Origin of the sequence: Mesorhizobium sp. ISC25 (genome assembly GCF_042295465.1) — a bacterium.
GTDB lineage: Bacteria > Pseudomonadota > Alphaproteobacteria > Rhizobiales > Rhizobiaceae > Mesorhizobium.
Genome location: NZ_CP135441.1, coordinates 169670 through 221947 on the forward strand (window position 1 = coordinate 169670; position 52278 = coordinate 221947).

At 63.4% G+C, this 52278-nt stretch carries 67 protein-coding genes and 1 pseudogene (2 of these 68 only partly in view); 33 read left to right on the plus strand and 35 right to left on the minus strand.

Annotation, left to right across the window (positions count from 1 at the left end):
* The 5 genes from RQ479_RS00880 to RQ479_RS00900 form a co-directional block, all read right to left on the minus strand.
* On the minus strand, positions 1–1726 hold the 5' portion of the coding sequence (locus RQ479_RS00880) for a bifunctional alpha/beta hydrolase/class I SAM-dependent methyltransferase (RefSeq protein WP_376703783.1). The gene continues 62 nt to the left of window position 1, outside the view; the window shows 1726 of its 1788 coding nt (coding positions 1–1726); its start codon is at positions 1724–1726; its stop codon lies beyond the left edge, outside the window.
* A gap of 26 nt (positions 1727–1752) precedes the next feature.
* Positions 1753–2355, minus strand: a complete 603-nt coding sequence (locus tag RQ479_RS00885; RefSeq protein ID WP_376703784.1) for a CDP-alcohol phosphatidyltransferase family protein — start codon at positions 2353–2355, stop codon at positions 1753–1755.
* A gap of 110 nt (positions 2356–2465) precedes the next feature.
* Positions 2466–3146 carry a hypothetical protein gene (locus RQ479_RS00890; RefSeq protein WP_376703785.1) on the minus strand — a complete coding sequence of 227 codons (681 nt, stop codon included), beginning with the start codon at positions 3144–3146 and terminating at the stop codon, positions 2466–2468.
* 67 nt (positions 3147–3213) lie between these two features.
* Complete coding sequence (locus tag RQ479_RS00895; protein ID WP_376703786.1) at positions 3214–3735, minus strand: Hsp20/alpha crystallin family protein; 522 nt, start codon at positions 3733–3735, stop codon at positions 3214–3216.
* A gap of 29 nt (positions 3736–3764) precedes the next feature.
* On the minus strand, positions 3765–4241 hold the full coding sequence (locus tag RQ479_RS00900; protein WP_376703787.1) for an Hsp20 family protein: 477 nt from the start codon (positions 4239–4241) through the stop codon (positions 3765–3767).
* Positions 4242–4586: 345 nt separating this feature from the next.
* Here RQ479_RS00900 and RQ479_RS00905 point away from each other — a divergent pair, with 345 nt between their 5' ends.
* A complete protein-coding gene (locus RQ479_RS00905) occupies positions 4587–4799 on the plus strand; it encodes a hypothetical protein (protein WP_292664633.1) in 213 nt (70 codons plus the stop codon).
* Between the two features lie 137 nt (positions 4800–4936).
* On the plus strand, positions 4937–5206 hold the full coding sequence (locus tag RQ479_RS00910) for a DUF982 domain-containing protein (RefSeq protein WP_376703788.1): 270 nt from the start codon (positions 4937–4939) through the stop codon (positions 5204–5206).
* Positions 5207–5315: 109 nt separating this feature from the next.
* Here RQ479_RS00910 and RQ479_RS00915 read toward each other — a convergent pair whose 3' ends face one another.
* On the minus strand, positions 5316–5585 hold the full coding sequence (locus tag RQ479_RS00915) for an usg protein (protein WP_023718102.1): 270 nt from the start codon (positions 5583–5585) through the stop codon (positions 5316–5318).
* 362 nt (positions 5586–5947) lie between these two features.
* Here RQ479_RS00915 and RQ479_RS00920 point away from each other — a divergent pair, with 362 nt between their 5' ends.
* The 3 genes from RQ479_RS00920 (at position 5948) to RQ479_RS00930 (ending at position 8273) form a co-directional block, all read left to right on the plus strand.
* Entirely contained in the window at positions 5948–6262 is a 315-nt protein-coding gene (locus RQ479_RS00920; protein ID WP_352721181.1) for a co-chaperone GroES, read from the plus strand.
* Positions 6263–6321: 59 nt separating this feature from the next.
* On the plus strand, positions 6322–7953 hold the full coding sequence (gene groL, locus RQ479_RS00925; RefSeq protein ID WP_352467916.1) for a chaperonin GroEL: 1632 nt from the start codon (positions 6322–6324) through the stop codon (positions 7951–7953).
* A 104-nt stretch (positions 7954–8057) separates the two neighbouring features.
* A complete protein-coding gene (locus tag RQ479_RS00930) occupies positions 8058–8273 on the plus strand; it encodes a hypothetical protein (RefSeq protein ID WP_292664630.1) in 216 nt (71 codons plus the stop codon).
* Positions 8274–8336: 63 nt separating this feature from the next.
* Here RQ479_RS00930 and RQ479_RS00935 read toward each other — a convergent pair whose 3' ends face one another.
* From RQ479_RS00935 to RQ479_RS00980, 10 genes and pseudogenes are all read right to left on the minus strand, one after another.
* Positions 8337–8834, minus strand: a complete 498-nt coding sequence (locus RQ479_RS00935; protein WP_376703789.1) for a GNAT family N-acetyltransferase — start codon at positions 8832–8834, stop codon at positions 8337–8339.
* 7 nt (positions 8835–8841) lie between these two features.
* Positions 8842–9291 (minus strand): annotated as a pseudogene (locus tag RQ479_RS00940) (endonuclease domain-containing protein).
* Between the two features lie 297 nt (positions 9292–9588).
* On the minus strand, positions 9589–10605 hold the full coding sequence (locus RQ479_RS00945) for an ABC transporter permease (RefSeq protein ID WP_352467912.1): 1017 nt from the start codon (positions 10603–10605) through the stop codon (positions 9589–9591).
* Positions 10602–12170, minus strand: coding sequence for a sugar ABC transporter ATP-binding protein (locus RQ479_RS00950; protein WP_376703790.1), 1569 nt, complete (start codon positions 12168–12170; stop codon positions 10602–10604). Before RQ479_RS00950 ends, RQ479_RS00945 begins: the two co-directional genes overlap by 4 nt.
* Before the next feature lie 216 nt (positions 12171–12386).
* The gene (locus RQ479_RS00955) at positions 12387–13337 is read right to left on the minus strand and encodes a substrate-binding domain-containing protein (protein ID WP_376706068.1); all 951 of its coding nucleotides are present in this window, start codon (positions 13335–13337) and stop codon (positions 12387–12389) included.
* A gap of 227 nt (positions 13338–13564) precedes the next feature.
* Complete coding sequence (locus tag RQ479_RS00960; protein WP_352467910.1) at positions 13565–14572, minus strand: aldo/keto reductase; 1008 nt, start codon at positions 14570–14572, stop codon at positions 13565–13567.
* 273 nt (positions 14573–14845) lie between these two features.
* Complete coding sequence (locus RQ479_RS00965; RefSeq protein WP_352467909.1) at positions 14846–15640, minus strand: tetratricopeptide repeat protein; 795 nt, start codon at positions 15638–15640, stop codon at positions 14846–14848.
* Positions 15597–16049: an OmpA family protein gene (locus RQ479_RS00970; RefSeq protein WP_352467908.1), complete on the minus strand. Its 453-nt coding sequence runs from the start codon at positions 16047–16049 to the stop codon at positions 15597–15599. Before RQ479_RS00970 ends, RQ479_RS00965 begins: the two co-directional genes overlap by 44 nt.
* A 32-nt stretch (positions 16050–16081) precedes the next feature.
* Positions 16082–16381 carry a LytR C-terminal domain-containing protein gene (locus tag RQ479_RS00975; protein ID WP_376706069.1) on the minus strand — a complete coding sequence of 100 codons (300 nt, stop codon included), beginning with the start codon at positions 16379–16381 and terminating at the stop codon, positions 16082–16084.
* Positions 16264–17871, minus strand: a complete 1608-nt coding sequence (locus tag RQ479_RS00980; protein ID WP_376703791.1) for a hypothetical protein — start codon at positions 17869–17871, stop codon at positions 16264–16266. Before RQ479_RS00980 ends, RQ479_RS00975 begins: the two co-directional genes overlap by 118 nt.
* 420 nt (positions 17872–18291) lie before the next feature.
* Between RQ479_RS00980 and RQ479_RS00985 the strand changes: the two genes are divergently transcribed.
* The 6 genes from RQ479_RS00985 to RQ479_RS01010 all read left to right on the plus strand — a co-directional run bounded on the left by RQ479_RS00985 (position 18292) and on the right by RQ479_RS01010 (position 25046).
* Positions 18292–18516 (plus strand): hypothetical protein, encoded by a 225-nt coding sequence (locus tag RQ479_RS00985; RefSeq protein WP_352516621.1) that lies wholly within the window; start codon positions 18292–18294, stop codon positions 18514–18516.
* A 155-nt stretch (positions 18517–18671) separates the two neighbouring features.
* Entirely contained in the window at positions 18672–21170 is a 2499-nt protein-coding gene (gene ligD / locus RQ479_RS00990; RefSeq protein WP_376703792.1) for a DNA ligase D, read from the plus strand.
* Between the two features lie 219 nt (positions 21171–21389).
* Positions 21390–22301, plus strand: coding sequence for a Ku protein (locus RQ479_RS00995; protein WP_352467904.1), 912 nt, complete (start codon positions 21390–21392; stop codon positions 22299–22301).
* 59 nt (positions 22302–22360) lie between these two features.
* The gene (locus RQ479_RS01000; RefSeq protein WP_376706070.1) at positions 22361–23407 is read left to right on the plus strand and encodes a tetratricopeptide repeat protein; all 1047 of its coding nucleotides are present in this window, start codon (positions 22361–22363) and stop codon (positions 23405–23407) included.
* Positions 23408–23621: 214 nt separating this feature from the next.
* Positions 23622–24266, plus strand: a complete 645-nt coding sequence (locus RQ479_RS01005; RefSeq protein ID WP_376703793.1) for an alpha/beta fold hydrolase — start codon at positions 23622–23624, stop codon at positions 24264–24266.
* 9 nt (positions 24267–24275) lie between these two features.
* A complete protein-coding gene (locus RQ479_RS01010; protein WP_376703794.1) occupies positions 24276–25046 on the plus strand; it encodes an exodeoxyribonuclease III in 771 nt (256 codons plus the stop codon).
* 39 nt (positions 25047–25085) lie between these two features.
* Here the strand turns inward: RQ479_RS01010 and RQ479_RS01015 are convergent, their stop codons facing one another.
* The 3 genes from RQ479_RS01015 to RQ479_RS01025 form a co-directional block, all read right to left on the minus strand.
* Positions 25086–25550 carry a GFA family protein gene (locus RQ479_RS01015; protein WP_376703795.1) on the minus strand — a complete coding sequence of 155 codons (465 nt, stop codon included), beginning with the start codon at positions 25548–25550 and terminating at the stop codon, positions 25086–25088.
* Positions 25551–25647: 97 nt separating this feature from the next.
* Positions 25648–25851 carry a 4-oxalocrotonate tautomerase family protein gene (locus RQ479_RS01020; protein WP_353026029.1) on the minus strand — a complete coding sequence of 68 codons (204 nt, stop codon included), beginning with the start codon at positions 25849–25851 and terminating at the stop codon, positions 25648–25650.
* Between the two features lie 34 nt (positions 25852–25885).
* Positions 25886–26626, minus strand: a complete 741-nt coding sequence (locus tag RQ479_RS01025; RefSeq protein WP_376703796.1) for an SDR family oxidoreductase — start codon at positions 26624–26626, stop codon at positions 25886–25888.
* 100 nt (positions 26627–26726) lie between these two features.
* Between RQ479_RS01025 and RQ479_RS01030 the strand changes: the two genes are divergently transcribed.
* Positions 26727–27632, plus strand: a complete 906-nt coding sequence (locus RQ479_RS01030; protein WP_376706071.1) for a LysR family transcriptional regulator — start codon at positions 26727–26729, stop codon at positions 27630–27632.
* Between the two features lie 214 nt (positions 27633–27846).
* Here the strand turns inward: RQ479_RS01030 and RQ479_RS01035 are convergent, their stop codons facing one another.
* Entirely contained in the window at positions 27847–28398 is a 552-nt protein-coding gene (locus RQ479_RS01035) for a DUF4019 domain-containing protein (protein ID WP_376703797.1), read from the minus strand.
* 210 nt (positions 28399–28608) lie between these two features.
* Between RQ479_RS01035 and RQ479_RS01040 the strand changes: the two genes are divergently transcribed.
* Positions 28609–29160: an isochorismatase family protein gene (locus RQ479_RS01040; protein WP_376703798.1), complete on the plus strand. Its 552-nt coding sequence runs from the start codon at positions 28609–28611 to the stop codon at positions 29158–29160.
* Between the two features lie 20 nt (positions 29161–29180).
* Here RQ479_RS01040 and RQ479_RS01045 read toward each other — a convergent pair whose 3' ends face one another.
* Positions 29181–29663, minus strand: a complete 483-nt coding sequence (locus RQ479_RS01045) for an Imm8 family immunity protein (RefSeq protein WP_376703799.1) — start codon at positions 29661–29663, stop codon at positions 29181–29183.
* A 183-nt stretch (positions 29664–29846) separates the two neighbouring features.
* Between RQ479_RS01045 and RQ479_RS01050 the strand changes: the two genes are divergently transcribed.
* Positions 29847–31469, plus strand: coding sequence for an ABC-F family ATP-binding cassette domain-containing protein (locus RQ479_RS01050; RefSeq protein WP_376703800.1), 1623 nt, complete (start codon positions 29847–29849; stop codon positions 31467–31469).
* 60 nt (positions 31470–31529) lie between these two features.
* On the opposite strand, the gene RQ479_RS01055 is transcribed toward RQ479_RS01050, so the two are convergent.
* Positions 31530–31961: an SAM-dependent methyltransferase gene (locus RQ479_RS01055; protein ID WP_376703801.1), complete on the minus strand. Its 432-nt coding sequence runs from the start codon at positions 31959–31961 to the stop codon at positions 31530–31532.
* A gap of 516 nt (positions 31962–32477) precedes the next feature.
* Between RQ479_RS01055 and RQ479_RS01060 the strand changes: the two genes are divergently transcribed.
* From RQ479_RS01060 to RQ479_RS01070, 3 genes are all read left to right on the plus strand, one after another.
* Positions 32478–33623: a KamA family radical SAM protein gene (locus RQ479_RS01060; protein ID WP_376706072.1), complete on the plus strand. Its 1146-nt coding sequence runs from the start codon at positions 32478–32480 to the stop codon at positions 33621–33623.
* Between the two features lie 150 nt (positions 33624–33773).
* Entirely contained in the window at positions 33774–34025 is a 252-nt protein-coding gene (locus RQ479_RS01065; RefSeq protein ID WP_376703802.1) for an exopolysaccharide production repressor protein, read from the plus strand.
* Positions 34026–34334: 309 nt separating this feature from the next.
* Positions 34335–35162 (plus strand): hypothetical protein, encoded by an 828-nt coding sequence (locus tag RQ479_RS01070; RefSeq protein WP_376703803.1) that lies wholly within the window; start codon positions 34335–34337, stop codon positions 35160–35162.
* Here the strand turns inward: RQ479_RS01070 and yghU are convergent.
* Positions 35159–36046 carry a glutathione-dependent disulfide-bond oxidoreductase gene (gene yghU / locus RQ479_RS01075; RefSeq protein WP_376703804.1) on the minus strand — a complete coding sequence of 296 codons (888 nt, stop codon included), beginning with the start codon at positions 36044–36046 and terminating at the stop codon, positions 35159–35161. The two genes, RQ479_RS01070 and yghU, sit on opposite strands and share 4 nt — an antisense overlap.
* A gap of 258 nt (positions 36047–36304) precedes the next feature.
* On the opposite strand from yghU, the gene RQ479_RS01080 reads away from it, so the two are divergent.
* Entirely contained in the window at positions 36305–37210 is a 906-nt protein-coding gene (locus tag RQ479_RS01080) for a S1C family serine protease (RefSeq protein ID WP_352465364.1), read from the plus strand.
* A 15-nt stretch (positions 37211–37225) separates the two neighbouring features.
* On the opposite strand, the gene RQ479_RS01085 is transcribed toward RQ479_RS01080, so the two are convergent.
* The 5 genes from RQ479_RS01085 to RQ479_RS01105 all read right to left on the minus strand — a co-directional run bounded on the left by RQ479_RS01085 (position 37226) and on the right by RQ479_RS01105 (position 39053).
* Positions 37226–37837, minus strand: a complete 612-nt coding sequence (locus RQ479_RS01085; protein ID WP_376703805.1) for a hypothetical protein — start codon at positions 37835–37837, stop codon at positions 37226–37228.
* 44 nt (positions 37838–37881) lie between these two features.
* Entirely contained in the window at positions 37882–38079 is a 198-nt protein-coding gene (locus tag RQ479_RS01090) for a hypothetical protein (RefSeq protein ID WP_376703806.1), read from the minus strand.
* 220 nt (positions 38080–38299) lie between these two features.
* Positions 38300–38482 carry a DUF3606 domain-containing protein gene (locus RQ479_RS01095; protein WP_023675702.1) on the minus strand — a complete coding sequence of 61 codons (183 nt, stop codon included), beginning with the start codon at positions 38480–38482 and terminating at the stop codon, positions 38300–38302.
* Between the two features lie 11 nt (positions 38483–38493).
* The gene (locus tag RQ479_RS01100; RefSeq protein WP_292656357.1) at positions 38494–38802 is read right to left on the minus strand and encodes a hypothetical protein; all 309 of its coding nucleotides are present in this window, start codon (positions 38800–38802) and stop codon (positions 38494–38496) included.
* Entirely contained in the window at positions 38799–39053 is a 255-nt protein-coding gene (locus tag RQ479_RS01105) for a hypothetical protein (RefSeq protein ID WP_376703807.1), read from the minus strand. Before RQ479_RS01105 ends, RQ479_RS01100 begins: the two co-directional genes overlap by 4 nt.
* A 122-nt stretch (positions 39054–39175) precedes the next feature.
* On the opposite strand from RQ479_RS01105, the gene RQ479_RS01110 reads away from it, so the two are divergent.
* Together RQ479_RS01110 and RQ479_RS01115 are read left to right on the plus strand one after the other, a co-directional pair.
* On the plus strand, positions 39176–39346 hold the full coding sequence (locus RQ479_RS01110; RefSeq protein ID WP_376703808.1) for a hypothetical protein: 171 nt from the start codon (positions 39176–39178) through the stop codon (positions 39344–39346).
* 122 nt (positions 39347–39468) lie between these two features.
* A complete protein-coding gene (locus tag RQ479_RS01115; protein WP_376703809.1) occupies positions 39469–40428 on the plus strand; it encodes an SPFH domain-containing protein in 960 nt (319 codons plus the stop codon).
* 60 nt (positions 40429–40488) lie between these two features.
* Here the strand turns inward: RQ479_RS01115 and RQ479_RS01120 are convergent, their stop codons facing one another.
* Entirely contained in the window at positions 40489–41055 is a 567-nt protein-coding gene (locus RQ479_RS01120) for an RBBP9/YdeN family alpha/beta hydrolase (RefSeq protein WP_376703810.1), read from the minus strand.
* Between the two features lie 111 nt (positions 41056–41166).
* Between RQ479_RS01120 and RQ479_RS01125 the strand changes: the two genes are divergently transcribed.
* Complete coding sequence (locus RQ479_RS01125; protein WP_376703811.1) at positions 41167–41640, plus strand: Lrp/AsnC family transcriptional regulator; 474 nt, start codon at positions 41167–41169, stop codon at positions 41638–41640.
* Between the two features lie 5 nt (positions 41641–41645).
* Here RQ479_RS01125 and RQ479_RS01130 read toward each other — a convergent pair whose 3' ends face one another.
* A complete protein-coding gene (locus tag RQ479_RS01130) occupies positions 41646–42122 on the minus strand; it encodes an Lrp/AsnC family transcriptional regulator (protein ID WP_376703812.1) in 477 nt (158 codons plus the stop codon).
* Between the two features lie 157 nt (positions 42123–42279).
* On the opposite strand from RQ479_RS01130, the gene RQ479_RS01135 reads away from it, so the two are divergent.
* Positions 42280–43032, plus strand: a complete 753-nt coding sequence (locus tag RQ479_RS01135; protein WP_376703813.1) for a tryptophan 2,3-dioxygenase family protein — start codon at positions 42280–42282, stop codon at positions 43030–43032.
* 275 nt (positions 43033–43307) lie between these two features.
* Complete coding sequence (locus tag RQ479_RS01140; protein WP_376703814.1) at positions 43308–43739, plus strand: DoxX family protein; 432 nt, start codon at positions 43308–43310, stop codon at positions 43737–43739.
* Positions 43740–43778: 39 nt separating this feature from the next.
* Here the strand turns inward: RQ479_RS01140 and RQ479_RS01145 are convergent, their stop codons facing one another.
* Positions 43779–44084 (minus strand): hypothetical protein, encoded by a 306-nt coding sequence (locus RQ479_RS01145; RefSeq protein ID WP_023675713.1) that lies wholly within the window; start codon positions 44082–44084, stop codon positions 43779–43781.
* A gap of 353 nt (positions 44085–44437) precedes the next feature.
* Positions 44438–45256 carry a class I SAM-dependent methyltransferase gene (locus RQ479_RS01150; RefSeq protein WP_376703815.1) on the minus strand — a complete coding sequence of 273 codons (819 nt, stop codon included), beginning with the start codon at positions 45254–45256 and terminating at the stop codon, positions 44438–44440.
* Between the two features lie 515 nt (positions 45257–45771).
* Here RQ479_RS01150 and RQ479_RS01155 point away from each other — a divergent pair.
* The 3 genes from RQ479_RS01155 (at position 45772) to RQ479_RS01165 (ending at position 47136) form a co-directional block, all read left to right on the plus strand.
* Positions 45772–46179, plus strand: coding sequence for a hypothetical protein (locus tag RQ479_RS01155; RefSeq protein WP_376703816.1), 408 nt, complete (start codon positions 45772–45774; stop codon positions 46177–46179).
* Positions 46180–46182: 3 nt separating this feature from the next.
* Positions 46183–46587 (plus strand): hypothetical protein, encoded by a 405-nt coding sequence (locus tag RQ479_RS01160; RefSeq protein ID WP_376703817.1) that lies wholly within the window; start codon positions 46183–46185, stop codon positions 46585–46587.
* 249 nt (positions 46588–46836) lie between these two features.
* Entirely contained in the window at positions 46837–47136 is a 300-nt protein-coding gene (locus RQ479_RS01165; protein ID WP_376703818.1) for a hypothetical protein, read from the plus strand.
* Between the two features lie 50 nt (positions 47137–47186).
* On the opposite strand, the gene RQ479_RS01170 is transcribed toward RQ479_RS01165, so the two are convergent.
* Complete coding sequence (locus RQ479_RS01170; RefSeq protein WP_376703819.1) at positions 47187–47462, minus strand: hypothetical protein; 276 nt, start codon at positions 47460–47462, stop codon at positions 47187–47189.
* A 168-nt stretch (positions 47463–47630) separates the two neighbouring features.
* On the opposite strand from RQ479_RS01170, the gene RQ479_RS01175 reads away from it, so the two are divergent.
* The 4 genes from RQ479_RS01175 (at position 47631) to RQ479_RS01190 (ending at position 49272) form a co-directional block, all read left to right on the plus strand.
* Positions 47631–47927: a hypothetical protein gene (locus tag RQ479_RS01175; protein ID WP_376703820.1), complete on the plus strand. Its 297-nt coding sequence runs from the start codon at positions 47631–47633 to the stop codon at positions 47925–47927.
* Between the two features lie 378 nt (positions 47928–48305).
* Positions 48306–48611, plus strand: a complete 306-nt coding sequence (locus tag RQ479_RS01180; RefSeq protein ID WP_376703821.1) for a DUF1236 domain-containing protein — start codon at positions 48306–48308, stop codon at positions 48609–48611.
* Between the two features lie 128 nt (positions 48612–48739).
* The gene (locus RQ479_RS01185; RefSeq protein ID WP_352452715.1) at positions 48740–48952 is read left to right on the plus strand and encodes a hypothetical protein; all 213 of its coding nucleotides are present in this window, start codon (positions 48740–48742) and stop codon (positions 48950–48952) included.
* Positions 48953–49038: 86 nt separating this feature from the next.
* Positions 49039–49272: a DUF2934 domain-containing protein gene (locus RQ479_RS01190; RefSeq protein WP_376703822.1), complete on the plus strand. Its 234-nt coding sequence runs from the start codon at positions 49039–49041 to the stop codon at positions 49270–49272.
* Between the two features lie 141 nt (positions 49273–49413).
* On the opposite strand, the gene RQ479_RS01195 is transcribed toward RQ479_RS01190, so the two are convergent.
* Entirely contained in the window at positions 49414–49728 is a 315-nt protein-coding gene (locus tag RQ479_RS01195; RefSeq protein WP_376703823.1) for a hypothetical protein, read from the minus strand.
* Between the two features lie 436 nt (positions 49729–50164).
* Here RQ479_RS01195 and RQ479_RS01200 point away from each other — a divergent pair, with 436 nt between their 5' ends.
* Positions 50165–50833: a hypothetical protein gene (locus RQ479_RS01200; protein WP_376703824.1), complete on the plus strand. Its 669-nt coding sequence runs from the start codon at positions 50165–50167 to the stop codon at positions 50831–50833.
* A 142-nt stretch (positions 50834–50975) separates the two neighbouring features.
* Here RQ479_RS01200 and RQ479_RS01205 read toward each other — a convergent pair whose 3' ends face one another.
* A complete protein-coding gene (locus RQ479_RS01205; RefSeq protein ID WP_376703825.1) occupies positions 50976–51308 on the minus strand; it encodes a hypothetical protein in 333 nt (110 codons plus the stop codon).
* Between the two features lie 274 nt (positions 51309–51582).
* Between RQ479_RS01205 and RQ479_RS01210 the strand changes: the two genes are divergently transcribed.
* Positions 51583–51837 (plus strand): hypothetical protein, encoded by a 255-nt coding sequence (locus RQ479_RS01210; protein ID WP_352912653.1) that lies wholly within the window; start codon positions 51583–51585, stop codon positions 51835–51837.
* Between the two features lie 168 nt (positions 51838–52005).
* Positions 52006–52278 carry the 5' end (the start) of a GntR family transcriptional regulator gene (locus RQ479_RS01215; RefSeq protein ID WP_352912836.1) on the plus strand. The gene runs 453 nt beyond the window's last position, so the window shows 273 of its 726 coding nt (coding positions 1–273); it begins with the start codon at positions 52006–52008; its stop codon lies off the right edge, out of view.

Sequence of the window (52278 nt, forward strand, 5' to 3'; positions counted from 1 at the left end):
TCTCGAAGCCGGCGGCCGCCACCAGCTGGTCCATCTCGGCCTGCGTGCGGCGGCGCATCACCCAGGCCTGGCCGCCGCGGTGCGAGGTCAGGCTGCGCGCGATCATCTCGAGCTGCGGATGCCAGGGCTGATTGGTGTAGACGAGCAGGCTTCCGGGTTGCATGGCGCTGGCCAGTCCACCGAGCGAGCGGGCGATCATGGCATTGTCGGAAAACAATTCGTAGAGCCCCGAGACGATGGCGAGATCCGGCGCCGGGTCGAGCCCGGCCAGCATCGTGGCGTCGAAGGCGTCACCTTGATGAAACGAGACGCTCGCCGGCAGCTTGCGCTCGGCGATCAGCTTGCGGCCGAGCGAGACGTTGAGCTCGGAGAAATCCTGCAGCCGCACGCCTGCCGGCGGCTCGGCGCATTTCTGCACGGCATCGAGCACATAGCGGCCATGGCCGGCGGCGATATCGACGATATGGACCGGCCGGCCGGCGGCCTTCAGCGTCTCAGCGGCGCTGCCGATCAGCTCTTCCAGATGCAGCTTGCGCTGGCGGATGCCGCGCCAGCCGATGGCATCGAGAAAGGTGCGGTCGATCATGCGCCCGATGGGGCTGATGCCGCGCGCCTCGTTCTCGTAGACGTAGTCGAGCGTCGAACCGGAATCGAAGCCGGTGGCAATCCCCGTCTTCATGCCGGACGACAGCCAGGCGCCCATGCGGATCGAGGCGCAGCTCATTGCCCAGTAGAGCCCCCTGGGAGACAGCAGCGGCAGCGGCGAGGCCAGCCGGTCGGCCTCATCGCGTGTGTAGCCGGCGCGGTCGGCCTCGGTCAGGTCGACCGGCTTTTCCGGCGCCGCGAATTGCTTTTCAAGGAAAGGCCGGATCAGGTCGAGTGCCTTGTGGCGGTCGCGCTCGCCCAGCGTGTCGTGGAAGAAGCCGGGCAGCACATGCCGCTCCTTGGCCGGGTTCGCCAGGTTGACGAAAAACTCGTGCTGCGGTCCATGCCGCACCACCCAGTCGCTGCCCGAGATCAGAACCTGTGTCGGCACGGTGATGGCACGGGCGTCGGCGACGATGCGCGCGGCATGATCGTAGAGCTCGACCAGGATGTTGGAGGCGATCGGCCGGGTGATCAGCGGGTCGGCCTCGAAGGTGGCGATGCGCTCGGGGTCATGCGTCAGGAATTTCGCCTTGACGTAGGAATTGACGAAGAAGCGGCCCTTCAGCTTTTGCCACAACGCAATGCCTTGCTTGGCGAAGGGCACGTAGAGCTTGACCGAGAAGGCGGGCGCGGCCAGCACCAGGGCGCGAATGTCGGGCGCATAGTCATGCACCCAGGCGGCGGCAAGCACGGCGCCGAGGGATTGCGCGATCAGCGCGATGTCGCGCCGGGCAAAACCGTCACTGCCGATCTCGCGCACGAAACAATCGATGTCGCGCACCAGCGCGGCAAACGACGGCGCATAGCCGCGTTCGCCGGCGGAGCGGCCATTGCCGCGCGCATCCCAGGCATAGAAGGCGTGGTCGGGCATCTGGAGCTCGTCGACCAGATGCGCCATGCGGCCGCCATGCTCGTGGCCGCGATGGAACAGCAGTATGGCACCCTTGCGGTGTTCCGACAGCGCCGGCCAATAGCGATAGAAGATCTCGGTGCCGTCATGGCTCTTGAAGCTGCGCTCCTGCGCCACCCGCTCGATGTTGGCTGGAGCCACGGCGGCAACCGTCTGTTGGTGAAGCATGTTGTTCTCCCTGGCGAGACCGGAATTCAGCTGCCGCTCCCGTTAAGGCCGCTGCGTATCCGGTTGATGGCGGTCGCCAGCGAGAGTGTAGCCATGGCCGGAAACACGAGCGGCGTGAGCGCCGGGATCCACAGGCCGGACGCGATAAGCACGGCGAGGATGCCAAGCGCCAGCGCCCGGTCGCTTTTGCCGAACGGGCCGGCATAGTTGCGCCCGGTTCCTGCGGCGATGCCGAGCACACCGGCGAATTCCGCAATCATCGCCGCGGTAGCAAATGCAACGACGCCCCAGGCAGGAAAGATGACGGCAAAAGCCAGGATCAAAGCGAGATCGGAGACAACGTCGCAGAGTTCGTTGAGATACATGCCGAGCTTCGAGGCCTGGCCATGTTCCCTTGCGAGCATACCGTCGATCGCATTCAGCGCCATTCGCATAAACAGCACGAGCGGCATCAGCAGAAAGACCACGCGGTGGCCGGCAAGGGCTGCCACCACAAGGCCGGTGGCGAGCGAGAGGGCCGCGGCCAGCAGCGTGATCTGGTTGGCGGTGATGCCCGCCCTGGCCAGGCCGTCGGCAAGCGGCCGCAGCCTGGCCTGGAAGGCCGGTTTCAGCGCATAAAGCGTCGGCATATGCGAACCCCCCGGCCGCGGTGCAAAGTGATGTTGGCGAGGATGGTCAATTGGCGCGCAAGACGCAAGGGCGGCGCCCTGCCACTTTTCGACATCCGGTTGCGTCGGCGCTAGCTTTCGCTGTCGCCACTGTCGCCCGGGAACCGTGCGGGCAAGCTTTCTTCGGCCGCCGCCCAGGCGCGACTATGATAACGCCGCAGGATGAGAATGCATGTCGCGAAGACCGCCAGCCCGCAAATCACGCCGGGCGACATGCCTCCGCCGAAAGCGGACTTAACAACGATGCCGGTGAAGACGCCGGCGATGGCGCCGTTGATCGTGCCCACCATCCCCGCGGTGGTCATGAAATATTGCAGCGGCGAGGGCCTGAGACCTTTGTCGACCAGCACCGCCGAGGGGTCGTCATGCGTGGAATTGACAAGGTATCTTTGCAGGACGGGCGCCAGTTCGACGAAATAGTGGCGGATCCTGGCCATGCCGCGGGCATGCACCATGTCCTCGATGGCAACCTGCACCGCGCGCACGAAGGTGACCAGCCCGATGAAGAAAAGGCAAGGCAGCAAGATCAGGCTGAACAACACGAACGGCCTGCCCATCTCCGTGACCTGCGCGACGAAGGACAAGGCAATCGTTGCGCTCGAGACCGAGGTCAGGAACAGATCGGCTCGCTGGTTCGCTTCCTGAATGGTCGCGGCGCGAGCGTTTTGCAGCACGAAATGCTCGGTCGTCAGGCACTGCAGGGCGTGCTGCGCCTGGTCAGGCGGAACCGGAGTGTCGGGAGAACGGGTCATCGACATTTGCCCCCCTCTGCCCGCCGGAACCGGCAGGGCAGAAGGGGCGTCGTCCTGCTGCGAGCCATCAGGACTTGCCGTTGCCGTCGTTGATGGCGATACGCTTGGCCTTGGCCTGGGCGCGCTCCGTCTTCGGCAGCGTTACGCTGAGCACGCCGTTCCGGAACGCCGCGTTCACCTTGTCTTCGTCGACTTCGTAGCCGAGCGGGATCCGCCGCTCGAAACGGCCATAGAAGCGTTCGGAGAACTGCCTGTCCTTGTCCTCGGTCTCTTCGCGCTTCTCGCCGCGCAGCGTCAGCACGCCGTCCTCGAGCAGCAGCTCGACGTCCTTCTCGTCCATGCCGGGAATCTCGGCGGTGACGCGGATCTCCTTTTCGCCATCGGAGATTTCGACACTCGGCCAGCTGGTGCGGGCAGCGGAGAAGCTACCGAGCGACGGCAGCCGCGTGTCGAAGTCGCGGAACGCCTCGTCGAACAGGCGGTTCATTTCGCGATGCAGCGCCAGGAAGGGATCGCGATCGCCGTGGCGGAACAGGCTGGGGGCCTGATTGTTCTCCCGGCCCCAGGGAATGAGATCACGAATAGCCATTGCATAGTCTCCTTTCTCGACTGGTGCGTTCAGGCGGCCTGCATGTTTGCTTCGACCTGCGCGACCTTCGGCCCGGTCTTCGGCGCGGCGACATCGGTCGCGATGGCGATGTGCCGCGGCTTCATCTCCTCGGGCACCTCACGTACCAGATCGATGCTGAGCAGGCCGTTGTCGAGCGAGGCGCCTGCGACCTTGACGTGATCGGCAAGCTCGAAACGGCGGGTGAAGGGCCGCGCGGCGAGGCCACGATGCAGATACTCCGCGTTGTCCGGATCCTTGTACCGGCCCGAGACGATCAGGAGGTTCGGCTCGTGGGTTATCTCGAGGTCGTCCTCGGAAAAGCCAGCGACGGCGATGGTGACGCGGTAGTTGTTCTCGCCGCTGCGCGCGATGTCATAGGGCGGCCAGGCGTCGAAAGCCTGCGGAGCATTTTCCAGCAGGTTGAAAACGCGGTCGAAGCCGATGCTCGACCGATAGAGCGGGGAAAAATCGAATGCGGTTCTCATAGCTACATCCTCCATCGAGCAACATAGATACGAGGAGCGCCAAAGAGCTGGCGCTCCCTGGTTTCGCCGGCCCCATTTCGGCGACCGGTGCCTTCGATCTGGTTACTGTCCGCCGCAAGTCAAGACCCGGTGGCTTTCGCGTTGCCGGTTTTTCGGGCCGGTTTTTCGGTCGGTTCGGCGAGGCTGCCAATCTCCCGGCTTGCGGCGAGATGTCCGGCAGGAGATTGCCTGTTTGGCTTCAATCGCCAACGCTGACTTCCCCGGCCGGTTATTGTCTGCCGCAGGTCAAGACCCAGATTCTTGTGTTGCCGGGCCCATTCCCGGCACTCGCAGATGGAGCTGACCATGACACGCGACGAGATCATTTCTGTGCTGGGCCCGGTCGACGACGCCGTTATCGCCGACATTGCGGCGACGGACGGGACGGTCCAGGAATTGCGTGAGGCCCTGGCCTGGATCGCCGCCGACGAGGCGCTGGTGAACGAGGGCCGACCGCTGCCGACGGCAAGAGTAGCGATGCTGATCGAACTGCTGCAAGGGCCGGACGAGGAGGAATAACCGGCTGTTGCCGCGATGCTCTTGAACCGCGCAAAGGGACGAACCATGTCCTTCAGCGGCGCCGGCCGGCCGCCGGTGCCGCCAGCATAACGTTGCTTGCTCAAACAAGAAGACGATCAGAAAACAAGGAGGAAGTGATGGACGACGTCCGCTTTGCCGAGCCGATCACGTTGAAATTCCAATCCAGCGAGCGCAAGGCCGCCAGCAGTTGGGAAGCCATCGAATGCATGCGCCAGCAGTGGGCGGACCGTGCACGCGGCCGGAGTTGGCGCGCCGCCTATCGGACCTGCCGCGACGCGCTCGACGGTTGGCGTACCGCGCGTGATGCGCGCAAGGCCTTCGTCAGGGCGGCGCGCAAGGCCGGATTGCTCGCATTGGCCCGCAAGCCTGTCGACCACGCCGGCTAGCCCGGCCCCCCCGCCGATAATGTGAGATCCAAGACAAGTGGGAGAGGCAGCTGCCTTTCCCCCACCTCGGAGACTTTGTCCGCTGTCTAGCGGCTGATCGGCTTGCTCCTCAGTGGACGGTGATAATGCCGTTTACGGCCCGCCATTCGGAGGGCTGGATCAGGTGATGATGGGCGACGCGCACCGAATGCAGCGGGCCTTCGATCTCGCGCTCCCAGAAATCGAGGAAATGCTTCAGCGTCGGGAAATCGGGGGCAATATCGTACTCCTGCCAGATGTAGAGCTGCAGCAGGCTGCGATGATCGGGCAGGCGGTAGTGGATCTCCGCCGTGGTGAGGCCAAACCCTTGCATCTGGAGCTGAAAGTCCCTGCTGGTCATGCGATCGTCCTTTCCGTTGAAATCTCGGTCTGTTGAAATCTCGGCCTGCAAAACGCCTCGCCTTCCACATAGGTTCCAGCCGCCGCGAGCGGCTCCCGGCGGACGGGATTTTGAAAAATCCTGCCAAATTTCAGGCGCATTTTACCTGAGGCGACTAATGTGCGAACGATTACAGGGTATTGGCACTCTCAGGTGTCGAGTGCTAAAATTTTTGCGGGATCCTCTTGAAAGCTGAAAAAAGCGCGACTAGTTCGTATGCGCGCGATGCCTGACGAAGGGTCGTGCACCCCGTGCCGGGCCGATTATTGCCGGTCCGGTCAGGAGGATCTTCGAAAATCTGTTTGTCCCGAGAGGAGAACGACATGACGTTCCGTCCATTGCACGACCGCATCCTGGTCCGCCGTATCGAGGTCGAAGAGAAGACCGCCGGCGGCATCATCATCCCCGACACCGCCAAGGAGAAGCCGCAGGAGGGCGAGGTCATTGCCGCCGGTCCGGGCGCGCGCGACGACAGCGGCCAGTTGCAGCCGCTCGACGTCAAGGTTGGCGACCGCATCCTGTTCGGCAAATGGTCCGGCACCGAGATCAAGCTCAATGGCGAGGATCTGCTCATCATGAAAGAGAGCGACGTGCTGGGCGTTATCGAGGGCGCCGGCGAGATGAAGAGGGCCGCCTGAGCGGGGCCTCAACAAGCATTCCAGTCAACGAAAAGCTGCCTATTCGAAGGAGTGATCCAATGGCTGCCAAAGATGTGAAATTTCATACCGAAGCCCGCGAGAAAATGCTGCGCGGCGTCGATATTCTCGCCAATGCGGTGAAGGTAACGCTCGGTCCCAAGGGCCGCAATGTCGTCTTCGATAGGTCGTTCGGCGCCCCGCGCATCACCAAGGACGGCGTGACTGTCGCCAAAGAAATCGAGCTGGAGGACAAGTTCGAGAATATGGGCGCGCAGATGGTGCGCGAGGTCGCCTCGAAGACCAGCGACACCGCAGGCGATGGCACCACGACCGCGACGATTCTTGCTCAGGCCATTGTTAGGGAAGGGGCCAAGGCGGTCGCTGCCGGCATGAACCCGATGGATTTGAAGCGCGGCATTGACAAGGCGGTCGACGCCGTCGTCGCCGACCTGAAATCCAATGCCCGCAAGGTGACCAGGAACGACGAAATCGCTCAGGTCGGCGCCATCTCTGCCAATGGCGATGCCGAGATCGGCCGCTTCCTCGCAGAGGCGATGGAAAGGGTTGGCAATGAGGGTGTCATCACTGTCGAGGAAGCCAAGACCGCTGAGACTGAGTTGGAAGTGGTCGAAGGCATGCAGTTCGACCGTGGCTACCTCTCGCCCTACTTCATCACCAACCAGGATAAGATGCGCGTCGAACTCGAAGAACCCTATGTGCTGATCCACGAGAAGAAGCTGTCCAACCTGCAGGCCATGCTTCCTGTGCTCGAAGCCGCCGTGCAATCCGGCAAGCCGCTGTTGATCATCGCCGAGGACGTCGAAGGCGAGGCGCTGGCGACCCTGGTCGTCAACAAATTGCGCGGCGGCCTGAAGGTTGCCGCCGTCAAGGCGCCGGGCTTCGGTGATCGCCGCAAGGCCATGCTCGAAGACATCGCCATCCTGACCGGCGGCACGGCGATCTCGGAAGACCTCGGCATCAAGCTCGAGAACGTCACACTGGAGATGCTCGGCCGCGCCAAGAAGGTGCTGATCGAGAAGGAGAACACCACCATCGTCAACGGTGCCGGCCGCAAGGATGAAATCCAGGCGCGCATCAGCCAGATCAAGGCGCAGATCGAGGAAACCACCTCCGACTACGACCGCGAGAAGCTGCAGGAGCGGCTGGCCAAGCTCGCCGGCGGTGTCGCAGTCATCCGCGTCGGCGGCTCGACCGAGATCGAGGTCAGGGAGCGCAAGGATCGCGTCGACGACGCCATGCACGCCACACGCGCGGCGGTCGAGGAGGGTATCCTGCCCGGCGGCGGCGTGGCGCTGCTGAGGGCGGCGAAGGCGCTCGATAACGTCGTCGTCGACAATCCCGATCAGAAGACCGGTGTCGACATCGTGCGTCGCGCCATCGAAGCGCCGGTGCGCCAGATCGCCGAGAACGCCGGCGCGGAAGGTTCGATCATCGTCGGCAAGCTGCGCGAGACGACCGACTTCGGCTATGGCTGGAACGCCCAGACCAACGAGTTCGGCGACCTGTACGGGCAGGGCGTCATCGATCCGGCCAAGGTCGTGCGCACTGCGCTGCAGGGTGCCGCCTCTGTTGCCGGCCTGCTGGTGACGACCGAGGCGATGGTGGCCGAGAAGCCGAAGAAGGAAACGCCCATGCCTCCGATGCCCGGCGGTGGCGGCATGGACTTCTAAGGTCAGGCTTTCAAAGCGAGATTTCGAAACGGCAGATGGACCGTGTCCGCCAAAAGTGCGCACGGTTTTGCCGGTCCGGGAACTGACGCTGAGCAGGTGTTGCCATGGATATGACGGACAGTTTTGGAAAGATCGCGGCGCCGACCCGCCCGAAGAACGATTTCAACTATGAAACCGATTGCAGGGCGGCGCTAGCGCCTTTGGTCGACGGGTTGCTGGATATGGCTGAGTCGGCCGGCTGGGACCGCCGCAAGGCGGCCTACACACTGATGTTTCTGGCGGCTCAACGCGTGGGAGCCGGCATGGAGGAGCGCAAATGATCGCGGCGCGGATGCGCGATTGCCTGCTCTAGTGGGGCGATTGGCAGCTTCGCCGACAGCGCTCTAAGCCATCGGCAGCAGCCGGCGCATGATCAGCGAGGCGCGGCCTTCCACGCCATGCGCGGCCTCCCTGCGCTCGACCACCTCGAAGCCGTGCTTGCGATAGAAGGCGATTGCGCGGTCGTTGCCCTCGATTACTTCCAGCGCGATGCTGGGAATACCCGCATGCGCGGCAAGAACGGCGAGCAGCAGGTCGGCGGCAAGGCCGGTGCCGTACTCGCCTTTGTCGATATGGAGCCGCTCGAGCATGACCTCGCCCTTGTCGTCCATCGCCGCCATCGCGTAGCCGGCGAGCGAGCCGTCAGCCCGCTTGGCGACGAAGGACATCTTGCTGTCGTCCCTGAGCTCGGCCGCCAGCCGCTCCGGCGCGTGCTTCTCATCCGACAGCCGTGCCGTAGTCTCGGCACCCAGGATCGGCGAATAGGTGTAGCGCCAGGATTGGCCCAGCAGAAGCGACACCGCCGGCACGTCCTGTTCGGTCATGGTCCTTATTTGAGTCATTGGCACCTCACCTCAGAAACCTGCCCTTTGAGCGGAGATGTTCGGCAGGACAGAGGGGTGCCGTCCCGCCGACCATGCACGGCCGAGTCCAGCGCGCATCCGCGCCGGCCACCATCACTATATGCTGGCAGACATTGTCGATATCGCGAATGACGTCGTCGTTCCAGAAGCGCAGGATAGTCTAGCCGCTGCTCTCCAAATAGGCGCTGCGTATCCTATCCCGCTCGGTGTGCTCAGCGTCGGCGTGCTGGCTGCCATCGACCTCGACGACGAGGCCGTGCGTCGGACAGGCAAAATCCACAATGTAGGGCCCAATCGGCACCTGCCGGCGAAAGCTCAAATCCATCAGCCGATGCGCGCGAAGCTCATTCCACAGTTTCAGCTCGGCGTCGGTCATCACGCGACGCATGGATTTTGCATTCTTACGCTGGCGTGACGGAACGAGATCGTGCCCCACTAGGCGCCCCTGTCTTCGTGATTGGCGAAGTCATGGGTGACCGCCGATCTCCCCCCTTGCGGGGGAGATGCCCGGCAGGGCAGAGGGGGGGTGCTGTCCCGCCAGCTTGTCAGCCATTTGCAGTCTAATCCTCCTGCTGGAATGGGCTTGGAAGCGGCTCACATTGAGACGTTGGCGATCCTTCCCACCCCCCTCTGTCCTGCCGGACATCTCCCCCGTAAGGGGGGAGATTGGCTGTTGCCAGCGCTTTCGCCAACCTCCTGCTGCCTTGCAGCGAAAATCGTCGCTCCTCCACCATCACCGCCTTACCCGCGATTTCAGCCAGCGGTCGAAGGCCACGGCGAGGATGAGGATCAGGCCGATGACGATGCTTTGCGTGTAGGACGAGACGTTGTTGAACTGCAGCCCGTTCTGCAAGACGCCGATCAGTCCTGCACCGACCACCGTGCCGCCGACGCTGCCGATGCCGCCGAACAGCGAGGTGCCGCCGATGACGACCGCCGAGATCACCGTCAGCTCGTAGCCGATGCCGGCGACGGCTTCGGAGGAGTTGAGCCGCGCCGACAAAACGAAGGCGGCAAGGCCGGCGAAGAAGCCGACGATGATGTAGACCGAGATCAGGATGCGGTCGACCCGCAGGCCGGAGAGCCGCGCGGCCTCGGCATTGCCGCCGACGGCGTAGACGGCGCGACCGTAGCGCGTGTAGCGCAGCACGATGTGGCACAGGATTGCGGCAATCGCGAAGATGATCGCCGGCACCGGCACCGGGCCGATCAGGCCGGTACCGAACCAGCGCATCGAGGCGTCGAAGCCGGAGATCGGACCGCCATTGGAGATTGTCAGCGTCAGGCCGCGAAACACGGTGAGGCCGCCGAGCGTGACGACGAAGGGCGGCACTTTCAGCCTGGTGATGGCAAAGCCCTGGGCGCCGCCAGCCACGGCGCCGACGACGACGGCGGCGAGAAGGGCGGCGAACCAGCCATAGCCTTGCGTGCCCGTTGTCGACAGCGACAGCGTGTTGGCGGTGCCGCCTTTGGCTACCACGGCCGCGACCATGCCACAGAAGGCGAGCAGCGAGCCGACCGACAGGTCGATACCGGCGGTCAGGATGACGAAGGTCATTCCGAGCGCGATCAGCCCGGTGATCGAAATCTGGCGCATGATGTTGAACAGGTTGATCGGGTCGATGAAGCTCGGCTTCAGCACGGTGAAGACGACGATCAGCAACGCCAGGAACATCAGTGGGCCGAAGCTCATCAGCAGGCGCGCAATATTGACGCCGCCGCGCTGGCTCCGTTCGGTCGTGCTGGTCATTGCGTTGCTTCCTGCTTCTGGTCGAGCGCCATCAGTTCCATCAGTTTCTCCTCGGTCGCCTCGATGCCGGGCATCTCGCCGGTGATGCGCCCGCGCCGCATGGTGACGATCCTGTCCGACACCGCAAGCACTTCGGGCAGTTCCGACGAGATCATCATGATGGCGATGCCGCGCGCCGCGAGCTCCACCAGGATCTGGTGCACCTCAGCCTTGGCGCCGACATCGACACCACGCGTCGGTTCATCCACGATCAGCACTTTGGGGTCGCGCGCCAGCCAGCGAGCAAGGATGACCTTCTGCTGGTTGCCGCCGGACAGTCCCTCGATCGCCTGCTCGGGCGAGGCCATGCGGATCGACAGCGTCTTCCTATAGTTCGCCAACGCCTCGCGCTCGCGCCGCTCGGCCATGAAGCCGACATTGGAGTAGCGGTCGAGCGCGGCGATCGAGAAATTGGTGAGGATGGCGAGTGCGGCGAAGATTGCCTGGTGCTTGCGATCCTCCGGCACCAGGCCGATGCCGAGCTCGATGGCATCGGCGGGTGAGGCCGGCGCGATCGGCCTGCCGTCGAGCCTGATGGTGCCGGCTGCAATGCGGTCGGCACCGAAGATGGCGCGGGCGAGCTCGGTGCGGCCGGAGCCGACGAGCCCGGCGACGCCGAGGATTTCGCCCGCCTTGAGGTCGAGATCGACGCCTTCGAGCACGATCGCGTGCGGCGCCTGCGGATCGCGCACCGTGCGCAGGCCGCGCACCGAGAGCCGGACGTCGCCGGCGACATCGCGCTGCGTCGGCCTCGCATAGAGCTCGGAAGCGGCGCGGCCGACCATCTTCTCGATAATCTTCGGCAGTCTGATCGGCCCACCTTCGCGGTCTAGATGGCCGGCCAGCCTGCCGTCGCGCAGCACCGTCATGCGGTCGCAGATCGCCGATGCCTCCTCCAGCCGGTGGGTGACGAACATGATCGCGACGCCATCCTTGCGCAGCCGGTCCATGATCGACATCAGCCTGTGCACCTCGGTTTCGGTCAGCGCCGAGGTCGGCTCGTCCATGATGATCAAGCGGCTCTTCAGCGATAGCGCGCGGGCGATCTCGACCAGCTGCTGCTCGGCCACCGACAGCGCCGACACCGGCGTCGCCGGGTCGAGGTCGAGGCCGACGCGGGCGATGATCGCGCGCGAATCTTCCTCCATCTTCCGCCAGCTGACCAGCCCGAACCGGCCGAGCGGCGCGCGGCCGATGAAGATATTCTCCGCCACGGTCAGTGTGGGGATCAGGCTCAGTTCCTGGTAGATTGTTACGATGCCGTGGCGCTTGGCATCCTGCGGATTGTGCGGGCTGAATTCGACCCCATCGAAGACGATGCGGCCGCTGGACGGCGGCATCACGCCGGACAGGATCTTGAGCAGCGTCGATTTGCCGGCGCCGTTCTCGCCGAGCAGGCCGAGGATCTCGCCGGGGCGGACTTCGAGCGAAACGTCGTTCAGCGCGGTGACGCCGGCAAAGCGCTTGGTCACACCCTCGACGGTGAGCAGGGCGGGAGAGGGTGATGCGGCTTCAGCTGGCGGCAAGGATGGCTCCCTGAGACATTGAACGTCGGCGCTGCCCCTCACCCTTACCCTCTCCCCGTATAGAGACGGGGAGAGGGGGGCGCCAGCGTTGGAGCGCGTCCCTTCTCCCCGTCATTATACGGGGAGAAGGTGCCGGCAGGCGGATGAGGGGCGGCGCCAACTTCGGCGATCGATCTTGCTCGCGGGACTGTGCACCGTCAGCGCTGATCACAGACCTTACTTCGTCTCGCCCAACCTCTCCGCCTTGTCGAGATTGTCCTTGCCGATGACGATCGGCGTCAAAAGCACCAGCTTTTCCTTCGGCTCGGTCTTGTCCTTGGCGTAGGCGACCGCGATCTGCACCGCAGTGCGCGACTGCTCGCCAGGGAATTGCTCGACCGTGCCGGCCAGCTTGCCGTCGCGCACGGCGACCAGCGCTTCGGGAAGCGCGTCGAAGCCGTAGATCTTGACGTCGGTGAAGTTGCGCGCCGCGCAGGCTTCGACCGCGCCGAGCGCCATGTCGTCATTGGCGCAGATGATCGCGTCGGGCTTGCCGTTGGCGGCAAGGCCGGCCTCGGTGACGGACAGCGCCTCGGCGCGGGCGAAGTTGGCGGTCTGCTCGAAGATGATCTGGTACTTGTCCTTCATCGGATCGAGGACGTTGTGCACACCCTTGTTGCGGTCTATCGCCGGACCGGCGCCGGGCTGACCCTGCAGATGGAAGATCTTGGCGCCGTTCGGGAACGCCGCCACCATGGCCTGTGCTTCGGCCTCGCCGCCCTTGACATTGTCGGCGCCGACATGGGCGAGGATGCCTTCGACGCCCTCGACGCGGCGGTCGATGGTGACGACGGGAACGCCGGCCTTCACCGCCTCCTCGATAGCTGGGGCCAGCGCGTTGACGTCGAGCGGCGAGATGACGATGGCGTTGACCTTCTGCACGAGTGCCGCCTCGATATCGGCGGTCTGCTTGGGCGCCGAGTTCTGGCCGTCGCTCTCGATCAGGTTGACGCCCTGCGCCTGGGCTTCCGCCTTGATCTGGTTCAGCATGTGCACGAAGAACGGAAAGCCGAGGCTCGGCACCGAACCAAGGATGGTCAGCTTGTCCTGGGCAAAAGCCAGTTGCGGAGCGGCCAGCGCCAAGGCGCCCATCGCCGCGGACGACAGCAGGAATTCACGTCTGTTGATCAATTTAGTCTCCTCCCAGATAAGCGCACGACCCCGAAACCGGAATGGGTTTTCCGGAAGGTTCTGCGTCGATTCAAAAATGGAGTGTCCTTTGAGCGCCCAACTCGTGTTTGAAGGGACGCAACGGCGCTCCAGCCGGTCCACCGCGACGTTCTCCTCCGCTCGATGCCGGCCGGCGGATGCTAGCCAAGGCCGGAGCTTTGCGCAAGAACGGGAGAAGGCAAGACCTACCGATCGATCATCACCATGGTGCGCTCGCCGTAGCGCGGACCGGCGACCTTGCCGGGCGCCAGCGCGTCGTCGAGCACCTGCATCTCGGCGGCGTCGAGCCTGATCGAAGCCGCGGCGACGTTCTCCTCGAGGTATTTTCTGCGCTTGGTGCCGGGGATCGGCACGATGTCGATGCCGAAGCCGCTCCCCTTGTGGAGCAGCCAGGCCAGCGCGATCTGGCCCGGCTTGACGCGCTTCGCCGCGGCAATGTCGAGCACGGTGGCTGCCGCCTGCATGTTGGCGTCATAGTTGGCGCCCTGGTAGCGCGGATCGCCGCGCCGGTAATCGCCCTGCGGATAGTCTTCGGCGCGCCTGACGTCGCCGGTGAGGAAGCCGCGACCGAGCGGCGAGAACGGCACCAGGCCAATGCCGAGCTGCTTCAGCAGCGGAATGATTTCCGGCTCCAGGTTGCGCTCCCACAGCGAATATTCGCTCTGCACCGCCGATACCGGATGCGCCGCATGTGCCCGGCGGATGTTGGCGGCACCGGCTTCCGACAGGCCGAAGAAGCGGACCTTGCCCTCAGCGATCAGCTCGCCGACAGCACCCGCCACGTCTTCGATCGGCACGGCCGGATCGACGCGGTGTTGGTACAAAAGGTCGATATGGTCGGTGGCGAGCCGGCTGAGCGAGCCCTCGACAGCCTCGCGGATATGCTCGGGCCGGCTGTCGCGCTCGGTGCCGATCTGCTTGCCGTTTTCGATGCGGAAGCCGAACTTTGTGGCGATCGTCACCGCATCGCGCCGGCCCTTCAGCGCGCGGCCGAGCAGTTCCTCGTTGGCGAGCGGCCCATAGACCTCCGCCGTGTCGAAAAACGTGCAGCCGAGCTCGATGGCGCGGTGCAGCGTGGCGATCGACTCCGCCTCGTCGGCCGGACCGTATGACTGGCTCATGCCCATGCAGCCGAGACCAATTGCCGAGACTTGCAGCCCTTGGCTGCCGAGTCTGCGCTTTGTCAATGTCATGTGAAGTTCTCCGGGTAAGCATCGCGTTCCAAACCGTCAGGTTCAATATAGCGCGCCGGGTCGGTTTCCACAGCCGATGGCTGACCGGCCATTTGATCCAGGTCAAAGTGCGCCGCATCGATGCGCTTACAGTGTCCGCTGTCTTGGGAAGGACGCAAGGGGGCGGGTGGTCCGGGCCGGAAAGGCCAGAAGCAGCTAGCTTCGGACCACCCGTGGATGGCGGGCCACGAACGATGAAGGTGTTGGCGAAGTCGGCCGCCGTAAATCAGACCATCAGTTGGCAGCAGTGCGCATATAAGACCAATCGCTGGCAGCGTAGCGGCCACCCCTTCGTGCCACGGCGAGCACGCGCCATGCGAAGGCTCCCTTATGACTTGAGAGAGCCACGTTCAGGCTCGAAATATCGACAAAGCCGGAATAGATTTCACTTGAACCAGATGGCACAAGTGCTAGCAACTCCACGAAGAAGCGCACTCCCTCTGGTTGCTGGCGTGCCGTCCACACTAGCTCGACACTATTTGCGCTGGAGCCAATCAACTCGCCATATCTAGGCGCGATGAGTATTGGAGCGGAAAGCGTCGCGGCCTTTGCGCCACCAGAGCGAATGGCAGTCAGGCGCGCGCGAGCAGCCGGGAGACCGGATGCTTTGAACCACGCACGGGCGAGATCGACGTTTTGCGGAACGCCTTGCCCTGCCTCGTAAAGCTGGCCGAGATTATATGCCGCTCTTCGAATGCCATGAGAGGCCGCACGCGCGTACCATGTGGCGGCTTGCGCCATATCCGGGGACACGCCGCGGCCGCTGTCGAGCATGATGGCAACATTGAATTGTGCTTCGGGCAGACCCGCTTCTGCAGCACGGCGGTACATGTCGAAGGCGAGCCGAGCACCTGTCGGTCCGCCCATCAAGTCTTGTCGCAGTGCCTCGCGAAACAAAGCACTCGGATCCTCGGCGCTAGCCGGCGTCACCGACTGTGCGAACGCGAGCAATAGACTGGCCGCGGTCACGAAGCGGCGCACGGCGTTAGCGCCAGGTGATCTCGACACGACGGTTTTCAGGTTCGGCAATACCCTCTTCGGTCGGAACCGCGAGTTCTGTTTCGCCTTTCGCCAGGACCTGGAACCGGTCGACCGGAAGTCCGCGATCGAGCAAAGCTTTCAGCACCGCTGTCGCCCTGCGCTGAGAAAGCAAGAGGTTCTGCGCTGGTGTTCCGGCACGATCGGCACTGCCAGTAACGATCATGACTTGCGGCTTGCCCTCGTTGAAGGCGCGAGACGCTTGATCGAGGACTTCTCTGTCCTTGGGAAGAATTGTGCTGCTGCCGGTGCCGAAATGGATGACCAATGGGGCCGGTCCACTTTGTGGTTTCGCGCTTTCCGGCGTCGCGGGCGAAGGCGGATCTGTTTGCGCGAAAGCAGATGTGCTTCCCAGCAGGACAATAAAGGCGAGATGGCGAACAAAGCAACTGAGGTTCATATCAGACTCCTGTTTTGCGCTTACCTTACTAGTTACCGCCCGATTGCCACTTCGATAGTTCCGGGGCGGGGGAGTGAACCATCGTCCGCAAATGCGCGCTGGATGAGTGCAGCTTCCACAAGCCCAGCCGCTATACGCTCTGCGCTTGGTCGATCTTCATTATAAAAGTACATAACTTCGTTTGCCCGAGAGCTTGTGGGTGAATTGCCAGATTTTACGACGTCGAGCCCCTGGGCTCGCAGACTCCGCTCCAGGGTCGCCGCTCGTGTCCGCGCGGAATTGCGGTTACGCGCAAAGCGCAGAATGACTCGTGGAGTTGTATCTGGGGGCAGAACGATATCAGGCGATGTGCCGATGGTTGCGGTAGACTGAGGCTGAGACGACTCTTGAGGCTGAAATGCTTCAGCAAACTGCTTTCAAGGCGATCCATCTGCTTTTCAAGGCGATCCATGCCGGCATGATTGTCCGTCGCCTGCCGCCGCAATTTCTCGATCTGAGCCACGAGCTCGGACCGCTGGCGATCGAGTGCGGCCGCATCCGGCGACGGCGCCCGGGCGACGTCGCTCACCTGCGCTCGCAACTGCGCCAGCTCCGTGCGATCGGCGGTCGCGTCCTGCCGCAGCTTTTCGATCTCGGCCACGAGCTCTGCCCGCTGGGCCCGCTGGCGATCGAGCGTAACCGCATCCGGTGACGGTGCCCGGGCGGCTTCTCTCACCTGCGTCCGCAGCTGCGCCAGGGCCGCACGGTCGGCGGTCGCCGCCTGCCGCAGCTTTTCGATCTGAGCCACGAGCTCGGACCGCTGGCGATCGAGTGCGGCCGCATCCGGTGACGGTGCCCGAGCGATGTCGCTCACCTGCGCTCGCAACTGCGCCAGCTCCGTGCGGTCGGCGGTCGCCGCCTGCCGCAGCTTCTCGATCTGAGCCACGAGCTCTGCCCGCTGGCGATCGAGCGTAACCGCATCCGGTGGCGGTGCCCGGGCGGCTTCTCTTACCTGCGTCCGCAGCTGCGCCACGGCCGCACGGTCGGCGGTCGCGTCCTGCCGCAGCTTTTCGATCTCGGCCACGAGCTCGGTCCGCTGGCGATCGAGCGCATCCGGCGGAGGCGCCCGGGCGGCTTCGCTCACCTGCATCCGCAGCTGCGCCACGGCCGCACGGTCGGCGGTCGCCGCCTGCCGCAGCTTTTCGATCTCGGCCGCGAGCTCTGCCCGCTGGCGATCGAGCGCAACCGCATCCGGCGGAGGCGCCCGGGCGGCTTCGCTCACCTGCGTCCGCAGCTGCGCCAGCTCCGCGCGGTCGGCGGTCGCCCCCTGCCGCAACTTTTCGATCTCGACCGCGAGTTCAGTCCGCTGGCGGTCGAGCGTAGCCGCATCCGGTGGCGGTGCCCGGGCGGCTTCTCTTACCTGCGTCCGCAGCTGCGCCACTGCCGCGCGGTCGGCGGTCGCGTCCTGCCGCAGCTTTTCGACCAACTGGGGGAGGTTCGTGCTGTCGCCCGCCGCCACCTGCTGCAATTTTTCGATCTGACCCAAAAGTTCGGTCAGCTGGCGATCGAGCGTAGCCGCATCCGGTGGCGGCGCCCGGGCGGCTTCGCTCACCTGCGTCCGCAGTTGCGCCATGGTCGCGCGGTCGATCGTCGCGTCCTGCCGCAGCTTTTCGATCTCAGCCGCGAGCTCGGCCAGCTGGCGATCGAGCGGGGCGGCATCCGTCGAAGCCGCCTGGGCGGCTTCGCTCACCAGCTCCGTGTGATCGGCGGTCGCCTGCTGCCGCAGCTTTTCGATCTCAACTGCGGACGCAGTCGAGAGCGTAATTGTCGCGCCGACGATCAACATACTAGCCAAGAGTATTTTTTGCCAGTTGACACGAAACCAGCCCCTGGATTTCAGCAACTCGGCGCCGCTTGCAGGTGGAACCGCAGCTTTGAGGCCAATGTCTGTCCGTTTTCCGTGCGTCAAAAAAGCGACCTCGGTCGGGGGCTTGCTATCCCGCGACGCCAATTGGAAGACGTGCACCACGAGCCTACACATAAATTCGAGCTTTCAGCTTCATCCATTCGAGCTTTCAGCTTCATCCATTCGAGGGATGCTTCATCCAGTCCGTGGAAGTGTCACGTCCTGATATATGGATGTCGGGCACTATGCGCCGGCGGTCGTTGGACGCTCGCTCGCCGAAATTGACACGACACCCCGTCTCAGCCATCCTTGAGCCGGCCGTCTTGTCTTGCGGCTCTGCGTGTATGAGCAAATTGCATGGCCAGTTCCGCTACCAGCCAAAAATCCAAGCGCGCCGCGGTGCGCAAGGCGCTCGACCGCCACAAGGTCTACATCACCGCGCAGCGTTTTTCGGCCGGCGGCTACAGCGCGCGGGTGCTGGTCGACGGCGAGGCCTATTGGGTCGACGAATTCCGGCTCAGCCAGCTGCAGCAGGGCCTGTCGCCGGCCGAACTCGAATTGACACCGGCCACCGACGATTGAGCAGCGTGACCTCCCATCCTTCGTCATCCCAGGGCGGAGCAGGAGCGAAGCTACGTCGCGGAGACCCTGGGATCCATGCCGTGACATTGGAGCGCCGCTGCGATGGGATTTTGATGCTGCGCTCGTTGCTTTTGCCCACCACCTACGTCTAGTCCATGCCAGCTCCTTCGAAGCTCAAGGCCTACCGTGCCAAGCGCGAATTCACGAGGACGCCCGAACCGGCCGGTGGCCCGGCTGCCGGTGAGGGCAATCGTTTCGTCGTCCACAAGCATCACGCCACCGCCGATCACTACGATCTGCGCCTGCAGGTCGGCGACGTGCTGAAGAGCTGGGCGGTGCCGCGCGGCCCGTCGCTCAATCCCGCCGACAAAAGGCTGGCGGTCGAGACCGAGGACCATCCGCTCGAGTATATCGACTTCGAAGGTGTCATTCCCGAAGGCGAATATGGCGGCGGGCCGATGATCGTCTGGGATACCGGCGTCTGGGCGCCGATGGACGATGTCGAGAAGAGCCTGCGTACCGGTTCCTTCAAGTTCCGGCTCGCCGGTGAGAAGCTCAATGGCGGCTGGATGCTGACGCGGCTGAAACCGAAGCCCGGCGAGGATGAGGGCAAGAAGAACTGGCTGCTGTTCAAGGAGCGCGATCTCGCCGCCGATGCCACGCTCGACATACTGGACGCCCGGCCGGAAAGCGTCAAATCCGGACGCCGCATCGAGGAACTGGTGGCAGCGCCGAAGCCTGCCGCCAAACCTGTCAGGCCGGTGGTGCTGAAACCTGGCGCTTTGCCGGGCGCCGTCAAGGCGGCGCCGCCTTCCCGGATCGAGCCGCAACTGGCTACGCAGGTTCCGAAGCCGCCGGGAGGTGAACACCCCGCGGAAAAAACACGCGAAGTCTGGCTGCACGAGATCAAGTTCGACGGCTACCGCACCATGGCGCATGTTTCCGACGGGAAGGTCAGGCTGATCACCCGCGCCGGCCTCGACTGGACGAAGCGCTATGGCGACCTGCCGCTTGCATTTGCCAGGCTGCCCTGCCGCGAGGCGATCATCGACGGCGAGGTCGTCGCGCTCGACGCTAAGGGCATCAGCCGCTTTGCCCTTTTGCAAGACGCGCTCGCCGAAGGCGCCGGCAACAAGCTCCACTTCTACGCCTTCGATCTTCTGTATCTCGACAGCTGGGACTTGAGACAAGCGCCGCTCCGCCGGCGCAAGGCGCTGCTTTCGCAACTGCTGTCCGGTCTCGGCGCCAATTCGGCCATCCAGCTCAGCGATCATGTCGAAGGCGACGGCCAGGCACTTTATGACCAGGCATCCGAGATGGGGCTCGAGGGAGTCGTCTCCAAGCGCGCCACGGCGGTCTACCAGAGCGGCCGTACCAAGACCTGGACCAAGACCAAGGCGCTCCAGACCGGCGACTTCGTCATCGCCGGCTACACAGTCTCCGATGCGGCAGAGGGGTTGGCTGCACTTGGCCTCGGCGAATTCGAAGACGGCGAGCTGCACTATCGCGGCAAGGTCGGCACCGGCTTCGATGCGGGGACAGCAGGCGAATTGCTGGCGCGGCTGGAGCCATTGCGGGCCGGTGCATCCGCGCCCGAAGGGGTTCCCCGCGAAATCATGCGCGAGATGAACTGGGTGCGGCCGCTGCTTTCGGCACATATCCACTACGCCAACCGGACCACCGACAATGCGCTGCGCCATGCCGTGTTCCGCGGCCTGCGCGACGTCGGCCTGTCGACGCCGGTTTCGGCCAAGCGCAAGCGGCTGATCGCCGAGGCCGACCTCGCGACAATCTGGGTGACCAACCCGACGCGGCGGCTGTTCGGCAAGACCGGCCCCACCAAGCTCGATATCGCCGTCTATTACGCGCTGGTCGGCGATTTCATGCTGCCGCATATCCTTGGCCGGCCGGTGTCGCTGGTGCGCTGCCCGACCGGCAGGCCGCAGGACTGTTTCTTCCAGCGCCATGCCTTCACCGGCATGCCGTCATCCGTGGCGACCTTCGAGGCGACCAATTCGGAGGGCGAGACCAAATCCTATCTCTCGGTGGAAGACGCCAAGGGCTATCTGGCGCTGGCGCAGTTCGGCGTCGTCGAGTTCCACACCTGGGGCACCCATCGCACGCGGCTCGACAAGCCGGACCTGATCGTTTTCGACCTCGACCCGGGTGAAGGGATCGCCTGGCGCGAGGTGGTTGAGGCGGCGGTGCACATTAAGGGCGAGCTGGAAGCGCTAGGGCTGGTGCCGTTCGCCAAGACCTCCGGGGGGCACGGCATCCACATCACCGTGCCGGTGACACAAAAGCAGAACTGGAAGAAACTGCACCAGGCGACCAGCGCCGTCTCCACGCATCTTGCCGCCACCGCGCCCGACACTTTCACCACCACCATGGGCAAGGACAACCGCAAGCGGCGTATCTTCATCGATTATCACCGCAATGCGCGCGGCCACACCTCGGCGGCTCCCTATTCACTGCGCGCCCGCACCAACTTGCCGGCCTCGACGCCGGTGAGCTGGAGCGATCTGGAATCCATCGATGCTCCGCAGGATCTGAATTATTCCTCGCTGCCGGGCCTGCTGGCGACGTCAGGCGATCCCTGGGCCGACATGGAAGATTTCGCCCGGGATTTGCCGGTGATAGGCACCCCGAGGTAGTCCTGCGTGCGCGGCCCCAGACTCCATCGACGCTCCGGAAAATTTGAATTATTCTTCCACTAGGCCCCACCGCCGACTCCCGAGCTGAGATGGAAGATTTCGCTAGGGATTTGGCGGTATTGTAAGGGGGCAATGTAGGATTTCGGCAGCCGCATTCGTCCTCCGGACGAAGGAGCGCTGCGAACAGTTCGACAGCACAAGGCCGCGTAGGAGTATTTCATGGCGCCCAGGGCAAGTTGGAAAGGTTACCTCAAGCTCAGTCTGGTCAGCTGTCCGGTCCGGCTCTATCCGGCGACCAGTGCCAGCGAGCGCATCAGCTTCAACCAGCTACACAAGAAGACGCACAATCGCATCAACATGAAGCCGGTCGACCCCGAGCTCGGGCTGGTCGAGCGCTCGGACCTGGTCAAGGGCTACGAATACGAGGACAAGCAGTACATCATCATCGACGATACCGATCTCGATGCGGTGCGCATCGAATCCAACCATACGATGAACATCGAGGCCTTTGTCGACGAGCATTCGGTCGACGTCATCTATCAGGACGCGCCCTATTACCTGGCGCCGGATGGCGCAATGGCCGAGGAGACCTTTGCCGTGTTGCGCGAAGCGATGCGCAAATCCGGCAAGCTGGCGATCGCCCGCCTTGTGCTGTCCAGCCGCGAGCGCGTGGTGACGATCGGCGCGCGCGAGAACGGCATGTTCGTCTGTACCTTGAGGAATCCGAACGAAGTGCGTGGCACGGCTGAATATTTCGGCAATATCCCGGCCGGAAACCCCGATCCCGAAATGCTGCAATTGGCCGAAGCGCTGATCAAGCAGAAGGAAACCACTTTCGATCCAAAGAATTACGAGGACCGCTACGAGATCGCGCTGATGGCGATGATCCGCGAGAAGCTCAAGGGCCACAAGCCTATCATCGCGGCGGCGCCTGAGCGCGGCAATGTCATCAATCTCATGGATGCGCTGAAGGCGAGCCTGTCGCAATCGGCCAAGCCGCCGGCCAAGTCCAAGAGCAAGGCCGATGAGGCGGCGAAACCGGCAGCCAAAGCAAAGTCCGCCAAGGGCGGCGCCAAGGAAAACCCGCTCAAGGCCAATCTGCTGCAGGCTGTCGGTAAGAGCAAAGGGTGACGGCGCCCACTGGCACGATCTTCGGCACTATCGGCGCGCTCGCGGCGTTTCCGCTTCGCATGGCGGCGCGCGAGGTCGCGCGCCAGCATGGCCAGTTGCGGCGCGGAGTCACCAGACGCACCACCCATGTCGTATTCGGGCGGACGTTCCTCGCCAAGGCTGATGATGCCGAGATTGAGCGCCGCGTCGTCACCGAGCTCGCGGCCGGGCGCAAGCTGGTCAGCGAGAACGGCTTCCTGCGCCTGCTTGGACTGATGAAGGCGCCAGAGGCATCCGCGCTGTCGCGACAGTCGCTCATCGACCAGTCGCGCTTAGCTGCATCCGATCTCGACCTTTTGTCGCTGTTCGACGCCTTCGAGCATGATTGCGAACCGTTTTCCTTCCGCGACCTGATCCTCGCCCGCAAATATGCCGGGCTGGTCGCCGGCGGGGCCTCATGGGGGGCGATCACGCGCTCTGTGCACCGCTCAGGCCCGATCGCCTCGCTCACCGCCAAGTCGCTCGCCGTCGGCTCGCAGCATGGGCGGGCCGATGCCATCTATCTCGAGGGCGGCCAGAGCGAACTCGACGGCCAGCTGCTGTTCGATCTGGGTCCGCCTAATTCAGGAATGTATGGCGACGATACGCTGGAAGAGTTGTTCGCCGATGCCGAAGCGGCGGAAGAGGCTGAAGACCACCAGCAGGCCGCGGCACTCTACCAGCGCTGCCTGGCCATCGACCCGAGCGATGCCATTGCCGCCTTCAACCGCGCCAACTGCCTGCGCGCGGCCGGCCACGCGGCCGAGGCGGCGCACGACTATGCCCGCGCGATAAAGCTCGATCCCGGCTTCGTCGAGGCTTGGTTCAATCTCGCCGGGCTGATGAGCGAAGAGGGGCGGGTGGCGTCGGCGCGCCGCCATTTGCTCAAGGCGATCGCACTGGATGCGAAGTACGCCGATGCGGTGTTCAATCTTGCGAGGCTGGAGTTCGACGCCGGCAATCTCGCCGAGGCGCGGCGGAGCTGGGTGCGCTATCTTGAACTCGACGCCAGCTCCGAATGGGCGCGCATGGCGGCCAAGGGGATACAGTTCGTGGATTTGCAGCTGGCGCGGATGTCGGCGGGTTAGGGCTTCATTTGGTCGCGCTTGAACACCCCCCTCTGGCCTGCCGGCCATCTCCCCCTCAAGGGGGGAGATCGGCAGCTTCGGCGCCCCGCGTGCCTTTCAGCTTTGGTGGTTGGCGAAAACGCCGACGTCATCCAATCTCCCCCCTTGGAGGGGAGATGTCCGGCAGGACAGAGGGGGGTGCGAAGGAACTCGGCCTTCACCTGCGGGCCACCCCATGACCACCTTCCTCTTCGACGGTCCCGACACCGCCCCAATCACCATCTTGCTCGCCCATGGCGCAGGCGCTTCGATGGACTCTGCCTCGATGACCGCCACGGCAAAGGCGCTCGCGGCGGCCGGGTTCCGCGTTGCGCGCTTCGAATTCCACTACATGGCGGCCCGCCGCTATGGCCACCGCAAGCCGCCGCCGCGCGCCGAGACGGTTAACCCGGAATACGTCAAGGCGATCGCCGACCTCCGGGCGAAGGGCGTGAAGGGTCCGCTCATCATCGGCGGCAAGTCGATGGGCGGACGCGTCGCTTCGATGATCGCCGACCAGATGTTTTCAAAGGGCGAGATTGCAGGGCTGCTGTGTCTCGGCTATCCCTTCCATCCGCCGGACAAACCGACGCAGCTTCGGACAAAACACCTCGCCGATCTCAAGACGCCGACATTGATCTTCCAGGGCACGCGCGACGAGTTCGGGACCAAAGACGAGGTCGCGACCTATGGTCTATCCGACGCAATCGAGATCTTCTGGCTGGAAGACGGCGACCATGATCTGAAGCCGCGCAAAAACATCTCCGGCTTCTCCACCGCCGATCATCTGAAGACGCTCGCTGATGCGGTGAAGGCGTGGACCGAACGCATCGTGCGCTGAAGCAGGCCCATGAAGATCGCCACCTTCAACGTCAATAACATCAACGGCCGGCTGCCGAACCTGCTCGCATGGCTGGCCGCGGCGAAGCCCGACATCGCCTGCCTGCAGGAGCTGAAGGCCAGGCAGACCCAGTTTCCGCGCACCGCGCTGGCGGCCGCCGGCTACGGCGCGGTTTGGGTCGGGCAGCCGACCTGGAACGGCGTCGCCATACTCGCACGGGGTACAGAACCCGTTCTGACCCGCGAGGCGCTGCCCGGCGACGACAGCGACCAGCAGGCGCGCTACATTGAGGCAGCGGTCAACGGCATCGTTATTGCTTCGCTCTACGCGCCGAACGGCAATCCGCAGCCCGGCCCGAAATTCCAGTACAAGTTGGCCTGGCACGAGAGGCTGGAGGCGCATGCGGCGCAGTTGCTCGACACCGGCCTGCCGGTGGTGCTGGCCGGCGACTACAACATCGTGCCCGAGCCGCGCGACATTTACCCGACGCGCTCCTATGACGACAACGCGCTGGTGCAGCCGGAAAGCCGCGCATCGTTCCAGCGGCTGCTCGACCAAAGCTGGCTTGACGCGCTGCGCAAGAAGCACCCGACGGAGACGCTCTACACATTCTGGGACTATCGCCGCAATCGCTGGCCGCGCGATGCCGGCCTGCGGCTCGACCATGTCTTGCTCAGCAAGAAGCTGTCGCGCCGGCTGGTAGCGGCGGGCATCGACCGCGACGTGCGCGGCGAGACCGGCGCCAGCGATCACGCGCCGGTCTGGGTGGAGTTGCGGTGAAGCATGAAAGCTGGCGCCGCTTTTCCGGGCGGCAACCAGTCAGGTTGGCCGCGCCGCTTCGCGGGCGAAGGCCTCGATCAAAGGGGCGTATCCCTCAAGGTCGGGCTGTGTAGCGAAACTATGGCTAGCGGCGGTCGAAGCCCAGGGCAGCTTTTCCGACGTGAAGACCTCGACGAAAGGCACGTACCAATGGTGCTCGTCCAGCATGGTCGCACGAACGTTGACAAGGAAATCCAGGCCATGCGGACGCGTGAACATCCAGTTCTTGCAATGCGGGCAATAGAGTTGCCGATGCGGGCCGTGCAGGCCGCCGATCACCGGCTCGCCGTGCGTTATGGCGAAACCGTCGCTCGGCACCGCGATGGTCAGGGAATACGCGCTGGCGCTCAGCTTCTGGCAGCCGGTGCAGTGACACGCCGTCGTCAGCAAGGGCGGCGCGCTGATGCGAAAGCGTATTCCGCCGCACAGGCAACCGCCGTCCCAAGGTAGTTTCCAATCGTCCATCGCCGGCCTCGCGTTAGCCTCTGCCAGCGATCTAGCGCGCGACCGCCAAGCTGCAATCTCCCCCTTGACGGTCCCACGAGGGAGGAGATCGGCAGCTTCACGTCCTTCGCTCAGGAATCGTGAACACCACGTCGGCGCGGCCGTAGCCGCCATCGGCGACCTCCTCGATCAGCACCATCGTGTAGGGGCGAACGCCTTCGCCGAACATCTCGACGAACAGGGCTGTGGTCTTGTGGACGAGGTCCTCCTTCTGTCCGGCGGACAGCGCGCGCTCAGGCACCTTGAAATTTGCAAACGGCATGATGTCGATTTCCTGTTGGTTGATGGAGATAAATTCAGACCGTGCCGCCATTGGCGCGCAGCACCTGGCCGTTAACCCAGCCGCTGTCCGGTCCGGCGAGGAACGACACCACGCCGGCGATATCGGCGGGCTGGCCGAGCCGCTCGAGCGGGATCATCCTGGTGATCGTTTCGACCAGTGCCTCGGACTTGCCGCCGAGGAACAGCTCGGTGGCCACCGGCCCCGGCGCCACGACATTGACGGTGATGCCGCGCTGCCCGAGTTCCTTGGCCAGCACATGCGTCATCGCCTCGACGCCGGCCTTGGTGGCAGCGTAAACGCCGTAGGTCGGCTGGTAGAGCCCGACCACGCTGGACGAGAAGCTGATGATGCGGCCGCCGTCGCGCAGCCTTCTTGCGCCCTCGCGCATGCCGCGGAAGACGCCACCGAGATTCACCGCGATCTGCTGCTCGAAACCGGCGTCGTCCATCTGCGCGATCGGCGCGAGCTTCATGATGCCAGCATTGTTGACCAGCACATCGAGGCCGCCAAAGGCCTGCTCGGCTGCGTCGAACAGATGCGCCACGCCCTTGGGATCGCCGACATCGGCCTGGACGGCGATCGCCGTGCCGCCCGCCGCCTCGATCCCGCGCACCACGCCTTCGGCGGCTTCGGCGCCCCTGGCATAGTTGACGACGACCGAAAAGCCGTCGCGTGCCAGCCTTCGGGCAATTTCGGCGCCGATGCCCTTCGAGGCGCCGGTTACCAGCGCCACCTTTCCATTCCGCGTAGTCATGTCAGCTCTCCAATTCTTGTCGGCTGAAAATAGGCGATAAATCTTGCGGGATAATCGATCGGGACTTGCCAACACCATTCGGATATGGCGAACAATGGCGATGGATAGTCTCGACCGGATGCGCTTGCTTGCCCGTGTGATCGAGCGCGGCAGCTTCACCGCGGCGGCCGCCGATCTCTCGATGTCGCGATCGACCGCCACCGAGGCGATCAAGGACCTTGAGGCGCGGCTGGGGGTCAGGCTGCTCGAACGCACCACGCGCCATGTCAGGCCGACATTGGACGGCCAGGCCTATTACCAGCGCTGCCTTGCCATCCTTGCCGATGTCGAAGATGCCGAGGCCGGCTTTCAATCGGCACAGCCGCAGGGCCTTTTGAGGATCGACGTGCACGGCTTCATGGCCCGCCATTTCATCCTGCCGCGGCTCTCCGAATTCCTCGACCGCTACCCCGGGATCGACCTGCATATCGGCGACGGCGACCGGCTGGTCGATCTGGTGCGCGAGGGCATCGACTGCGTGCTGCGTTCCGGCGAACAGGCCGACAGCGGCATGATCGTGCGGCGAGTGGCGACATTGCGCGAAGTCACCTGCGCCAGCCCCGCCTATCTCGACAAGCACGGCATGCCGGCAACCCCCGACGATCTCGAAGGCCATCTGATGGTCGGCTTCCGCTCGTCGCGGACCAGCGAGGTCATGCCGCTCGAATTCACCGTCGGCGGCGCGTTGCGCTATGTCACCCTGCCCAACCGGGTGACGGTCAACGGCTCCGACACGATGGCGGAGCTGGCCCGTCTCGGCTTCGGCCTGGTGCAGGCGCCGCATTACCGCTTCGCCGGGGATTTCGCACGCGGCACGCTTGTCGAAGTGCTGCCGGATTACCCGCCGTCGCCGACACCGCTGTCGGCGCTCTACCCGCAGAATCGCCAGCTCGCACCGCGGGTACGCGTGTTCATCGACTGGGTGACCGGGATTTTTGGCGAGGATGGGACATCCGGCCGGGTGTGATCGTGCGCCGGGCCGCCGGCTACTTTGCGAAGGGTGATCGGACGAGATATGCCGTGACGGGCGGGATTGCGTGAGACAAAGGCTGCGCGCTCGCTGCGTTCGCGTCCAAAGGCCGGCAAACTGTAGGAGATCACCGATATCGCTGCGCTGATCGAAGCGAAGGAAGCCGTAAAGCCGATGGTCGCGGAACGTATAAAAACGGACCGCCTCACCTTCACGATGGAAAATTCGGACAGTTAGCCGACAACTCGGCCCATGCTCGATCCAATTCGACTTTCGATTGGGTCTTTTCAATGCTTTTCGCGGTGGCGTTGTCGATGAAGTTGCTTTCGATCCGCATGACTCGAAAATTTCCACCTGACGGCCGCTGATAGAGGACAATATAGCCGCAGTAACGATCGATGTTTTCAAACTTCGCCGCTATGTCGACTGCGGCATAAACGCCGGGAAAGGCAGCGTTCGCTGGGTCCTTCAACCACGTGAATTTGAGTAGCCGGCGCTCGCGCACAGCGCCGGCCTGAGAATGGAAATCTTTACTTTGCTCCAAGAAGGCATTCGATGGGATCAAAGCTTTCGCGGTATCAGTCATCATTTCGTATGCCCGCCCATACTCTTGGTTATCGAGCGAAACGAAATAGCGACCAACCGTTTCCGTTGCATCTCGAACCGCGTCCTCCGAGGGCGTCCACTCTTGCGATTGTGCGGGTAGGATCGCAACCAACACCGAAGTCACGATCGCAAGGAAAGCTACGGCTGCATGTGTCATGGGAATTTCTTCGCAGGAGCTTGCCACGAATGCAATCCGGTCACGGCCGATAGCCAGAATTTCGAACTGACCCACATCCCAATAGCGCGCTATGTTAGCGCTGCTGCAAGCGGATTGTCACATATCTCGAACTCCAGCCACCTGCCCTTGCGCTGCGCGTCATCGCGACCCTGATCCTTGATCAGCTCCGCCCTCGTGCTATAAAAAACCATGTCAGGGACCAGCCCCGCGGCCACTGCGCCGCTCATCGTGATCGATCTTCAGACCGGCATGTTCGACGGTGTCGCCGAACCGCCGATCCATGATGCCGACGGCATGGTTGCCCGCACCCGCGCGCTGATCGAATGGGCACGGCGCAGCGGGCGCAAGATCGCCTTCATCAGGCACGACGGCCCGCGGGGCGATCCTCTGGCGCCGGGTGAGCCGGGCTGGCCGGTGTGGCCGGCGCTCGGCCAGGCCGTGGACGAGCCGACTTTCGCCAAGCGTGTCGGCGACGCGTTCAGCAATGCCGCGCTTGCAGAATGGGTGGTCGGGCAGGGCGCCGGCGAGGTCGTTCTGATCGGCGCGCAGACCGATTTTTGCGTGGCGGCCACGGTGAAGGGCGCCTTTGCAGCGGGCCTGGGCGTCACCGTGATTTCCGACGCTCACAGCACGCTCGACACCACCAGCGAGACCGCCGCGGAGATCATCGCCCGGCACAATGCGGCATTTGCCGCCGCCGGGGTCAATCTGCTGATGACGAAGGCGCTGATCGGCGGCTGATGCGATCACTGGGATGAGGGCTACTTAAGCCAAGACTCGTATGCGGCCATTCCGTCGTATTCCCATTCGAAGCGTTTTCGTAGGGCGCGGACGCTTTCCTTCCACGTTTTTCCCTCGCATTTATCGAGAATGTTGAGGAGGCTTTGTTTGAGGCTGGGCCAGTGAAACTCTTCGACGAAGATGACCGCGCGCCGGTTGAGATTTATCTGATCCCTGATCTGGTTGGCGATGACGTGCACTTCGAAGTAGTCGCTTCCAATATCCTCGTCCCAACCGATCACCAGGGTTAGTGCCAGAGCGAAGCTCCTGGGATTCGTCGGCCGCCACTGTTCCAGTATTTTCTCGCTGTCCGGGATTTTCATGCCGGAGCGGATTTCCTGCTCGGTACAGCCCTCGCTGATCAGGCTTTTCGGAACAAGCTGACCGTTTTTCAATATTGGACCGAGATTCCCTGCGCTAACGCCTCTTAACCTCAGCCGGGATGGATAGACGATATTTGACATGGCCGTCTTTGCAAGCTTGCAATCACCGCAAGGTAGTGACCAATTCTCGGCCAGGCAATCGATGTCCATCAACCCAAAAGGCTTTGGGCGATTTGGCGCAGGTATTCATGATTTGCGGGCTTCCTCTGGCGCGGCCGATCGCGTAAGGCGCAGGGAAAATCCCCTGAAGCCTCGCATGGAAGCATGATACGTCTCGAGAATATCAGCAAACAGAACGGCCGCCAGATCGTCTTCATCGAAGCCTCCGCCGCGTTGCAGAAGGGCGAGAAGGTCGGGCTGGTCGGGCCTAACGGCGCCGGCAAGACGACGCTGTTTCGCATGATCAACGGCGAGGAGCAGCCCGACGAGGGCCAGGTCTCGGTCGATCGCGGCGTCACGATCGGCTATTTCAGCCAGGATGTCGGCGACATGTCCGGCCGCAGCGCCGTCGCCGAAGTGATGGACGGCGCCGGGCCGGTGAGCGAAGTGGCGGCCGAGATGCGCGAGCTCGAGCACGCCATGGGCGACCCCGATCGCGCCGACGAGATGGACGAGATCATCGCCCGCTACGGCGAGGCGCAGCACCGCTTCGAGGAGCTCGACGGCTATGCGCTGGATGGGCGGGCGCGCGAAGTGCTTGAAGGGCTCGGCTTCAGCCAGGAGATGATGGACGGTGACGTCGGCAAGCTGTCCGGCGGCTGGAAAATGCGCGTAGCGCTGGCCAGGATCCTTTTGATGCGGCCTGACGCCATGCTGCTCGACGAACCGAGCAACCATCTCGACCTGGAAAGCCTGATCTGGCTGGAGCAGTTCCTGAAGAACTATGACGGCGCGCTGCTGATGACCTCGCACGACCGCGAGTTCATGAACCGCATCGTCAACAAGGTGGTCGAGATCGACGGCGGTTCGCTGACCGCTTACTCCGGCAACTACGAATTCTACCAGCAGCAGCGGGCGATTGCCGACCGGCAGCAGCAGGCGCAGTTCGAGCGCCAGCAGGCGATGCTGGCCAAGGAGATCGCCTTCATCGAGCGCTTCAAGGCGCGTGCCTCGCATGCCGCCCAGGTGCAGAGCCGGGTGAAGAAGCTGGACAAGATCGACCGTGTCGAGCCGCCCAAGCGCCGCCAGAAGGTATCGTTCGACTTCCAGCCCGCGCCGCGCTGCGGCGAGGACGTGGTGACGCTGAAGAACGTGCACAAGGGCTATGGCTGCCGCTCGATCTACGAGGGACTGGATTTTCAGGTGCGCCGCCGCGAGCGCTGGTGCATCATGGGCGTCAACGGCGCCGGCAAGTCGACGCTGCTTAAGCTGGTGGCTGGCGCTTCCGAGCCGGACAATGGCACGGTGGCGCGCGGCCCGAGCGTCAAGATGGGCTATTTCGCCCAGCACGCCATGGAAGTGCTGGAGGGCGAGCGCACCGTGTTCCAGACGCTGGAAGATGCGTTTCCGCAGGCCGGCCAGGCGCCGCTTAGGGCGCTGGCCGGCTGCTTCGGCTTTTCCGGCGACGAGATCGAGAAGAAATGCCGCGTGCTGTCGGGCGGCGAGAAGGCACGGCTGGTGATGGCGCTGATGCTGTTCGACCCGCCCAATTTGCTGGTGCTGGACGAGCCGACCAACCACCTCGACATCGCCACCAAGGAGATGCTGATCACGGCACTGTCGCAGTACGAGGGAACCATGCTGTTCGTCTCGCATGACCGCCATTTCCTGGCAGCGCTGTCGAACCGGGTGCTGGAACTGACGCCCGAGGGCATCCACACCTATGGCGGCGGCTATACCGAATATGTCGAGCGCACCGGGCAGGAGGCGCCGGGGTTGCGGAGCTGAGGCGCGGATCCGGCTCTGTCGCTCCCGTCACCCAAAGCGCGTCGCGTTCGAACGAACTGCTCAGCCGTGTATCGCAATTTCGCGAAGCGGATCGCCGCCGTCGATGAACCGCCGGCCTTGCGCGGTCAACGCGGCCTTGAGCCGTTGCAGGGCAATTTTTCCTGCTTCGGGATGACGCCCGTCCAGCGCGCCGACGCGCACCGCAACGGCAATGTCGAAGTGCTTCTCGTCGGCCTCCAACTCGAAATCCTCGATGGCGACCTGGCGAAGGCTCAGCCGGCCTGCCGCAATCTCGGCGCGCGAAGCGGCCCCGACCTGCGCGATGGCCTTGGCCGAGCGGTCGATCGCCAGCACATGCCCGCCGCCGATCCTGCGCGCGATCTCGCGCGCTGCAGCACCTGGTCCGCAGCCGATCTCCAGCACTCGCATGCCCGGCCGCAAGGGCAGCGCGTTGACGATCGCCAAAAGCCTTGGCGACAAGTCGTTCGCCATACGCTCTTCTCCAGTTTTTTCGCGATCCGAGATTAGCGACCGCGGCCGGCGACGGGAAGGCCGAGAGACGCGGGCATGCCGATGTGTTCAGCTGGTGTGTCCACTTGGGCGCTGGTTGAGGAGGGGCATGATCGACTTCGAAGAGGTCGACGATCCGGTCGGCCGTCTCGACCGCGGGCGACCGAGCAGAACCCGAGCGGCCCGGCGTCGTTGACCTGAGGGGTAGGAAGGGACTGGCGCCGAGCCTAACCGGTGGGGGGTAGATTACCGGCCGTTTATGTGTATACGCTCAAGCTAATATAAGAGCAAGCTAATGTTTTGCGTCAGCGATGCGGGACGTTGGTTTCTGATCAGTGGACGGCCGCCGCTTCTGGCCGCGCACTCCAACCGGCCCAGCACCGCTTATTGCCTTCACGTGCTGGCTCCAATGCTGTACCCCGGCCCGAACTTCAAGGAGCCTCGATGACCTCACATCCCGACATCCCCGACGCCGGCATGGCGGTCGATGCGGCCGGCATGACAGCCGATGACGAGCGCGCACGCGAGGCGGATGCCGCGTGGCAGGACGATGTTCGCGAGGGCGTGCGGCATATAGGCGATCTGGATTCGCTGCCGCTGTCGCCAGCCGAGCGCGCGGCGGCCGAAGCCGCGGCCACGCGCCACAAGGTTCGCATTCCCAAGGCCTATCTCGACCTGATCGACTGGAACGACCCCGCCGATCCGATACGGCTTCAGGTCATCCCGTCGCCCGATGAACTGGCGGAGCAGGAGGGCGAACTCGACGATCCGATCGCCGACCACGCCTTCAGTCCGGTGCCGCGATTGACGCATCGCCATGCCGACCGGGTTTTGCTGTTCCCAACCTATCAATGCGCGGTCTATTGCCGGTTCTGCTTTCGTAAGGAGTCGCTGACGTCGATCGGCCGGGGTTTTTCGCGCGAGGCGCTGGAGCCGGCCTTCACCTATATCGCGGCCCATCCGGAAATCCGCGAGGTGATCCTGACCGGCGGCGATCCGCTGTCCCTGCCGGACAAAGCACTGGCGGAAATCCGCGCCCGAGTCGAGGCGATCCAGCATGTGCGGCTGTTGCGCATTCATACCCGCGTGCCCGTCGCGCTGCCGTCGCGCGTCACCGGCGGGCTGGTTCAAGCCCTGCAGGGCCGGCTGATGGTCACGGTCGTCACCCATTTCAACCATCCGCGGGAGATCACTGAGGCGACCGAGCGGGCCTGCCGTACTTTAAGGCAGGGCGGCTTCGTGCTGATGAACCAGAGCGTTCTGCTGAAAGACGTGAACGATACGGTCGAGGTGCTGGAGGAACTGTGCCGGGAGCTGATGTACCGCCTCGGCGTCAAACCCTATTACCTGCACCACGGCGACCTCGCGCGCGGCATGGCGCACCGGCGCACCACCATCGCCGAGGGCCAGGCGCTGGCCTGCGCCTTGCGGGCGCGCCTGTCGGGCATCTGCAACCCCGTCTATGTGCTGGACCTGCCGGACGGCGGAGGGAAAGTGCCGCTCGGTCCGTGCTATGTCGAGGCGCGGGACGGGGAGACGTGGCGGATACGTGGGCTTGATGGGGCGGTGAGGGGTTATGGAGAGCTGGTTGGGGAGGAGGGGACGCGCCGCCGCCGTCCAAGCCAGCCCACCTTGGTGACGTGACATGCGGCCCTTGATTACGGAAGCATGCGTTAACTTCCGCTCTATTTGGTGCTTGCGCAATTGCTAAAATGGTGAAAACGTTGGTCCGGGGTAATGGGTTAGGGGAGTTCGTCCCGGCTGTTGCGAGTTCCGGGGCGGCGCAGAAAAGTCATGAACTTTCCACAGTTCCTGGTGGGGCTGACCACCACATCGTCCATCGTGGCGATCTCGACTTACTTTGCGACGGGTTCAATCTGGAAGACGCTGGCCTGGACGATCTTGACCTTGATCGTCATGCAGGTTGGATATTTTCTGTTCGTCGTCCGGTTGATCTACGGATCCGGGGCGAAAGACGCGGCGGCAAAGCCGCGGCGTCTGAGGGCTGTGCCGCCGAACCGTCGAGGTCGCGTTCAGCTTAGGTAGTAATGTCCCATATAGATATCATGGTCTAGACAGGACATGTTCGGTTCTGGGAATGTGCATTGGACGTTCCGCTAGTTTAGTCAACTAATATATATCGCCCAACTCATATCGTCGGTTTTGGGCTAGCGGGAAAACCTGGCTGCCGCTTGTACGATTGTGCCTGAGGCGACAGTTTACAATCGGCTGGCAACGGTCCTTTGCTGGTCGGCCTGTGAATCCGGCTGGTGTTTTCGATGGGGCGTTGAGGGCTATAAAGCTGTTCAACCGGGCGGCATCGAGGTGCGCGTCGGCCGGTCGAAGAGGGGGATGATGGCCACCGACGGAACGCCAAACGTGATTTTGCTGATCGGCAGCGCCCCCGACGTGGTGCGCTGCGCGGCCTGGCCCAAGCAGGCCTTCGGCAAGATTGTCGCCATCAACAATGCCTGGCGCGTGCGCGCCGACTGGGATTTCCTCGTCCATGCCGGCGATTTCCCGGCGGAGCGGATGCCGCAAGGCGATCCCCTGCAGCAGGCGCAGATCTTCAGCGCCTCGCATTACGTGCCGGCGCAAAACAGCTTTGGCGGCTTCGTCTATGCCGGCGGCACCATGTCGATGACGGCGGCCTACTGGACGATCCACAGCCAGAATCCGGACGTGCTGGCATTCCTTGGCTGCGACATGATCTACGATCAGCCCGGCAACACGCATTTTTACGGCGTCGGCCGGGCCGACCCTTTGCGCAACGACGTGACGCTGCGCAACCTCGAGGCGAAGTCGGCCCGCCTGCTCATCCATGCGCTCCGGCGCGGCTGCCTCTGCGTCAACCTATCCGATCTGCCGCGCAGCCGGCTGATCTTCCCGCGGCTGACGCTCGACGAACTCGGCGCGCTTTCTTCCTCGCAACTTTCGGAAATGAAGGCGGAGATGCTTGCCGGGCTGTGGCTCGATCAGGCGGAGGAGGCCGACAGGATGGAGGAGGAACTCGGCTATTTCTTCGAGGACGGCATGTACTGGAAGCACCTCGACAAGCTCGACGAGAAATTCCTGGCCAATATCGACCGGCTGTGGATGGCGGCGGTGGAGGCGAGCCTGAGCAGTCGGCCGAAGCTGCCGATCTCCCCTACAAGGCGGGAGATCGGCGCGTCGTCGGCTTAGCTTTTGGCCGCCTCGAGCTTGTCCTGCGTCTTCGTCTCGAAATCGCTGTCGTCATGGCGCTCGTGCAGCTGCATCGAAGGCTCGCCGAAGGTGCGGTTGACCATGCGGCCGCGCTTGACCGCCGGGCGCGCGTCGATGGCGTCGGCCCAGCGCTGCACGTTCTTGTACTGCTCCACCTGCAGGAACTCGCCGGAATCGTCGTACATGCGGCCCTTGGCCAGCCCGCCATACCAGGGCCACACCGCAATGTCGGCAATCGTGTAGTCGCTGCCGCCGAGATACTCGCTTTCGGCCAGGCGCCGGTCGAGCACGTCCATCTGCCGCTTGGTCTCCATGGCGAAGCGGTCGATGGCATATTCGATCTTCGTTGGCGCATAGACGTAGAAATGGCCGAAGCCGCCGCCGAGATAGGGCGCCGAGCCCATCTGCCAGAACAGCCATGACAGGGTCTCGGCGCGAGCCGGCTGCTCCGTCGGCAGGAATTCGCCGAATTTTTCGGCGAGGTAGAGCAGGATCGAACCGGATTCGAAGATGCGGACCGGCTTTTTCCCGCTGCGGTCCATCATGGCCGGGATCTTGGAGTTGGGGTTGACCTCGACGAAGCCGCTGCCGAACTGGTCGCCGTCATTGATCCTGATAAGCCAGGCGTCGTATTCGGCGCCGCTGTGGCCGAGCGCCAGAAGCTCCTCCAGCATGATCGTCACCTTGACGCCGTTCGGTGTCGCCAGCGAATAAAGCTGCAGCGGATGCTTGCCGACCGGCAGTTGCTTGTCATGCGTCGGGCCGGCGATCGGCCGGTTGATGCTGGCGAAAGCGCCGCCGTTTGGCTTGTTCCAGGTCCAGACTTTTGGCGGGGTGTATTGGTCCGTTGCGTAGTCGTTCATTCGGGAGGCCTTTGGAAGGGTTGGGTTGGGAGGATTGGGGAGGACATCAGATATCAACTTGGGTAATGGCGGAGAAATTTGCATAGGGCAGCTTGGGATAGCCGTAGGTACAGATAGGGCTGCCGGCGCTGTTGCAAAACCCCGGCGCGAACGGCGCGGCGCCGCTCCACGCCAAAGCCGGCGCCGCCCCTTGCGCCTGATCACCTGCGCCATACCTATAGCCCATATCGGCCTGCGAACATTGCCAGGAACCAAAGCATGAATATCGAGCCCCTTTTGCGATCCATCGTGGCCGTCCGCGCCACCGTCCCCGAAGACGCCTTCACGGCAGACGCGCTGGGCACCCGCCGCGAGGGCAGCGGCGTGGTCATCCGCGGCGACGGGCTGGTGCTCACCATCGGCTATCTCATCACCGAGGCCGAGGAGGTCTGGCTGGCCGACCAGGACGGGCGCGTGGTTCCCGCCCATGCGCTCGCCTACGACCAGGAATCGGGCTTCGGCCTGGTGCAGGCGCTGGCGCCGCTCGGGCTGCCCGCCATTGCGCTCGGCGATGCGTCCAGGGCGAAGATCGGTGATCCCGTCGTGCTCGCCGACGGCGTCGGCCGCTCCGTGCGGGCGCGGATCGTCACCAAGCAGGAATTCGCCGGCTATTGGGAATATCTGCTCGACGAAGCGATCTTCACGGCGCCGGCTCACCCCTCATGGGGCGGCGCCGGCCTGATCGGCGCGGATGGCAGGCTGCTCGGCATCGGTTCGCTGCGCCTGCAGATGAGCCGCAACGGCGAGGTCGCCGACATCAACATGGTGGTGCCGATCGATCTTCTGCCGCCCATCCTCGACGATCTCCTGACGCGCGGGCAGGTCGCCAGGCCGCCGCGGCCCTGGCTCGGCGCCTTCTCGGCCGAGAGCGACGGCAAGGTCGTGGTGATGAGCGTTGCCGAGGGCGGTCCGGCCGCCCAGGCAGGCCTTCGCCAAGGCGACGTCATCTCGGATGTCCGCGACACGGCGGTCGACGGGCTTGCCGATTTTTATCGCAAGCTTTGGAAGAGCGGCCCGGCGGGTGCCGAGATCCCGCTCCGGGTGCTGCGCGATGGCCGCGAAACCTGGCTGCGCGTCAAGTCCGCCGATCGCAACAGCCTGCTGTGGAAGCCACCTCTGCAGTGAGGCAACCGAAACCTCTCACTCTCCGCAAGCGCTGAAGCCAGTGCCCGGGGTCCACTCCGCGAAAGGGATGACCTTGCCCTCGACCGATACGGTCGCGTGCCTGGTGGTGCCGTCCGCCAGCTTCTTGCTGCTTTTGCCCGTGCCGGTCAGCACATTGTAGTCGCAGTCGCCGGCAACATTGTCGTCCATGTAATCCCAATATTCGTAGGCAAAACCGGCGACGACGAAGCTGCCGGCGCGCCAGGCGAGCGTCAACGTTTTATTGGTCCGCTCGCTGCCGATCTCCATCGCCGGAATATAGAGCTTGATCGAACCGTTGGGGAGCGCGGTGAGTTCGGGCTCGGTGTCGGATGTGGCGGGGCCCGGCCGGTCGTAGTTCTTCCATTCACCGTCAATCTGTTCATGCACGACTCCGGCAGGTCTGAGAAAATCGCCCTCGCGGTCCCTGAGGAACAAATGCAGGTCCATGGGATGGCCGGGCTCAGTCTCGACGATCATCGCCAGATCGGCGGCGCCGTCGCCGTTCCAGTCGCCGGTCGCCGCCGCGATGATCTTCTGGGTCTCGATCGGCTCCGCCAGGGCTGCGGCCGGCAGCAGCAGGAACAGACCGAATATTGTCGATCGCATGTGAAATCCCCCGAGTTTGGACAGGCCTGAGACGCAAGCGCTTTTTATGAGGCCCGGCTCTGCCGCGTCTCGGAGCGGCTTGTCTCGTTGAGCAGCCGGCAGAGCGAAACCGCTTCACGACGACTCAGGCCGATCAGCGCGATTTCCGAAAATTGCGCCGGCAGATCGTGAACGATGTCCCACACCATCCATCGGCCGTTCGGCTCCATGACACATTCGTAGCGCAATGGTTGTTCCTGCATCCGACCCCCGGCTTTGCTCACCGGACTGGTACAGTGTCGAGGTAAATGAGTTGTTGCGCCGCGAGAGTATTCCACGGCTGTCAAAACCAGGCGTTGAATCCCGCAGCCGCGATGCGACGAGCAGCGGGCCGGGGCGCCGGGCCGAAGGTGCCGATACTCTCGACAAGGCGGCAGGGCAGGGACGCTTCTGGCGTGAACGGCGGCGGCCGCCAAAAGTGGATCAGGCGTTGCGGCTCGCCATATGCGCGTCGAGCTTCCTCCTCGAGGGGCCGTAACGCTTGATGATGGTCGCGGCCTCGCTTTGCGGTATGCCGTATTTGCGGGCAAAGGCAGCGACCTCGTAGGGCTCTTCGCCGGAGACCAGTTTGCGATCCTGCTTGGTCTTGGATTTGTCGTCGGCCATGGCGTCCTCCATCACATCTGGTCGTTATAGGGCTCCTTGGTCCGGCCGACCATCCTGGCCAGTTCGGCAAAGGATGGCACGCCGGTTTCGCCCTGGGTATTGTTGGCCGCCTGCAGCAACCTGAGCGGAAAGCAGACGGCGTCGCGGTTGGACGGCGACATGTCTTCATAGAGACGCTCGTCGCTGGTCATCGCGGCCTCGGCCCGGCGCAACGCGATGTCGACTTCGTCGACCGACAGCAGGCCCTTGTGGACCAGCGCGTTGTTGACGGCCGCGATCGCCATCATCAGTCCTTCCAGCTGGAGATTGGCCACGTTCATCGTCTTGCGTCCTTGCCGGGCTTCTTGACCGTAGCTTTGCCGTCTGGCCGGATCGCTGCGCGCGGCGGGTTCTGGCCCTCCGAATGCCGGGTCTTGTCGTCGAAATCGTCAGCCGGCCTGGTCAATCCCATGCCGCCGGGAGGCGGCTTGTTGCCGGCCGCATCCTGCGAGAATTCGTCGGCCGCGTCGGGGCTCGTCTTTGCCGGATATTTCCTCGCTCCGGTCTCGTAGCGGTTCGGGTCGTCGGGCATGTCCTGTGCTCCGGTTGCAATGAGCAGATAACTTTCATGCGGCGGCAGCGGTTCCGTGGCGAAAAACGACGTTGCCGGTGCGCAAGCCTTCGCAATCTGTCGGGTTTCGTGCATTCTTGTGCATGCCAACGATGCTTCGCTTCGACGCGCCGGCAAAATGCTGCTCCTACTGCGGCGGGCGCGACCACGACTACGAGGATTGCCCGAAGCGCAAAAGCGATGCCGAACGGCAGAAGGAGACGCCAGGCAACGCGTACCAGCCCGCTGCCGCGGCTGCAGGGGAAATCCGTTAGCCAGCTTGAACCACCCCGCCGGTCCGACAGGCCGACGCGAAGATCCTTAGATGTCCAGAGGATTGCAATGCCGCCACTATTGTGGGCAAAAGCAGCACGGGCAATCAGGTTGGGGTGGGGCAATGACCGAAACGCAAGGCAATTCAAGTCGTCTGCAGGGCAAGCCGGGGACGGCATCGGGGTCGATCGGTTCCGGCCTGATCGCACTCGTCATCGTGGCGCTCGGCGTCTTTGCGCTGTTTGGATCCTGGTACACGATCGACCAGGGCGACCGCGGCGTGCTCTTGACCAACGGGGCGCTGAGTTCGGTCGTCGATCCCGGACTGCATTTCAAGCTGCCATGGCTACAGCGCGTCGAGAAGATCAGCCTGCGCCAGCAGGTGCTCAAATGGGGCTGCGAGAACCAGAACGATTGCAGCGGCCTGCCGGCCATGCAGGCCTATTCGCGCGACCAGCAGCCGGCCGACATGCGCGTCACCGTCAACTTCCACGTGCCGGCCGCCGAAGTCAGCAACGTCTACACCAATTATGGATCGATCGAGGCACTGGCCGACCGTGTCATTGCCAGGAAAGCACCGCAGGAGATCAAGACGGTGTTCGGCCAGTACGACGCGGTGTCGGTGATCCAGAACCGGGCGAAGTTCAACAAGGACGTCGCCGACGCCATCGCGGCTGTAACCGACGGCCCGGTGATGATCGACAGCGTGCAGGTCGAGAATATCGACTTTTCCGACGCCTACGAGCAGGCGGTCGAAGCCAGGATGACGGCGCAGGTCGAGGTGCAGAAGCAAGAACAGAACCTGCAGCAGGAAAAGATCAAGGCCGACATCGCCGTCACCCAGGCCAAGGGCCGCGCCGACAGCGTCAAGGCCGAAGCCGAGGCCAGCGCCTACAAGACCAGGATCGAAGGCGATGCGACCGCGGGCGCTATCAAGGCCCGCGCCGCCGCAATCGCCAACAATCCGCTGCTGGTCGAACTGACCAAGGCGGAGAGATGGAACGGCGAATTGCCGAAGTCGATGATCCCGGGTTCGACAGTGCCGTTCCTCGAACTCAGCACGCCTGCCGCAGCATCGAACTGAGGCGCGGCGCCGCGGCGCAAACCAGATCAGGACGGCGGCGCGGTAGCCGTCCCAGTGCGGTCACGGCTGAAGCACGGCGCCTTGGGCGATTGCTTGCGTTTTCCTGAGAAAAGCCGCCAGCAGTTCCATTCCCGCCGGCCAGTCGCCGAGACCGCTGTCGCCATTGATGTGGCCAAGCGGCCCGGCGATATGGAGATCGCTGCCCCAGCGCTCGGATTTCGCCCTGACATAGTCCAGCGAGCCACAGGGATCGTTGGTGCTGGCGACAATCAGCGATGGAAAGCGAAGCCGTTGTTGCGGTGCGTCGGCGAAGGCTCGAGCGGAGGAGGGGAAGGCCGGCGACGCCGGGTCCGGAACCGCGACCAGCAACGCGCCGCCGATAGCGCGGGTGGAGATCCGCTGCCAGTGTACGACCAGCAGACAGCCGAGGCTATGGGCGACGAGCACGGGTGGTGTCTTTGCCAGGCCTACAGCGGTTTCCAGCGCAGCCACCCAGTCGTCGAAATCCGGCGCGTCCCAACTCGCCGGGTTGAACCGCCGCATCGCCGGGTTTGCCTGCTGCCAATGCGTCTGCCAGTGGGCTTTGTCCGATCCGCCGATGCCCGGCACAATGATGAAGTCGGTCATGCGAAGCCCTTCTTTCCTGATGCAGCGCGTGCAATTCTAGGTCTTCTCCCAGGCGGCGGAATGAGAGATCATCGGAAAGCAGCGAAGAAATCCGATGGATTAAAGGCGATCATGCGGAACGGCGATTATCGGCCAAGGTACGATCCCACCGATCTGGCGATCATCGAGATCATGCAGGAGGATGGCCGTATCGGCATCTCCGAGCTTGGCCGCCGCGTCGGGCTGTCGCAGCCCGCCACCTCGGAACGGGTAAAGCGGCTGGAGGAGCGCGGCGTCATCACCGGCTACAAGGCGGTGATCAATTCGGCAGCGCTCGGGCTTGGCACCATGGCGGTGATCCGCCTGCGCACCACGCACGAGCATATCCAGGCCTGCCTGAACAAGTTCGCCCAATTGCCGGAGGTGGTCGAGGTGCTGCGGGTGACCGGCGAGGACTGTTTTCTGGTCAAGGTCGTGGTCCCGTCACCGCCCGATCTTGAAAGCATCGTCGACAGCATCGGCCACTACGGCACGGTGACGACAAATGTGGTTCTGCGCGCCGAGCAACCGAAACGGCTGGGACGCGAATTGATGACCAGGGCCTGACCGGTCTATCGCTTGGTCTGCGTATGCCCGACGGCATTGGCGAACGAGATGCCGCCCTTGATCTCGCGCATCGCCATCGAGGTGATCGTGCGCCGCACGCCGGGCAGCCGGCTGAGCTCCTCGCGCAGCATCCTGTCGAGCGCCATCATGTCGACGGTGACGATCTGCAGGAGGTAGTCGGCCTCGCCTGTCGTGGCGTGGCAGCGGCGGATCAGCGGATGCTTTTTGACCGCCGCCTCGAAGGCGTCCGACAGCTCGAAATCGATCGACACCTGGATGAAGGCCTCGATGCCGAAGCCGAGCTTGGCCGGGTCGATGCGGGTCGAGTAGCCGCGGATGACGCCTGCGTCCTCAAGCGCCTTGACCCGCTTCCAGCACGGCGTCTTGCTCAAGCCGACCTCGTCGGCGAGCGCGGCAAAGGAGATGCGGGCATCGCGTTCGAGCGCCGCGACGATCTTCCGGTCGACCGCGTCCAGCATCATTCGTTCTTCCAATCCGTTTCGGCGACAATTTTCGTCCTTCGTTTCCCGCCAATCGAATAACAGAAAGGGACAATGTTCGGCAAGAAAGCGATTAGACTCGGGGGACCGGGACCCAACAAGCGCCTGCGGCCCGATGGCCGGGGCAAGGAGCATGGCCATGGACAAGCAGGACTATTATGCCCGCATCGAAACGCCCGAGATGCGCGACTATGGCGTCTACCTCAAATGCGACAGGCTGCTTGCCTGCCAGAAGCCACTGGCCGAGATGGTCAATGCCGACGAGCTGCAGTTCCAGATCGTGCATCAGGTCGAGGAGCTGTGGATGAAGCTCATCGCCTACACGCTGGTCGATGTCGTCGATTTCCTGGAAAAGCAGGACACGCATCGGATCGTCACGCTGATGGGGCGCGTGCACCGGCTGATGCGGCTGATGACGGCGCAGCTCGACCTGCTCGAAACCATGTCGCCCAAGGAGTACCAGCAGATCCGGCTGCAGCTGGGCAATGGCAGCGGCCAGGAATCACCGGGTTTCAAGCAGCTGCTGCGCCTGCCGCCCGATCTCTGGCGGGCCTTCAAGGCGTCATACCTCGACGGCCGCGGCCTCTCGGTCGAAGATGTCTACGATACCGGCTACGATCACGGCGACAGCTATGTTGTTGCCGAAGCGCTTATCGAGTTCGACGAGCTGTTCCAGAAATTCCGTGCCAACCACCTCTATCTCATCCACCGCACGATCGGGCTCGGCGCGAAATCGCTGAAGGGCCGGCCGGTCGAATTGCTGGAGGCCGGCGCCCGCCACCGCTTCTTCCCGGAACTCTGGGACATACGCTGGGCGATGACCGACCGCTGGGGCAGCCAGTATGGAACGGTACGGGAGCCGATCAGCAAGCCGGGGGCCAAGGTGGGGTAGTCCTGAACCTGGTTCCTCGCCCCGCGCGCAGCGGGGGGAGAGGTGGCCGCGAAGCGGCCGGAGAGGGGCTTTTCCTCCTTGCAGGCGAAGGCCCCCTCTCCGTCGCGGCTTCGCCGCGCCACCTCTCCCCCACTTCGTGAGGGCGAGGAACCCCGGTCCTGTAAGGCCTTCTCGCCCCGCGCTTGTATCTCTCAGGTTCTTCGGGGGATGATGTCGGGCTTGCGGCTGGTGGTGCGTCCTTGGGGCACAACCATCGCAACTCTTGGGAGGACATCATGACCTTGGAAACCGCTCAATCAACCGTTCAGTCGCCGTGGCAGACCGCGGCAATCCTTATCGCCCGCCTGATCTTTGCCGCCGTCTTCCTGATGGCCGTGATCTTCAAATTCGTCGATATCGGCGCCACCGCCGGCTATATCGCGGCGGCCGGGTTTCCATTCCCGCTGTTCCTGGCCTGGTGCGCAGCCCTGCTCGAGGTCGTCCTCGTTCTATGCTTCCTGACCGGCGCCTTCTTCTCATGGGCAGCACTCGTCGCCGGCGCCTATGTGCTGTTCCTGGGCTTCGCCTTCCACGGGCCGTCGCACTGGGCCGGCAACCAGGCGGAGTTCGGCTTCTTCGTCGATCACTTCACCTTCCTGGCCGGGCTGCTGTTTGCCGCCGTGCACGGGCCGGGCAGCGTCCTGGCGCTGAAGCTTGGCAGGGGGTGATGCCAAACTTTGCTGCGGCGGTCATCCTCGGTCGCCGCGTCACATCTGGTCGTTGTAAGGTTCCTTGATCTGACCAACCATGCGTGCCAGTTTCGAGAAGGACGGCATGTCCGTCTCCGGCTGACATTGATTGGCCAACTCCAGCAGTCGGATCGGGAAGTTGACGGCATCGCGGCTCGACGCCGACATGCCTTCGGACCTTTCCTCGTTGGTCTCGCTGGCTTCGGCCTTGCGCAATGCGATGTCTATCTCCTCGACGGAGAGCACGCCCTTGCGGACCAGGACCTGATTGATCGATGCGATGGCCATCAGCAGGCCTTCGAGTTGCAGATTGGCGACGTTCATGGCTTTTGCTCCCATTGGCTAGGGTTCAAACGCGTCAGCGCGCGTTGCGATCCAGTGTGGAACAGCGGGCAGGTCTAGGACCGGTCGGGCGGCGGTAGCTGGGCAGAGTTGTTGGCCAGGCGAGCGTCGATGTCGCTCAGCTTCTGCGCAATGGGCTCGAGAGCCGCCACTGAACCGCGCTGAACGCGCACCAGTCCGCGCGGCGCCACCAAAGCGAGCAGGCGAGGGTATTCTCACATTTTTTCGCGTCTCAGGTGAATTTTGTTCTTGCTTTGTGCCGGCAGCTATGCTATTAATTTGGGTATGGTGCTAATTGGCTCCAACGACCCGCCCGCCGAGGCGGGGTTTTTGTTTCAGGCCGGTTTGGAGACGATCACGGCGAGCGAGGCGAGCTTTCCGTCACTCAGGCTTCGGATGTAGTTACGGCGGCGCTGCAGGAATTCCGCGCCCATGACGACTTCATTTGCCTGCTGCTGCGCCGGCGAGGGCACGATGCCGGAATTGGCTCTCTTCAGCGCCAGCTCAACATGTTCGCCGGTTTCGTCGACGATCTCGTCGATGCGAAATCCGGCATCGACAAACAGGGTTTTCAAAGTTTCCCGATCGGCAAGGTGACTGGTCGCCGGCGAAACCGCCCAGGGCATGGGATAGTATGGCTCGCCGCCGGCGAGCACGGCCTCGGTCCAGATCAGCCTGCCCCGCGGTTTCACCACGCGCCGGGCCTCGTCGATGACCGCGGCCTTGTTCTCGATGTTCATGCCGACATAGAAGCAGATCGCCGCATCGAAGGTGCTGTCGCCAAAAGGCAGTTTCGTCGCGTCGGCTTGATGGAAGCTAACCTTGTCAGACAATCCGCTGAGTGCGGTCAGTCGGCTCGATGCGGCGACAAAGGCCGGTGTCAGGTCGATGCCGTCGACCTGGCAGCCATAGGTCGAGGCCAGAAACCTTGCCGGCCCGCCAATGCCACTGCCGATATCCAGGATCCGATCTGTCGGCGAAGGAGCAAGACGGGCCGCATGCTCCCGCGTGGCGATCAGTTCGCGGCCATGGAGCTGATCGAATGGATAGAGTTGCGCGGCCGCGAGTTTTCCGGCCGGGTCGGCGTCCGGGATCGCGGCCAATATGCGATCGACGATGCCGTCGCTGCCGTAGTGACTGGTGACATTGCCCATGACGCGTTCCCCTCAAGCGCAACCACCATCCCATCAACGCAAGTCTCACGCAATGGCCCACCTTTTTCGCCCCTCCTTCCAGCCGTTCACCGACGAGGGTGCGAGGCCGTCAGTGCATTTTTTCCGCCGGCGCCACATTTTGTTCTTGCTTTGTGCCGGCAGCTATGCTACTAATTTGGGTATGGTGCTAATTGGCTCCAACGACCCGCCCGCCGAGGCGGGTTTTTTGTTTCAGGCTTCCTTTTCGATCGAATGATGTGCGTGCTGCCGGCTGTAAGTCGGCGGGACAGCGCCCCCCTCTGTCCTGCCGGACATCTCCCCCACGAGTGGGGAGATCGGCAGCTTGGGCGACAGCACTTTTTTTGCATCCTACAAAATTGGCGAAAGCGGTGATGACAGCCAATCTCCCTCCTTGTGGGGGAGATGTCCGGCAGGACAGAGGGGGGCGCGACGGAACGCGACCCCGACGATCCTCAGATTAACGCGCCCCGTGCGCCCACTTCAGAGAAGCCCCCATGTCCAACCGTTACGCCACCATCATCACCGACGATGACGGCCGAGAGGTCGTCAGTGCCATTGGCGAGTTCGCCGGCGCGGCACCCTATGCCCGCCATGGCCGCTTCGAGCAGGTCGCAGCCGGGGTGCGGATCGGCATGATGCGTGGCGGTACCGTCGACGCGGTCGGCGGCTTCGGCTTCCCGTCGGCAGCACTCGACGGCAAGGCGATGGCAATTCTCAGGGCAGGGCTGAATGCCTTGCCTGACGCCGGTGCGATGAAGCCTTGCACGACGACTGATGCGAGACCGGCAAGCCAGCTGCGGAAGCCGAAGTCGGCACGCGCCGGCAAGAAGGCCAAGCCGCGCAAGCGCATCGTGCGGCCAGGCAACAGGAAGCCGGCGATCTCCGCCGGGACGGCGGAGTAGGGCATGGCCAAGGCTCCTTCCATCGGCGATCCGCAGCGGCACGATCAAGTACCCGGCAAGCCCGGCCGAACCACGCGGGCGAAGAAGACGTTGGCTGACGGCTTTCTCGAAGCGATCCGCGCCGATTTCCGCGCCCATGGCGCCGGCGTCATCGCCGAGGTGCGCGCCGAAAAGCCCGACCAGTACCTGAAGCTCGTGCTGTCGGTGCTGCCCAAGGATCTTAATGTCAACATCAACAATCTGGATGCATTGAGCGATGACGAAATCAGGCAGCGCATCCGCGGCCTCGAAGCCGTCCTCCGGCCGTTTCTCGAAAGACCAGGCCTCGCAAAAGGCCTCGCACAGCCGGGCGGCAAGGAACGAATATCTCAGCCTGCTGGCGGAGCTGGACCGGAGGCGCCGCACTAACCAGCTTGCCGCCTATAGGCCTTTTCGGACATCGTCTTCGAAATGATCGTGCGCCGGTTCGGGCCGGTGAAGGAGGAGTAAGCCGCCCGACGAAATAGTGACGTTCAGTTGGAGCCCGCCGCGCCGAAAGGTGCGGCGGGCTTTTGCATTTTCCCTGGCAGTCTGTACGATCTTTTCTCTGCGCGCGGGCGGCTCGATCCGGCGCCTGCCAGACCAAGATGCGCGTTAGGCTTCACGGGAGATGGTGTCATGCTTGCCAGAGTCCTGACACAAGCGGCAGTCCTGACAGTCGGGGCGCTTCTGTTTGCCGCGACGGCCCATGCCCGGCCGGACAGCCGCGCGATGACGTGCGAACAGACACAGCTTCTGATCCAGAGGCATCGCTCGGTGGTGCTGACCACCGGACAGAACACCTACGACCGATACGTCCGCCAATTCGGCAATGAATGCGACTGGCCGCAGATGCCGCGCGCCGCTTATATCAAGACGCGTGACGGTCAATGTCTGGTCTATCGCTGCCAGGAGCCGGTCTTCGACCTCCCGAATTGAAAGCAGGGGCTTTCATCCGGCCGCCGACGCAGAGTGCGAAAGGCGGTGGCTCACTCCTCGTCGAAAGGACCACCTTCGCGTGCGAGATCGCGCGAAATGACGCGTTCATCGCTATCGTCCGGCAAGGCCTCGTCGCTTTCCTGGTAAGCGTTGTCGTCGTTCTCCTCCGGCAATTCGCCGACTTTCTCGACGTCGTAACGGATGTCGCCGTTTTGCGGCACGCCGTCTGGGAGAATTCTCCCGCTCCGGATGGCATCCCAGTCCTGTTGCTGGATCGTCGGGCTCTCCGTCTCGTCGTCGGTTCGTTCTTTCCTGCGCGGTTCCATCGCCGGTTCTCCATAATGTCAGCGGCCCTGAATTGGCTCAGTGGTTGAACTCATAAGTCTGGCGGCTGGTTCCGGGCCGCTGCGGTCCGGGCGCATTGCCGCACGACGGAACCAATCGCGCCTGCCCGCCTTCACATTCAGAAGATACTGGCGCGAAAGGAGCTCGACATGAGACCGCTCATTTTCTTGCCATATATGCTAGGTGCGCTGGTGCTGGCGCTGCCGGCGGCCGCGCAGCCGGGCGAACAGGCGCAATCCGACCGCTGCAAAGTCGAGCTGCCCGACAAGAACAGCCAGCAGCAGAAGCCAGCCGGCAACAATTTGTCCGATACGCTCGAGCCATGCGGTGGGGTGCTGAAGCCGCCGCCAACGGGCGATCAGGGCATGGCGGCGCCACCGCCGAATGAGGGCAAGACCCCGGTGATCAAGCCCGGCGAGGTGCCGCCACAGCCGCCCAAGCAGTAGCCGCTTCATTTGCTGCCACAGGGGCTGTCCATCGCGCTTCGAGGGGGCGGTAACGCCGCGCCGTTCGAGCCGGCAGGTTTGTTGCAGTCGCCTAGGAACATTAGCTTGTCCTAAATGTTGTTTTAGACGCAGTCGATATCACCCCCTCCGGTATCGCTGCTGATCGGGAAACCGATCGGCCCGCGTCTTGCGACGCGGGCCACCGCAGTTCATTCGCAGTCCATTCGCCGCACCGCGCGGGCACTTCAACGCTATTCGATTAGCCGCCACTTACGGAACAACAAGGTGGCGTGGGCGTTTGCCTAGAGGGTTCGCCGCTTCGACCGGAATGCCGTGTCGCAACCGTAAAGGCGAGGCCCGTAACAACAGGAGTAGACGATGAAAATCCACCTTGTTCCTGCTGCGGCGGGATTGGTGTTGCTCGCCGGCGTCGGCGTGGCCACCGCGGACCAGGTGATTGTCACGCCCGAACAGCAGACGGTCATCCGCGAATACGTCCACAAGCACCCGTTGGCGTCGATCAGTCTTCTGGGGGTGGAGCTTAATATCGGTTCCACGTTGCCCGATACGGTCGAGCTGCAACCGATCGACGTTCCCGACGTGCAGTACAGATACGTCGTCGTCGACGGTCGAACCGTGCTCGTCGACCCCGGCACGCGCAGGATCGTGCACGTCATCGACTGACCGGCGTTCCCAAACCGCGAACCGGATTTGGAAAGGTTACGGTCTAATTGCCGAATCAGAGCTCCATCCCGAGCGATCGGGATGGAGCCGCCGCTGTCGTCTCGAATGAAATGAAAGGACCCATTCCCATGCTGCCGCATGTCGAGCCGGTCAACGTGGCCGCCGCCGTCGACAAACTGCTTGCTGAACGAGGCGATGGCCTGCTGTCGATGAAGGCGGCGATTGCACTGTTGCGCGAACGCACCGGAACCGAGCGCTCGGACGCCGACCTTGAAGGGCTGATCATCAAGAAGGCGGCGCTCCTCGGCGTCGCCGTCCTGTGTGACAGAGAGGTTCAATGACGGTGTTGCCTAGCGCTCAAGACGCCGGTCGAAATTTCAGCTAGAACAAAGTTGCTTACGCATGAACCGAGCCGACGGAGGCAACAGTGACGGACAGGCAGGAACGGATTCGCCAGCGAGCACACGCGATCTGGGAACAGGCAGGCAGGCCCGACGGGGCGCATCAGCAGCATTGGGATCAGGCTACCGTCGAAATCGACGCAGAAATCGCCACGAAAGAGAAGACCGCCAGCCGGCCGAAGCCGACACCACGTCAGGCTAAGACGGCGCCCGCCGCCAAGGACGGAACCAAACCCAAGGCGCGACCACGCAAAGCGTGAACTCGAGCGGATTTGATTCCAACGCTGGATCTCGCGGTTCGGCGCTCTGTACTTCCTTCCGCGGTCGGCAGCAGAACCAGTCCTGACCGGTCCCGCCGCCGCAAGCCCACCCGCGATGGTAGGCCCGATTGGTGCGGCTAACTACTTGCCGCAATTGTTGTCGTTGACAGTCGGTGAAACCGTCCCGGCAGGCTTGTTGGACGCATCGGGTTGGGCTCCTTGCGGGGTTGCAGGGCAGTTTTCATCCGCATTGGAGTTCATGGCACCCGTCGTACCCATCGTGCTGCTGGTCGTGCCAGGGTCAATACCGTTCGGCTTGGGCTGGACGACGATGCTCTTCTCGCTGCCAGGCGCATTGTTGTCCGACCCGGCGTTCTGGGCCATCGCGGCGGTCGCCAGACCGGCTGCAAGTATGGAAGCTGTAAGAATTTTCGTAATCATGTTGATCTCCATCATTCGGTTATCATCATGCGGCGACTACAGAGAAAACAACGCGGGTGATGGAAGGTTCCGGCAAAAATGACGCAGCACGGTGAAGCAACCCTGCGCAGCGCGGATCTTCTCGGCCCGTTGTTCTATTGCCGTTGGTTGGTTTGATGTTGTTGTTTGCAGATTAAGAATTTTCCTTATTTTGGCTGCCGACGGTTGCGCGACGTTCGTCTGTCCCGGCGCCCATCAGCTCACACTCACAACGCTTCAACCGGTAGAGGCCATCCAGAAGTAAAACTTTCGGAAAATTTCACTACAAATTTCACGCGGCTGTTCTTTGAACATTTACCATGAGGCCAGTAATTGGATCGGCAAAGAAACCGATCTTCTTCCTTGCACTTAGGGAGTAATGCGACCGGCGAGTTCGCGGGCTGCTCAGCGCAACTACAGCAAGGAGAATGTTATGACCATCAAGATCAAAACAATCACCGGTGCGGTGGCAGGCAGCGCAGTGCTTTTCATGCTCTCGATGCCCGTGAATGCCGCGAACGGAATTGCCGTTGGTGTTGGAACGTCCATCGGCGGCAACGGCGGCATCAAAGCCCGCCTCGGCGCGACGGTTGGCGATCGCGGCGGCATCACCGCCGGTGCCGGCGCAGCGGTTGGCGGCAGCGGCGGCATCAAGGCACGCCTCGGTGCCTCGGTGGGCGGCAGCGGCGGCATTAACACCGGTGCCGGCGCAACGATTGGCGGTTCCAGCGGCATCGCCGCGGGCGCCGGCGCATCGGTCGGGGCCAGAAGCGGCATCAACGCCGGTGCCGGCGCGACGATCGGCGGTTCCAGTGGCATCGCGGCGGGCGCCGCGGTAGGCAGCGGCGTTAACGCTGGCGCCGGGGTCAGGGTCGGCAGTGGCATCAATGTCGGCGCCGGTGTCGGGATCGGTGGTGGAAGCAATCCGAGCAGCCCGTCCAATCCCAGCAACCCAAACAATCCCAGCTTGCCCCAGGTCGTTGCCGACATGTCGGGCGACAAGTTGGCCAGGATGAAGAAGCGCTGCGTTGACGTGCTCGGCAGCGAAGGCACTTACGACAGCGATCTGCGCCAATTGTGCCTGCTGATCGCTCGGCGCTAAGGCGAATACATCGGATGAAATGTCGGACCGGGCCGAGAGGCCTTCGTCCACCAAACCTCCAGCAGTCCAAAGCGCGCCATTGCGGCGGGCTTTTTTGCCGAGCACGTGGCGGAGCATGGCGGGGCTCGAAAGAGCTTGCGCCTCAATGCGTCTGACGGCCAAGATCCGGCGGAGCGGCCGCTCTGTCTTCCACGGCATCCCCGCCCACTACGGGGCTGCTTTGCATCAGCTGAGTGCATGCAAACTCCGCCAGATCGGCTTCCGCGAAGCCGTCGAACTCGATAGCTGCGCCTTGGAGTTGGGCGGCTTGCATGACGAGCCATTCAATGTCTTCGCGCGCAACATTCTCGGCGAGGTTCTGCAGTCGCACGGCTTCGGCGACAGCAGTCAGATTGATGGCAATCCCGGACCGCAATGTAGCTCGAACTCGGGAACTGACGTCTTCGTGCAGGCAAACCGAAAATCCGTAGCGCATGGAAAACCTTCCCTTCAGGAGCGGTTTGTCCCTTGGGTTCTACCATGCGCCCAAGGCTTGCGATTGGCAAGAGAAATCCTTAAAAAACCGTTTTATGTCAAATAGTTAGCGTATTTTGTTGATTGTCCATTTGATGCTTGATCCGCTTCATCGGACTTCTGCATGACTCACACATCTGAAGGTCTTGACGTACTCTGCTCACGTACCTAATTCTACAGAAAATTAGGAACATACTAACTCAGCTGCATTTAGGCTGGTATGACTGGAGGCCGAGATGTCCGAACTGGAACGCCCGGAACGACTGCAGATCATGCTGACCGTCGATGAACTGGCGGCGTTGGAGAACTGGCGCTTCGACAAGCGCATGCCGAGCCGGTCGGCCGCGGTACGTGAGCTTTTGAGGCGAGGTCTCACAGCCGATGGTTTCCTGACGGCGGCGCATGGGACCAAGTCGCGCGACTTCGGCATTCTGCCCCATTCTGCAGATGGTGACGGGGTAGTCGAGGGGTCTTCCAGCAGCGAACAGTGACATCTCCAGCGACCCCGTTCGCCCGCCGCACCTCGCATGGCCTTCACGGCCACAGGGTATCATCAAGCAGCTTGGTTTGTCTGTGTGGCCCCTCCGCCGTCGGTTGACAGAGCTGGCTTTGCAGATACATTGCACAGGACTATACAGGTGCAATGAACAGGTATGCCTATGGTCCGCCGCGTGGTTCCATCGTCTCCCGGCACGGGCAAGCCCGAACAGATCGCCACCGTTCTCGAACAGGAAATCCGCTCCGGTGTCCTCGGCTTCGGCGACCGGCTGCAAAGCGAGAACGAGCTCGTCCAGCGTTTCTCCGTCAGCCGCAACACCGTCCGCAAGGGCCTCGAGGAACTGTCCAGCCGCGGGCTGATCACCACCAAGGTCGGCATCGGGTCTTTCGTCACCTTCGATGGCAAGCCCGTTGATGACTCAATCGGCTGGTCG

Excerpts from the sequence above, each read along its gene's own strand:
- RQ479_RS00885 (WP_376703784.1), bottom strand. The coding sequence starts at position 2,355 with ATGCCGACGCTTTATGCGCTGAAACCGGCCTTCCAGGCCAGGCTGCGG.
- RQ479_RS00890 (WP_376703785.1), bottom strand. The coding sequence starts at position 3,146 with ATGACCCGTTCTCCCGACACTCCGGTTCCGCCTGACCAGGCGCAGCAC.
- RQ479_RS00895 (WP_376703786.1), bottom strand. The coding sequence starts at position 3,735 with ATGGCTATTCGTGATCTCATTCCCTGGGGCCGGGAGAACAATCAGGCC.
- RQ479_RS00900 (WP_376703787.1), bottom strand. The coding sequence starts at position 4,241 with ATGAGAACCGCATTCGATTTTTCCCCGCTCTATCGGTCGAGCATCGGC.
- RQ479_RS00905 (WP_292664633.1), top strand. The coding sequence starts at position 4,587 with ATGACACGCGACGAGATCATTTCTGTGCTGGGCCCGGTCGACGACGCC.
- RQ479_RS00910 (WP_376703788.1), top strand. The coding sequence starts at position 4,937 with ATGGACGACGTCCGCTTTGCCGAGCCGATCACGTTGAAATTCCAATCC.
- RQ479_RS00915 (WP_023718102.1), bottom strand. The coding sequence starts at position 5,585 with ATGACCAGCAGGGACTTTCAGCTCCAGATGCAAGGGTTTGGCCTCACC.
- RQ479_RS00920 (WP_352721181.1), top strand. The coding sequence starts at position 5,948 with ATGACGTTCCGTCCATTGCACGACCGCATCCTGGTCCGCCGTATCGAG.
- groL (WP_352467916.1), top strand. The coding sequence starts at position 6,322 with ATGGCTGCCAAAGATGTGAAATTTCATACCGAAGCCCGCGAGAAAATG.
- RQ479_RS00930 (WP_292664630.1), top strand. The coding sequence starts at position 8,058 with ATGGATATGACGGACAGTTTTGGAAAGATCGCGGCGCCGACCCGCCCG.
- RQ479_RS00935 (WP_376703789.1), bottom strand. The coding sequence starts at position 8,834 with ATGACTCAAATAAGGACCATGACCGAACAGGACGTGCCGGCGGTGTCG.
- RQ479_RS00945 (WP_352467912.1), bottom strand. The coding sequence starts at position 10,605 with ATGACCAGCACGACCGAACGGAGCCAGCGCGGCGGCGTCAATATTGCG.
- RQ479_RS00960 (WP_352467910.1), bottom strand. The coding sequence starts at position 14,572 with ATGACATTGACAAAGCGCAGACTCGGCAGCCAAGGGCTGCAAGTCTCG.
- RQ479_RS00970 (WP_352467908.1), bottom strand. The coding sequence starts at position 16,049 with ATGAACCTCAGTTGCTTTGTTCGCCATCTCGCCTTTATTGTCCTGCTG.
- RQ479_RS00985 (WP_352516621.1), top strand. The coding sequence starts at position 18,292 with ATGGCCAGTTCCGCTACCAGCCAAAAATCCAAGCGCGCCGCGGTGCGC.
- ligD (WP_376703792.1), top strand. The coding sequence starts at position 18,672 with ATGCCAGCTCCTTCGAAGCTCAAGGCCTACCGTGCCAAGCGCGAATTC.
- RQ479_RS00995 (WP_352467904.1), top strand. The coding sequence starts at position 21,390 with ATGGCGCCCAGGGCAAGTTGGAAAGGTTACCTCAAGCTCAGTCTGGTC.
- RQ479_RS01000 (WP_376706070.1), top strand. The coding sequence starts at position 22,361 with ATGGCGGCGCGCGAGGTCGCGCGCCAGCATGGCCAGTTGCGGCGCGGA.
- RQ479_RS01005 (WP_376703793.1), top strand. The coding sequence starts at position 23,622 with ATGACCACCTTCCTCTTCGACGGTCCCGACACCGCCCCAATCACCATC.
- RQ479_RS01010 (WP_376703794.1), top strand. The coding sequence starts at position 24,276 with ATGAAGATCGCCACCTTCAACGTCAATAACATCAACGGCCGGCTGCCG.
- RQ479_RS01015 (WP_376703795.1), bottom strand. The coding sequence starts at position 25,550 with ATGGACGATTGGAAACTACCTTGGGACGGCGGTTGCCTGTGCGGCGGA.
- RQ479_RS01020 (WP_353026029.1), bottom strand. The coding sequence starts at position 25,851 with ATGCCGTTTGCAAATTTCAAGGTGCCTGAGCGCGCGCTGTCCGCCGGA.
- RQ479_RS01025 (WP_376703796.1), bottom strand. The coding sequence starts at position 26,626 with ATGACTACGCGGAATGGAAAGGTGGCGCTGGTAACCGGCGCCTCGAAG.
- RQ479_RS01030 (WP_376706071.1), top strand. The coding sequence starts at position 26,727 with ATGGATAGTCTCGACCGGATGCGCTTGCTTGCCCGTGTGATCGAGCGC.
- RQ479_RS01035 (WP_376703797.1), bottom strand. The coding sequence starts at position 28,398 with ATGACACATGCAGCCGTAGCTTTCCTTGCGATCGTGACTTCGGTGTTG.
- RQ479_RS01040 (WP_376703798.1), top strand. The coding sequence starts at position 28,609 with ATGTCAGGGACCAGCCCCGCGGCCACTGCGCCGCTCATCGTGATCGAT.
- RQ479_RS01045 (WP_376703799.1), bottom strand. The coding sequence starts at position 29,663 with ATGTCAAATATCGTCTATCCATCCCGGCTGAGGTTAAGAGGCGTTAGC.
- RQ479_RS01050 (WP_376703800.1), top strand. The coding sequence starts at position 29,847 with ATGATACGTCTCGAGAATATCAGCAAACAGAACGGCCGCCAGATCGTC.
- RQ479_RS01055 (WP_376703801.1), bottom strand. The coding sequence starts at position 31,961 with ATGGCGAACGACTTGTCGCCAAGGCTTTTGGCGATCGTCAACGCGCTG.
- RQ479_RS01060 (WP_376706072.1), top strand. The coding sequence starts at position 32,478 with ATGACAGCCGATGACGAGCGCGCACGCGAGGCGGATGCCGCGTGGCAG.
- RQ479_RS01065 (WP_376703802.1), top strand. The coding sequence starts at position 33,774 with ATGAACTTTCCACAGTTCCTGGTGGGGCTGACCACCACATCGTCCATC.
- RQ479_RS01070 (WP_376703803.1), top strand. The coding sequence starts at position 34,335 with ATGGCCACCGACGGAACGCCAAACGTGATTTTGCTGATCGGCAGCGCC.
- yghU (WP_376703804.1), bottom strand. The coding sequence starts at position 36,046 with ATGAACGACTACGCAACGGACCAATACACCCCGCCAAAAGTCTGGACC.
- RQ479_RS01080 (WP_352465364.1), top strand. The coding sequence starts at position 36,305 with ATGAATATCGAGCCCCTTTTGCGATCCATCGTGGCCGTCCGCGCCACC.
- RQ479_RS01085 (WP_376703805.1), bottom strand. The coding sequence starts at position 37,837 with ATGCGATCGACAATATTCGGTCTGTTCCTGCTGCTGCCGGCCGCAGCC.
- RQ479_RS01090 (WP_376703806.1), bottom strand. The coding sequence starts at position 38,079 with ATGCAGGAACAACCATTGCGCTACGAATGTGTCATGGAGCCGAACGGC.
- RQ479_RS01095 (WP_023675702.1), bottom strand. The coding sequence starts at position 38,482 with ATGGCCGACGACAAATCCAAGACCAAGCAGGATCGCAAACTGGTCTCC.
- RQ479_RS01100 (WP_292656357.1), bottom strand. The coding sequence starts at position 38,802 with ATGAACGTGGCCAATCTCCAGCTGGAAGGACTGATGATGGCGATCGCG.
- RQ479_RS01105 (WP_376703807.1), bottom strand. The coding sequence starts at position 39,053 with ATGCCCGACGACCCGAACCGCTACGAGACCGGAGCGAGGAAATATCCG.
- RQ479_RS01110 (WP_376703808.1), top strand. The coding sequence starts at position 39,176 with ATGCCAACGATGCTTCGCTTCGACGCGCCGGCAAAATGCTGCTCCTAC.
- RQ479_RS01115 (WP_376703809.1), top strand. The coding sequence starts at position 39,469 with ATGACCGAAACGCAAGGCAATTCAAGTCGTCTGCAGGGCAAGCCGGGG.
- RQ479_RS01120 (WP_376703810.1), bottom strand. The coding sequence starts at position 41,055 with ATGACCGACTTCATCATTGTGCCGGGCATCGGCGGATCGGACAAAGCC.
- RQ479_RS01125 (WP_376703811.1), top strand. The coding sequence starts at position 41,167 with ATGCGGAACGGCGATTATCGGCCAAGGTACGATCCCACCGATCTGGCG.
- RQ479_RS01130 (WP_376703812.1), bottom strand. The coding sequence starts at position 42,122 with ATGATGCTGGACGCGGTCGACCGGAAGATCGTCGCGGCGCTCGAACGC.
- RQ479_RS01135 (WP_376703813.1), top strand. The coding sequence starts at position 42,280 with ATGGACAAGCAGGACTATTATGCCCGCATCGAAACGCCCGAGATGCGC.
- RQ479_RS01140 (WP_376703814.1), top strand. The coding sequence starts at position 43,308 with ATGACCTTGGAAACCGCTCAATCAACCGTTCAGTCGCCGTGGCAGACC.
- RQ479_RS01145 (WP_023675713.1), bottom strand. The coding sequence starts at position 44,084 with ATGAACGTCGCCAATCTGCAACTCGAAGGCCTGCTGATGGCCATCGCA.
- RQ479_RS01150 (WP_376703815.1), bottom strand. The coding sequence starts at position 45,256 with ATGGGCAATGTCACCAGTCACTACGGCAGCGACGGCATCGTCGATCGC.
- RQ479_RS01155 (WP_376703816.1), top strand. The coding sequence starts at position 45,772 with ATGTCCAACCGTTACGCCACCATCATCACCGACGATGACGGCCGAGAG.
- RQ479_RS01160 (WP_376703817.1), top strand. The coding sequence starts at position 46,183 with ATGGCCAAGGCTCCTTCCATCGGCGATCCGCAGCGGCACGATCAAGTA.
- RQ479_RS01165 (WP_376703818.1), top strand. The coding sequence starts at position 46,837 with ATGCTTGCCAGAGTCCTGACACAAGCGGCAGTCCTGACAGTCGGGGCG.
- RQ479_RS01170 (WP_376703819.1), bottom strand. The coding sequence starts at position 47,462 with ATGGAACCGCGCAGGAAAGAACGAACCGACGACGAGACGGAGAGCCCG.
- RQ479_RS01175 (WP_376703820.1), top strand. The coding sequence starts at position 47,631 with ATGAGACCGCTCATTTTCTTGCCATATATGCTAGGTGCGCTGGTGCTG.
- RQ479_RS01180 (WP_376703821.1), top strand. The coding sequence starts at position 48,306 with ATGAAAATCCACCTTGTTCCTGCTGCGGCGGGATTGGTGTTGCTCGCC.
- RQ479_RS01185 (WP_352452715.1), top strand. The coding sequence starts at position 48,740 with ATGCTGCCGCATGTCGAGCCGGTCAACGTGGCCGCCGCCGTCGACAAA.
- RQ479_RS01195 (WP_376703823.1), bottom strand. The coding sequence starts at position 49,728 with ATGATGGAGATCAACATGATTACGAAAATTCTTACAGCTTCCATACTT.
- RQ479_RS01200 (WP_376703824.1), top strand. The coding sequence starts at position 50,165 with ATGACCATCAAGATCAAAACAATCACCGGTGCGGTGGCAGGCAGCGCA.
- RQ479_RS01205 (WP_376703825.1), bottom strand. The coding sequence starts at position 51,308 with ATGCGCTACGGATTTTCGGTTTGCCTGCACGAAGACGTCAGTTCCCGA.
- RQ479_RS01210 (WP_352912653.1), top strand. The coding sequence starts at position 51,583 with ATGTCCGAACTGGAACGCCCGGAACGACTGCAGATCATGCTGACCGTC.